45 protein-coding genes (1 of these 45 running past the window's edge) are annotated in these 57,671 nt (G+C 49.4%); 33 read left to right on the top strand and 12 right to left on the bottom strand.

The genetic code is table 11. The features are described 5' to 3' along the window. The 8 genes from KXJ70_RS14695 to KXJ70_RS14660 form a co-directional block, all read left to right on the top strand. On the top strand, positions 1-681 hold the end of the coding sequence (locus tag KXJ70_RS14695; RefSeq protein WP_219044288.1) for a pilus assembly protein. The gene continues 3,132 nt to the left of window position 1, outside the view; only the last 681 of its 3,813 coding nucleotides appear in the window; the start codon falls outside the window, past its left edge; the stop codon is at positions 679-681. Then, positions 678-1,124 (top strand): type IV pilin protein, encoded by a 447-nt coding sequence (locus KXJ70_RS14690; RefSeq protein WP_369409796.1) that lies wholly within the window; start codon positions 678-680, stop codon positions 1,122-1,124. Before KXJ70_RS14695 ends, KXJ70_RS14690 begins: the two co-directional genes overlap by 4 nt. Before the next feature lie 128 nt (positions 1,125-1,252). Next, positions 1,253-1,657 (top strand): type IV pilin protein, encoded by a 405-nt coding sequence (locus KXJ70_RS14685; RefSeq protein ID WP_219044286.1) that lies wholly within the window; start codon positions 1,253-1,255, stop codon positions 1,655-1,657. Further along, positions 1,645-2,097, top strand: a complete 453-nt coding sequence (locus KXJ70_RS14680) for a GspH/FimT family pseudopilin (protein ID WP_219044285.1) — start codon at positions 1,645-1,647, stop codon at positions 2,095-2,097. Before KXJ70_RS14685 ends, KXJ70_RS14680 begins: the two co-directional genes overlap by 13 nt. Continuing rightward, entirely contained in the window at positions 2,097-2,669 is a 573-nt protein-coding gene (gene pilV / locus KXJ70_RS14675) for a type IV pilus modification protein PilV (RefSeq protein ID WP_219044284.1), read from the top strand. Before KXJ70_RS14680 ends, pilV begins: the two co-directional genes overlap by 1 nt. After that, complete coding sequence (locus KXJ70_RS14670; protein WP_219044519.1) at positions 2,666-3,760, top strand: PilW family protein; 1,095 nt, start codon at positions 2,666-2,668, stop codon at positions 3,758-3,760. The genes pilV and KXJ70_RS14670 overlap by 4 nt, the downstream gene beginning before the upstream one ends. A gap of 5 nt (positions 3,761-3,765) precedes the next feature. Then, the gene (locus KXJ70_RS14665) at positions 3,766-4,311 is read left to right on the top strand and encodes a PilX N-terminal domain-containing pilus assembly protein (RefSeq protein ID WP_219044283.1); all 546 of its coding nucleotides are present in this window, start codon (positions 3,766-3,768) and stop codon (positions 4,309-4,311) included. A 36-nt stretch (positions 4,312-4,347) separates the two neighbouring features. Next, positions 4,348-8,238, top strand: coding sequence for a pilus assembly protein (locus tag KXJ70_RS14660; protein WP_219044282.1), 3,891 nt, complete (start codon positions 4,348-4,350; stop codon positions 8,236-8,238). A gap of 41 nt (positions 8,239-8,279) precedes the next feature. Here the strand turns inward: KXJ70_RS14660 and KXJ70_RS14655 are convergent, their stop codons facing one another. Then, positions 8,280-9,638: a sigma-54-dependent transcriptional regulator gene (locus tag KXJ70_RS14655; protein WP_219044281.1), complete on the bottom strand. Its 1,359-nt coding sequence runs from the start codon at positions 9,636-9,638 to the stop codon at positions 8,280-8,282. A 27-nt stretch (positions 9,639-9,665) separates the two neighbouring features. Continuing rightward, on the bottom strand, positions 9,666-11,255 hold the full coding sequence (locus KXJ70_RS14650) for an ATP-binding protein (RefSeq protein ID WP_219044280.1): 1,590 nt from the start codon (positions 11,253-11,255) through the stop codon (positions 9,666-9,668). Between the two features lie 148 nt (positions 11,256-11,403). Here KXJ70_RS14650 and KXJ70_RS14645 point away from each other — a divergent pair, with 148 nt between their 5' ends. Beyond that, the gene (locus KXJ70_RS14645; protein WP_219044279.1) at positions 11,404-13,032 is read left to right on the top strand and encodes an NAD+ synthase; all 1,629 of its coding nucleotides are present in this window, start codon (positions 11,404-11,406) and stop codon (positions 13,030-13,032) included. 263 nt (positions 13,033-13,295) lie between these two features. Continuing rightward, positions 13,296-14,921 (top strand): glycerol-3-phosphate dehydrogenase/oxidase, encoded by a 1,626-nt coding sequence (locus tag KXJ70_RS14640; protein WP_219044278.1) that lies wholly within the window; start codon positions 13,296-13,298, stop codon positions 14,919-14,921. 367 nt (positions 14,922-15,288) lie between these two features. On the opposite strand, the gene KXJ70_RS14635 is transcribed toward KXJ70_RS14640, so the two are convergent. Beyond that, positions 15,289-16,155: an outer membrane protein assembly factor BamD gene (locus tag KXJ70_RS14635; RefSeq protein WP_219044277.1), complete on the bottom strand. Its 867-nt coding sequence runs from the start codon at positions 16,153-16,155 to the stop codon at positions 15,289-15,291. Between the two features lie 97 nt (positions 16,156-16,252). On the opposite strand from KXJ70_RS14635, the gene rluD reads away from it, so the two are divergent. The 7 genes from rluD (at position 16,253) to KXJ70_RS14600 (ending at position 24,894) form a co-directional block, all read left to right on the top strand. Then, a complete protein-coding gene (rluD, locus tag KXJ70_RS14630) occupies positions 16,253-17,209 on the top strand; it encodes a 23S rRNA pseudouridine(1911/1915/1917) synthase RluD (RefSeq protein WP_219044276.1) in 957 nt (318 codons plus the stop codon). A 51-nt stretch (positions 17,210-17,260) separates the two neighbouring features. Then, positions 17,261-18,037: a peptidoglycan editing factor PgeF gene (pgeF, locus tag KXJ70_RS14625; protein WP_219044275.1), complete on the top strand. Its 777-nt coding sequence runs from the start codon at positions 17,261-17,263 to the stop codon at positions 18,035-18,037. A 121-nt stretch (positions 18,038-18,158) separates the two neighbouring features. After that, positions 18,159-20,747, top strand: coding sequence for an ATP-dependent chaperone ClpB (gene clpB / locus KXJ70_RS14620; protein ID WP_219044274.1), 2,589 nt, complete (start codon positions 18,159-18,161; stop codon positions 20,745-20,747). Between the two features lie 111 nt (positions 20,748-20,858). After that, positions 20,859-22,442, top strand: coding sequence for a DUF4331 domain-containing protein (locus tag KXJ70_RS14615; RefSeq protein ID WP_219044273.1), 1,584 nt, complete (start codon positions 20,859-20,861; stop codon positions 22,440-22,442). A 10-nt stretch (positions 22,443-22,452) separates the two neighbouring features. Continuing rightward, positions 22,453-22,680, top strand: a complete 228-nt coding sequence (locus tag KXJ70_RS14610) for a hypothetical protein (RefSeq protein ID WP_219044272.1) — start codon at positions 22,453-22,455, stop codon at positions 22,678-22,680. Beyond that, positions 22,664-23,809: a tetratricopeptide repeat protein gene (locus tag KXJ70_RS14605; protein WP_219044271.1), complete on the top strand. Its 1,146-nt coding sequence runs from the start codon at positions 22,664-22,666 to the stop codon at positions 23,807-23,809. The genes KXJ70_RS14610 and KXJ70_RS14605 overlap by 17 nt, the downstream gene beginning before the upstream one ends. Beyond that, positions 23,806-24,894 carry a HupE/UreJ family protein gene (locus KXJ70_RS14600; protein ID WP_219044270.1) on the top strand — a complete coding sequence of 363 codons (1,089 nt, stop codon included), beginning with the start codon at positions 23,806-23,808 and terminating at the stop codon, positions 24,892-24,894. Before KXJ70_RS14605 ends, KXJ70_RS14600 begins: the two co-directional genes overlap by 4 nt. Positions 24,895-24,902: 8 nt before the next feature. Here the strand turns inward: KXJ70_RS14600 and KXJ70_RS14595 are convergent, their stop codons facing one another. Then, a complete protein-coding gene (locus KXJ70_RS14595; RefSeq protein ID WP_219044269.1) occupies positions 24,903-25,361 on the bottom strand; it encodes a DUF4124 domain-containing protein in 459 nt (152 codons plus the stop codon). A gap of 522 nt (positions 25,362-25,883) precedes the next feature. Between KXJ70_RS14595 and KXJ70_RS14590 the strand changes: the two genes are divergently transcribed. Together KXJ70_RS14590 and ilvN are read left to right on the top strand one after the other, a co-directional pair. Then, complete coding sequence (locus tag KXJ70_RS14590) at positions 25,884-27,632, top strand: acetolactate synthase 3 large subunit (protein WP_219044268.1); 1,749 nt, start codon at positions 25,884-25,886, stop codon at positions 27,630-27,632. Continuing rightward, on the top strand, positions 27,632-28,123 hold the full coding sequence (ilvN, locus tag KXJ70_RS14585; protein WP_103683381.1) for an acetolactate synthase small subunit: 492 nt from the start codon (positions 27,632-27,634) through the stop codon (positions 28,121-28,123). The genes KXJ70_RS14590 and ilvN overlap by 1 nt, the downstream gene beginning before the upstream one ends. Before the next feature lie 56 nt (positions 28,124-28,179). Here the strand turns inward: ilvN and KXJ70_RS14580 are convergent, their stop codons facing one another. Beyond that, complete coding sequence (locus KXJ70_RS14580) at positions 28,180-29,313, bottom strand: CAP family protein (RefSeq protein ID WP_219044267.1); 1,134 nt, start codon at positions 29,311-29,313, stop codon at positions 28,180-28,182. A 392-nt stretch (positions 29,314-29,705) separates the two neighbouring features. Here KXJ70_RS14580 and KXJ70_RS14575 point away from each other — a divergent pair, with 392 nt between their 5' ends. Both KXJ70_RS14575 and KXJ70_RS14570 read left to right on the top strand, forming a co-directional pair. After that, positions 29,706-30,071 (top strand): YajD family HNH nuclease, encoded by a 366-nt coding sequence (locus KXJ70_RS14575; RefSeq protein WP_219044266.1) that lies wholly within the window; start codon positions 29,706-29,708, stop codon positions 30,069-30,071. Between the two features lie 72 nt (positions 30,072-30,143). Next, complete coding sequence (locus tag KXJ70_RS14570) at positions 30,144-31,160, top strand: alpha/beta fold hydrolase (RefSeq protein ID WP_219044265.1); 1,017 nt, start codon at positions 30,144-30,146, stop codon at positions 31,158-31,160. Positions 31,161-31,192: 32 nt separating this feature from the next. On the opposite strand, the gene KXJ70_RS14565 is transcribed toward KXJ70_RS14570, so the two are convergent. After that, on the bottom strand, positions 31,193-31,477 hold the full coding sequence (locus KXJ70_RS14565) for a hypothetical protein (RefSeq protein ID WP_219044264.1): 285 nt from the start codon (positions 31,475-31,477) through the stop codon (positions 31,193-31,195). Between the two features lie 32 nt (positions 31,478-31,509). Continuing rightward, positions 31,510-34,404, bottom strand: coding sequence for an RNA polymerase-associated protein RapA (gene rapA, locus KXJ70_RS14560; protein WP_219044263.1), 2,895 nt, complete (start codon positions 34,402-34,404; stop codon positions 31,510-31,512). Positions 34,405-34,664: 260 nt separating this feature from the next. On the opposite strand from rapA, the gene KXJ70_RS14555 reads away from it, so the two are divergent. Beyond that, positions 34,665-38,150, top strand: a complete 3,486-nt coding sequence (locus KXJ70_RS14555) for a hybrid sensor histidine kinase/response regulator (protein WP_219044262.1) — start codon at positions 34,665-34,667, stop codon at positions 38,148-38,150. A gap of 6 nt (positions 38,151-38,156) precedes the next feature. On the opposite strand, the gene KXJ70_RS14550 is transcribed toward KXJ70_RS14555, so the two are convergent. Together KXJ70_RS14550 and acs are read right to left on the bottom strand one after the other, a co-directional pair. Then, on the bottom strand, positions 38,157-38,807 hold the full coding sequence (locus KXJ70_RS14550; RefSeq protein ID WP_219044261.1) for a response regulator: 651 nt from the start codon (positions 38,805-38,807) through the stop codon (positions 38,157-38,159). 242 nt (positions 38,808-39,049) lie between these two features. Next, entirely contained in the window at positions 39,050-41,026 is a 1,977-nt protein-coding gene (gene acs / locus KXJ70_RS14545) for an acetate--CoA ligase (protein ID WP_219044260.1), read from the bottom strand. Between the two features lie 212 nt (positions 41,027-41,238). On the opposite strand from acs, the gene KXJ70_RS14540 reads away from it, so the two are divergent. The 3 genes from KXJ70_RS14540 (at position 41,239) to KXJ70_RS14530 (ending at position 44,666) form a co-directional block, all read left to right on the top strand. Next, positions 41,239-42,567, top strand: a complete 1,329-nt coding sequence (locus KXJ70_RS14540) for a DcaP family trimeric outer membrane transporter (RefSeq protein WP_219044259.1) — start codon at positions 41,239-41,241, stop codon at positions 42,565-42,567. A gap of 116 nt (positions 42,568-42,683) precedes the next feature. Continuing rightward, entirely contained in the window at positions 42,684-42,950 is a 267-nt protein-coding gene (locus KXJ70_RS14535; RefSeq protein ID WP_219044258.1) for a DUF4212 domain-containing protein, read from the top strand. Between the two features lie 9 nt (positions 42,951-42,959). Continuing rightward, positions 42,960-44,666, top strand: coding sequence for a sodium:solute symporter family protein (locus tag KXJ70_RS14530; RefSeq protein ID WP_219044257.1), 1,707 nt, complete (start codon positions 42,960-42,962; stop codon positions 44,664-44,666). Between the two features lie 97 nt (positions 44,667-44,763). On the opposite strand, the gene KXJ70_RS14525 is transcribed toward KXJ70_RS14530, so the two are convergent. Together KXJ70_RS14525 and KXJ70_RS14520 are read right to left on the bottom strand one after the other, a co-directional pair. After that, positions 44,764-45,783, bottom strand: coding sequence for an AraC family transcriptional regulator (locus KXJ70_RS14525; protein WP_219044256.1), 1,020 nt, complete (start codon positions 45,781-45,783; stop codon positions 44,764-44,766). Between the two features lie 144 nt (positions 45,784-45,927). Beyond that, positions 45,928-46,380, bottom strand: coding sequence for a hypothetical protein (locus KXJ70_RS14520; protein WP_219044255.1), 453 nt, complete (start codon positions 46,378-46,380; stop codon positions 45,928-45,930). A 296-nt stretch (positions 46,381-46,676) separates the two neighbouring features. Between KXJ70_RS14520 and KXJ70_RS14515 the strand changes: the two genes are divergently transcribed. From KXJ70_RS14515 to KXJ70_RS14500, 4 genes are all read left to right on the top strand, one after another. Then, positions 46,677-49,196 carry a TonB-dependent receptor gene (locus tag KXJ70_RS14515; protein WP_255558497.1) on the top strand — a complete coding sequence of 840 codons (2,520 nt, stop codon included), beginning with the start codon at positions 46,677-46,679 and terminating at the stop codon, positions 49,194-49,196. Between the two features lie 116 nt (positions 49,197-49,312). Further along, positions 49,313-49,633, top strand: coding sequence for a 2Fe-2S iron-sulfur cluster-binding protein (locus KXJ70_RS14510; protein ID WP_219044254.1), 321 nt, complete (start codon positions 49,313-49,315; stop codon positions 49,631-49,633). 54 nt (positions 49,634-49,687) lie between these two features. Continuing rightward, positions 49,688-51,070, top strand: coding sequence for a cytochrome P450 (locus KXJ70_RS14505; protein WP_219044253.1), 1,383 nt, complete (start codon positions 49,688-49,690; stop codon positions 51,068-51,070). Between the two features lie 126 nt (positions 51,071-51,196). After that, positions 51,197-52,105: a fatty acid desaturase family protein gene (locus KXJ70_RS14500; RefSeq protein ID WP_219044252.1), complete on the top strand. Its 909-nt coding sequence runs from the start codon at positions 51,197-51,199 to the stop codon at positions 52,103-52,105. A 126-nt stretch (positions 52,106-52,231) separates the two neighbouring features. Here KXJ70_RS14500 and ilvC read toward each other — a convergent pair whose 3' ends face one another. Next, positions 52,232-53,707, bottom strand: coding sequence for a ketol-acid reductoisomerase (gene ilvC / locus KXJ70_RS14495; protein WP_219044251.1), 1,476 nt, complete (start codon positions 53,705-53,707; stop codon positions 52,232-52,234). A gap of 293 nt (positions 53,708-54,000) precedes the next feature. Here ilvC and ilvY point away from each other — a divergent pair, with 293 nt between their 5' ends. From ilvY to msrQ, 4 genes are all read left to right on the top strand, one after another. Next, positions 54,001-54,912 (top strand): HTH-type transcriptional activator IlvY, encoded by a 912-nt coding sequence (ilvY, locus tag KXJ70_RS14490; protein WP_219044250.1) that lies wholly within the window; start codon positions 54,001-54,003, stop codon positions 54,910-54,912. A 46-nt stretch (positions 54,913-54,958) separates the two neighbouring features. Then, positions 54,959-55,774 (top strand): CDP-diacylglycerol--serine O-phosphatidyltransferase, encoded by an 816-nt coding sequence (pssA, locus tag KXJ70_RS14485; protein WP_219044249.1) that lies wholly within the window; start codon positions 54,959-54,961, stop codon positions 55,772-55,774. Between the two features lie 72 nt (positions 55,775-55,846). After that, positions 55,847-56,827, top strand: a complete 981-nt coding sequence (gene msrP / locus KXJ70_RS14480; protein ID WP_219044248.1) for a protein-methionine-sulfoxide reductase catalytic subunit MsrP — start codon at positions 55,847-55,849, stop codon at positions 56,825-56,827. Next, positions 56,827-57,423, top strand: coding sequence for a protein-methionine-sulfoxide reductase heme-binding subunit MsrQ (gene msrQ / locus KXJ70_RS14475; protein WP_219044247.1), 597 nt, complete (start codon positions 56,827-56,829; stop codon positions 57,421-57,423). Before msrP ends, msrQ begins: the two co-directional genes overlap by 1 nt. Positions 57,424-57,671: the final 248 nt, after the last annotated feature.

The raw sequence follows: 57,671 nt of genomic DNA, 5'->3' as shown, positions 1-57,671 counted from the left end.
CCTAAAGGCGGCTATATGGTTTATTTTGGTACCGGCAAGTACTTTGAGAACAGCGATAGTATATTGCCTGCTACGCCTCCTGTGCAGGACTTTTACGGTATTCGAGATAACGGTGCAAGCTTTGTCGGGAGAGATAAATTGCTCTCTCAAAGCATTGATTTTGAGGGCGAAGCGACAACGGCTAATGGCTTGACTTCGACGAATAAAATTAGAATCGTATCAAATAATAGTGTGGGCACACCCCCTACCTATGGTTGGCATTTGCCATTATACCCACCGTCTAAAACGCGGACAGGCGAGCGAGTGGTTTCGCAGCCCATACTTCGCAATGGCAGAATCATTTTCGCGACAATAATACCATCTGAAAGTGTGTGTGGGTTTGGTGGGAATAGTTGGTTGATGGAGTTAGATGCAGATACAGGTGGCCGTATTGGTGATCCTGTATTGGATATCAATGGCGATGGCAAAGTGAATGCTTTAGATGTAGCGCTTTATCAGGGTGATTATTATCCGGCGAGCGGTATTGGTAGCCCGGAAATGATAAAAACCCCCGGTATTATCGGCGCTGGTGAGCTTGAGTATAAATACACTTCGGGAACTAGCGGTACGATTGGTGTTATTACTGAAACCGGTGGCGGAAGCGATGTTTCTGGCAGGCAGTCATGGAGGCAATTGCAGTGATACGGTTTTCAAAATCGGCGGGCTTCAGTTTAATGGAGCTAATGATAACGGTCGCGATTATCGGGATTCTCGCCTCTATCGCTTATCCCTCTTATCAAGCGCAGATAGCGAAATCTCGGCGCGCCGAAGCAAGTGGCGCGCTGCTCTCTGCTGCGCAGGCACTAGAGCGCTATTATACGGCGAATGGGCGGTATACCACGACGGCTGCAGGATCGACATTGCCGTCGGTATTTTTGACCAAGGTGCCAGAGAATGGCGCTGCCTACTACAACATTGCCTCTAGTTCTGCTTCTGCCAATGCCTTTACGCTAAGGGCCAGCCGTGCGGGGGCGATGGTCGGTGATGACTGTGGCGATCTTACCGTAGATGAAACAGGACAGCTTGGCTTGACTAGCAAGCCGAGTGGTTCGAGCAAGACTGTCTCTGATTGCTGGCGACGCTAGTTCCCAGCATCTCTCGTTATTTTGCCGCTCGTCGGCAAAACCTACCGTTTGTCAGCGTGCTGCTGACTTCTTCACAATATCGTCTAGTCTAAGCTGAGGTTAAAGCTCTAGGCCAAGACGGTACTTGCATGAATCAAAATGGTTTCACCTTAATCGAAGTAATGATCACGGCGGCGATTATTGCCATTCTTGCGATGGTGGCGTTGCCTTCCTATCGCGATTATACCGTTCGGGCTAACCGTTCGGCGGCGGCTAGCTATGTGATGGAAGTGGCAAATATGCAAGAGCGCAACTTTCTTGATGAGCGCAGCTACGCGACGAGTATGGCGGATTTGGGTGCAACGACGCCTACCCAGGTAAGCAGCAATTTTACGATTAGCACCACGGCGAATAACGCGGCGACACCGCCAACCTACACAGTGTCAGCGGTACCCAAAAGCGGACAAGCTAGTGATGATAGCTGTGGCACGCTCACCCTGAATAGTCAGGGGCAAAAGGGACATGCAGCGGGGGGCGCAAGATGTTGGGATTAGGTCGGCAGCGTGGCTATACCCTGCTTGAGTTAATGGTAACTCTTGGCATCGTCGCGATACTGGCTGGTGTTGCGGTGCCGTCATTTAATGACTTTATTCGTACCCAGCGTTTGCGCAGTGTCGCCAGTGATTTAAACGCAACATTCCAGCTTGCCCGCAGCGAAGCAGTTAAACGAAATGCCGATGTCACAATTAGCCGTGTGGGTAGTGGCTGGGTAGAGGGTTGGACAGTAATCTCAGCTGGCAATACCTTGCGCTCGCAAGACGCGGTTTCTGGCGTGAATATTACCGGCAGCGCAGACAGCTTTGCATTCAGAAGTAATGGTCGTATCGATAGCTCAGTCACCTTCAGCTTAGTTAGTTCCGCTAGCAGCAGTGTCGCTAAATGTGTTCGCGTGTCTTTAAGCGGTAGTACCATCACCGATGATGGGAGCTGCTAATGGCAATACGTCATCGTTCTACAAACACAGGTTTTACATTAATAGAAATATTAGTGGCCTTGGTTGTATTGCTCGTCGGCTTGATGGGCGCGGCCGGTTTAATGGTGCGTACTGTGCAGCAGGAAGCGGAATCCTATCAGCGCCTACAAGCGTTGAATGTATTGCAAGATATGGTTGATAGAATTAATGCTAATCGCGCAGTAGCGGATTGTTACTCTTATGGTGCGGCGGGATCAACGATGGGCTATAACGTGAGCGCCTTGACGTCGTGCTCGCTCGGCGATGCTTCTCAGCAGGCTATCGCAAATGCAGATCTTACCGAGTGGAATAATTTACTGCAGGGTGCAGCTGAACAAATTGGCAGTGCCAAAGTCGGGGCAATGGTCGGAGCGAGAGGCTGCGTTCAGCAAATAAGTGCCGCAGATCAAACATATCGAATTACCGTCGCCTGGCAAGGTTTAAGCGAAACCGTCACTGCGACAGAGAATAATACCTGTGGTAAGGATCAATACGGCGACGAGAAATTGCGGCGCATTGTGAGTGCCATTATTCGTATTGGAGACCTGTCATGATTAGGCGTGCGTATCATGTCGAGGCTTCTCAGCGAGGACTGTCTTTAATAGAGCTTCTCATTGCCATGGGGCTCGGCGCATTTATGTTGCTAGGTATCATTAGTCTTGTTGCCTCTGTGAGTACCACGAGAACGGAACTGGCAAACACCTCGGATCAAATTGAAAACGGGCGTTATGCGCTGCAGGTTTTTAATGAAGACGTTGCATTAGGTGGCTTTTTTGGCAAGTACCACCCTGGTATCGGTGCGGTCACTTATACTTCGCCAAGCCCCTGTGAAACAACGGCGGCCAATTTGGGGTTTGATAGCACATTGACGCCGGTGCAGATGCCCTTAGCTGTGAATGCCTTTCCCTATGATAGCGCAAGCTCGGCGCCGGGCCTGACTATACCTAGCTGCTTCAGTGCTGAGGTGCGGGATAAATCTGAAATTCTCATTGTTCGTCATGTTGACCCAAACTCGGTAGCAGTAACTGCGGCGAATATTCCCACCGGAAATACCACGCCGTATCTTCAGATATCAGGCTGTGATTTAGATTCGCTCAGTTTCAGAATAAGTACTGATCGAGCAGATTTAACCCTCCGCGAAAATGGCTGTACAGGTGCACTGTCGACCTTGGCTGAAGCGTGGCCCTACACGGTGAATGCGTATTTTATTTCGCCTTGCAATGATTGCTCTGGCGCGGGTGATGGCATTGCGAGCCTTAAGAGTTATGAGTTTAGGGCTGGCAGTGGTGGTATTCGCACCCTAGTTGAGGGAGTAGAAGATATTCATTTTGACTATGGCCTCGATCTTGACGGAGATGGCGGACCAGATTGCTACGTTGTCAACCCAACGGTAGATACCAAGCCTGCAGCATGCCCAGTGGGTGTTACCTATGAGTGGGAGGCAACTGACAACTTAAATTGGCAGAACGTGGTGTCTATTCAAATTAAGATGTTGGTGCGTGGTAGTCGATCGAGCAGCAATGTCAGCAATACTAAAACATACAATATTGGGCGAGAAATACTAGGCCCATACAGTGACAACGTTAAGCGCCAAGTGTATTCAACAGTCGTTATGTTGCCAAACGTCGCTGGGGTGAGAGAGTGATGCGTGTGAATTTAGAAAAACAACAGCGTGGTGTTGTGCTAATTGTTGTACTGATTATGCTGGGTGTTTTCAGTGTTATCGTGGCCAGCATGCTTACCAGCAGCAATGTTAATTTTAAAATCGCGGGTAATCAGCAGTACCGTGTTGAAGCTAAATTAGCGGCGAGTAATGCTCTGGAAACCTATATTTCCAACCCAGCCAATTTTTCGCTGCCGCTGCCAACAACTAATTCAAATATTCAAAGTGATTTTGATGGCAACGGTGTTGCCGATATGGTCGCCGTTGTGCCGCCGCCGAGCTGTTTACGCATTGCGCCGGTATTGCGCTCTGAGCTTAGTTATCCAAAAGATAAAGATTGTATTCGAACCGCCCAAGATATTGATGCCAATATTTTTCGCGATGAAGAAGGTGTTGCCACGGTAACAAATTCGGGTTGCGTCAAAATGACTTGGGATGTGCAAGCTAACGTCACTGATACTGTAACCGGCACAAATTTAGAGATGCATCAAGGTGTTTATCTTCGTGCGGCTTTGGGAACAACGTGCCTTTAAGGGCGCATTTAAGAAATTAAAAATGGTGAGGCAGTAATGAACGCATTCAATCACACGATGAGAACTTTAATCTCGGCCGTCACATTTTTGTTTGTATCTGGCGGTATAGCGATCGCCGAAGACATCGATTTGTTTGTGGGGAATACGCCATCGTCAGAGGCGCAGACGGTTCTTCTAGCCTGGCATACCAGTGGTAATGTCAATGCCAATGCCGTCCACGGTTGTGTGTATAGTGACAACGCGGGTATTCCAGCGCTTGGCGCAACTACCGTTGGCGGTATGGAGCAGTGCGCGATGGTGAATGCAGTGCTCTCGCTTAAAGCTGATATCGATACATTAGGTGCGCTTAAAGTGGGTTTGATGGTGTTTAATAAAAACAACCTCGACACTAGATTTCCAAATGGTACAAATTTGGGAAATGGCAACAACGGTTGTGGGTATTTGATTATTCCTCCAACTTTGTTAACGTCTGCAGGTATTGATGCTTTTGTTGCAAAGTTAAAAGCAATTGATAGTGGCGTCACTGCAAATGCCTCTGAGATGGGAGATATGATCTCCGAAAGTTGGGCGGCGTTAAACGGTCTCGGCGCATCGGCGTCTTGTTCGGGGGTAAATTACAGTTCACTGGCAACAGCTGGTGGTTTATGTAAAGACTCCGTTTTAGTCTATATTGGCAATGCAACTGCAGCGAATGCCAGTGTGAAAGACGGCAACAATAACCCAAGTGGTGTTCTATTTAATCAGCTTAGTTCGGCGTTTGGTTATGCCAGTGGGTCTGCAAAATATACCAATTACTCGACCATTCGTAATATAACAGGCTTCAATAAAAACCCCGCCAATGATTATTGGGGGGATGAGTGGGCTTACTTCATGCACAACGTGGATGTGGATGACAGTGCCCAATCTGATCGCAATGTTACGACCTATTCAATAGCAGTATACGACCCCGCTGTTGAATCTCAGGTTGCAGAGGAATTAGTTTTCCTGCGTGAGATCGCCACGGTGGGTGGTGGTAAACCTTATCAAGTTACGTCGACAAGCCATGCAGATTTAGCTGCAATATTTCGTGAAATTTTTAATGAAGTATTGGATGTAAACAGTGTTTTCTCTTCCGCAACGCTCCCGGTGAGTGCAAACACCCAAGGTACATTCGAAAACCAAATTTATATTGCCATGTTCCGGCCAAATCCATCTGGCGGTCCCCGCTGGCTGGGTAACGTAAAGCAATTCCAATTTGGCGTTGATATCAGCGGCGGTATCGTACTGACCGATGCAACTAACCCTACCGTCAATTCCCAGTCAATAGTGAACCCGGTTACCGGTGGTTTGGTGGACGGAGCGCAAAGCTTTTGGACAACGAATACGCCTAGCAATCAAGCGCAATGGCCACTTGATGGGTTCTGGAAAAATAGCCCGGAAGGCGATGGCTTTACTTTTGATGCGCCGGATGGTGACTTAGTGCAAAAAGGCGGTGTTGCGCAAATGCTGCGGGTTGACAACCTCGTTAATCAGGATGCGCGACGTGTTTATACCTGCCCAATTGCAGGTTGTGTGAATAACGCTGCGCTAAACGAATTTAAGTCTAGCAATTCGGATTTAGTTAGCGGTCTAAATGCCATTATTTCTTCAGCGGTAAGCACGGTAGATTCGACGATTACCGCTGGTAAGCAGGCGCAGATATCAGGTATCTCAAATTGCACTGGTGGTGGGAATAATTTCAGTTGCACGTATACGTATGCTGTAGGTTCGCCAACGTTTAACTTTGCTACAGGAACTGATCGCGTTGTTCTGGGCAGTGGTATTGCGGGAAGCGCGAAATGTACTAGCGCGGTGCCATGTCAAATTGACTCTGCATCTGCAACGCAATTTGTAATCAAAATGGGTAGAAACAGTGGAGTAGCTTCCGGCACGGCGACGTTTGCTAATGCGAACGTTACGCGGTTGTCTAGTAAGATTAATGTAAATAGACTTAACCACGGTTTGACGTCGGCTCAGGCATTACAGTCTTGTTCCGTCACCGGAACTAATTCCGCGGCAACGTTATTAAACTCTTCGTTGATTACTGGCGCCTCTGTTGCGACTAGTAGCTTTATCAATGTTGATGCCAATAATTACACTGTTAGCTTGGGGGCGGGTAAATATGTTTATGCGAGTTCCTCTGCCGCAGTGAAGTGTACCGGGTCGACCAACTCGCTAAACCCTTCTAGTATCATCAGCTGGGTGCGGGGTGAAGACAATGCAGCAAACGAGCAAATGCCGGGGCCGTGTTCCGATGGTAGTTGTTCGTTAAATGTGCGCGGCTCAATACATGGTGATGTATTGCACTCGCGCCCAGCGGTGGTTAATTACGGTGGTAGCATAGGCGTCGTTGTTTACTACGGTGCGAATGATGGCCTGTACCGGGCAGTCAATGGCAATCGCAGCGCGAATATTAGCAACAGTGGAAACACCGTGACAGTTAGACCAGGCGGTGAATTGTGGAGTTTTATTGCCCCTGAGTTTGTCAGTCAGCTACCGCGCCAATTTAATGACAATCCGGCTATTCGATTCCCTAATACCCCCGCATCGTCTAATGCCCAACTTCGCGATTATTTCTTTGATGGAACAACAACATTTTTCCAAGATACCCGTACTACTGGCGCCACGGCAGGTCATAAATATCTTTACATGTCTGCTCGTCGCGGTGGTCGCTTACTCTATGCTATGAATGTGACCGATCCTATGGCGCCGACAGTAATGTGGCGTTTAACGACCACTCAGCTCCCCGAGTTAGGCTATACCTGGTCGCAACCTAAGGTGACAAAAATTGGTGGGCGCTCGAGACCGGTATTGATTTTCGGTGCAGGCAATTCCCCTGGGCAAGATGCTGACCCGGTTGTCGCGGCAGATACGATGGGGCGCGGTATTGTTATTTTAGATGGCATTACTGGGAAAATAATTTGGGCCGCGCTGAATAATTGTGCGGCGGTCCCCGCTGCGAGTTTCAGTACCTCTGGGACAGAGGGCGTTGTGGGTGTTTGTGTCACTAATAGCGCGCTGACTAGTGCATTTCCAGCGGATATAACCTTGCTGGATAGAGATGGCGATGGCTTCACAGATCGCCTATATGCGGCTGATGTTGCCTCTAATATTTGGCGTGTCGACCTTGACCCATCGGATTCCACTAATATCTATGTGAATCCAGTTACCACAACGCCGGCATCGGAGATCATTCTTACCAAGTTTGCGACCTTGGGTGGCAGCGGTAATAACGCGAGAAAAATGCTCTATCCGCCCGATGTTGTGCCGACGGAGGGGTTCGATCTTGTGGTAGCGTCAACTGGCGATCGTGAGCATCCTCTTTTTAATGGTTCCGCGACCGCTGGTACTGCGCATAATGTGCAGAATCGGTTTTATATGCTCATTGATCCAAACGAGGGGGCATCGGCCGCTGGATTTACAGCCATTGTTGATTCTGATCTGTTAAATCAAACGACCCTAACCTGTTTTAATAGTAGTGATTTAACGGGGAATAGCGTTAGTTGTGATTCTAGCAATGATAAAACCTATGTCTTCGATGGCAGTACCTCGCCCTACCTTGGCTACTATTTGAATTATTCAGCGTCGGAAAAAGGCGTTAACGCGCCGTTGACCGAAACAGGGACGGTGTACTTTGCAACTAATAAGCCGGACTCACCTACTCCTGGTACGTGTAGCAATGGGCTTGGCCGCGCGTTTGCGTACAAAGTTGATATCTTGTCTGGTGAAGTGGTGAAATCGGAATTTGCTGGTGGAGGTTTACCGCCAACAGCGATATCAGGATTGGTATTATTAAATGGCGACGTGCGTTACTTCTTACTGGGTGGGGACGGGGATTCGATCTTTAAACCAAGTGAAGGTAAGCCTATTACCAGTGGTCGCAAGCGTATGTTTTGGTATTACAAATAAGCTGTAGTGCGGAATAGACAGGGCGCCATTGGCGCCCTTGTTTAATCCAGTTGATATTTTTTTAACTTGTAGCGAAACTGCCTAAAGGTCACTCCGAGCATCTTCGCAGATTCAGTTTTATTCCAGCGATTAAGTTCCAGGGCTTCGTTGATGATTTGTTGCTCTATGCCCGCTAAGTAGCCTTCTAAATCACCGCTTGCCGAGTGTAAATGGGCAGCGGAGCTATTTTCAGTGTGACCTGCGTGGCCCACATGTTTTTCCGGAAGTTGGAGGTCTTGTACTTTTATTATATTTTTTTCGCAGAGAGTGGCTGCGCGTTCAATAATATTTTCTAGTTCTCTGACATTGCCGGGAAAGGAATAGGCTTGCAAGGAGGCGAGTGCTTTGTCGTCGAGTATCGGTTTAGAAATTTCCCAGTCCCGCGCAATTTGGCCTAGCATGAACTCAGCTAATAACGGTATGTCGCTGGCGCGCTCACGCAGACTGGGGACTTTAACTTCAATGACGTTGATGCGGTAGAACAGGTCGTTGCGGAAATGCCCTTGGCTGACCTCTTTGGCTAGGTCTCGGTGAGTGGCGCTTAATATGCGAACATCGACGGGTATTTCTTGATTGGAGCCAATTCGGCGAACAGCTTTTTCCTGGATGGCCCGCAGTAGTTTGACCTGCATGTTTAGTGGCAGGTCGGCGACTTCATCTAAAAACAGCGTGCCGCCATTGGCAGCCTCAAACAGGCCTTCCTTGTGATCGTAGGCACCAGTAAAACTGCCTTTAGCGTGACCGAAAAATTCACTTTCTACTAATTCGCTGGGAATGGCGCCGCAGTTGACCGGCACGAAGGGGGCGTCGCTGCGTGGGCCATTTGCATGCACAAGTCGCGCGACAACTTCCTTGCCGCTGCCGGATTCTCCGCTGATGTAGACCGGTGCTTGGCTGCGTGCAAGTTTGATAATTTGTTCTCGAAGGGTGACGATACTGTTGGTTTCACCGAGTAGGCGAGTATTGCTACTGCCATCAAATTGGGTGTCTCTGCGTCCGAGTTTTAGCGCGGTTTTCACTAAATTGCGAAGTTGTTCGACGGAAACTGGTTTGTTAATAAAGTCGAAGGCGCCGGCTTTTAATGCATCGACCGCAATTTCGGTACTGCCGTAGGCTGTCAATACGGCGACTGCGGTGCAGGGGGCTGACGATTGGATATGGCGGACGATTTCCAGACCTGAGCCGTCTGGTAACTTAATGTCGGTTAAACAAAGATTGATTGCGGGGTTAGATTGCAGTGCCTGCAGCGCATCCTTGACTGTGCCGACGGCGATAGTGCTTAAGCCCATCCTACTAATGGTAATGTCTAGCAGTTCGCGAATATCGGGTTCGTCATCGATAATTAGCACAGTCTGTTGCATTGTTATGGGCTCTTTTAATATTCGTTTTTATTCGGCAAGCGTACCGCGATCGGGGTGTGAGAATTGCAGCCGAAAGCAACTTTCCCCTAACTCGGTTCGACGATAGTAAATATGTATTTGATTTGCTAAACACAATTCTCGACAAAGATAGAGGCCTAGGCCGTTTCCTTGCTCTTGGGTTGTGAAAAAGGGCTCAAATATTTTGTCTTCGTCTTCCGAGTTTATGCCGGGACCGTTGTCTATGATATCAAGACTTACCGCACCGGAACTCGGATTTTTCAGGCAGCGAAAAGTAAGCACGGCTTTGTCATTGGTTTGCGCACCGTGGCGAGCGCCGTTTTCTGCGATATTAGAAATAATTTGCATCAGCTGGCTGCGATCGACGTTCACATCATCATTTTCCAACGCCTTATCAAACTCTATATCCAGTGGCGTGTGGCTCACAGGTTGCCAGTCATCTAGGAACTTCTCTAGCCAAGTGCTCAAGCTAAAACGCATTGGCTCAGGGCTGCGGCCGCGCGACATTTCCAATATATTTTTAATGATATCGTTCATGCGCATAGCGTGATTTTGAATAATAGCGGCGAAGCGTTGGTCCGCTGCTTGTAGATCGGGGCTCTCTGCCAGTAGCTGGGCTGCGTGGCTAATAGCACTGAGTGGATTGCGGATTTCGTGGGCAATGCTGGCAGTAAATCTACCCAGTGATGCTAACTTTAAATTCTGTGCTCGCTGGGTAATTTTGCTGATATTTTCGATATAAAGTAGGCGATCGCTGTCTTTGCTTTGTTCAAGCACGCTCATGTTGACGTGCACATCTAGATGTCGAGACCCAATAGAAATGACCTTTGCGCAGTTCTCTGCGCTTCCGGCCATGTCGATAAGAATGGCCGGTACATAGTGATTATTGTTTACTACTGGTGTTGGGATATCGAGTAACTCAGTAGCGGCGGCGTTGATGAGTTTGATTTGTCCACTTCGGGACATGACCACAATCCCTGTTTGCATTCTTTGAACAATACGCTGGTTGATTCGCGATAGTTGTTCGATATCGGCGCGGCGTAGTTCGGCCAACTGCTGGGCTTTTACGATACGAGCGCTTAGATAGCGAATTGCGATAGCGGCGGAGAAGTAGGCCGTGCCCGTCATTCCAGCGACGATAAAGCGTTGGGCTGATACCCGCTCGCTTAAAGTGTGCGCCGCAACTTCGCTGATGGTGGATATGGTGGCAAGGGCGGCGATGGCCAAGCTGAGCTGGCTAGGCATGATAATGCTAGCCGCACTGATGGTGACGATGAGTAGCAGTGGTAGACCAGAGTCTGCGCTACCAGAGCAATAGCTCATTACCATAATGACGCCGATATCAACAAAGAACTCGAAAAATAGTTGAGTCTGGGAATAGCGCTGGCTAAATAAGGTATGAATAAATAAGGCAAGCAGGGCAAAAAGAACGTAGCCAATAACGGCGATGGCAAACCATTTTGGTGCAGTGATGCCAAGGGTGGAGTTTGCGGGCCCGAAAATCAGGGCGATAAGAATCATTGCGGCGAGTACAAAGCGGTAGGCGCTGTACACTCGCATGATGGCCCGTTGCTGGGAGAATTCTTGCGCAAACGACATAATATGCCCTGATGTTAGTCAAAGCGTAGTTTATACGTCCATAGTGGGGGATGCACTCCCGCTTATTTGCTAGAATATGCAGCTGTATTCATGTGCTTTGCTCGGGACGACTGGGCGAGGCCTCGTTTTTATAGATGGAATTGCATTAATGACCTCCCTGCGTATCGTAATGGCTCAGATAAATCCCGTCGTCGGAGATATCGAGGGCAATACCAATAAGATTATTGCCACAATCGAAACAGCGGTGTCGCGCCATGATCCCCAGTTGATTTTATTTCCTGAGCTAGTGGTGACGGGTTATCCGCCGGAAGATCTTTTGCTGCGCTCCAGTCTTACCCACCGGATAGAGCGGGCTTTGCAGCGTATTGCAAGTCATGCGCCCAAATGCTACGTGGTTGTAGGGTATCCGCGATCTATCGATGGCGATTTGTTCAATGCAGCCGGCGTGTTTTTTGGCGGTAAGTTGGTCAATGAATATCACAAACAATGTCTGCCCAATTACCGCGTATTTGACGAGAAACGCTATTTCAAAGAAGGGCGCGATACGCTGGTGATGGATATTTTTGGTGTGCCCACGGCGATTAGTATCTGTGAAGATGTTTGGGAAGATGCGCCAACGGCTGGCGCGAAGGCTGAGGGCGCGCAGTTAATGCTAAATCTGAGCGCCTCACCATTCCATGCGGGCAAACAAATAGAGCGTGAGGCGCTGCTGGCGCAACGCGCTTGGCAGGGTGGTATGCCGGTGGTGTATTGCAACCTTGTGGGCGGGCAGGATGAGTTAGTTTTCGATGGTGCCTCAATGGTGGTGTCTGCTGAGGGCGAGTTAATTGCGCGGAGTCCCGCCTATGTGGAATATCTCAACTGTGTGAATGCTCGCTGGGATGGCCGGCGTTTGCGCTTCGACGATGGTGAAGTCAGCGACTTGCGCCCAGTCCTAGAAGATATCTATGAGACGCTAGTTTTGGGTGTTCGTGACTACGTTAACAAAAACGGCTTTAACGGCGTTGTACTGGGCCTTTCTGGCGGTATCGACTCGGCCTTGACCTTGGCGATAGCGGTTGATGCACTGGGTGCTGATCGAGTTGAGGCGGTGATGATGCCCTTCCGCTACACCGCATCTATGAGTATGGAAGACGCACAATCCCAAGCCAATGTGCAGGGTGTGAGCTATAAAGTGATGTCGATTGAAGCAATGTACGATAGCTTTATGGCGGCCTTAAGTGATGAGTTTGCTGGCATGGCCGCCGACAAAACGGAAGAGAATCTGCAGGCACGTTGTCGTGGCGTGTTGCTAATGGCGATTTCCAACAAGAAAGGGTATTTGGTTCTCACAACCGGTAATAAGAGCGAAGTGGCAGTTGGCTACTCTACTCTGTATGGCGACATGGCCGGTGGCTTTGATGTATTAAAAGATGTGGTCAAAACCCGAGTGTTCGAGTTGGCAAGGTACCGCAATACTGTGTCACCGGTTATTCCTCAGCGGGTTATTGATCGGCCGCCCTCGGCGGAGTTGGCACCGGACCAGAAAGACCAAGATAGCTTGCCGCCTTACGATATTCTAGATCAGGTTCTTGAGCGCTATATCGAGCAAGATGAAAGTGCCGAAGCGATCATTGCCGAGGGCTATGATCGGGAAATGGTTTATCGCATATTGCGCCTCGTGGACCTGAACGAGTACAAACGACGCCAGGCACCTATCGGCACGCGGATTACCGAGCGTGGCTTTGGTCGAGATCGTCGCTATCCGATTACTCAAAAGTGGGTGATCGGCGACTGAGTTCTTTGTACGCAATGAGCTTGCAATGTTTTTTATAGTGCGCTGCTGATATAGGCTAATCCGGCGAGAGGCTGGCACCGTATCGCTATTCTCCACAGTGCTCTAAAGTACTTTTGAGAACATTGGTTTTCAGATTAAAGTGCGGGTCTAGAGTCGCAGTATTGATTTGAACCATCTTGCTGGAGTCAGAAAGCACCTCAGTAGTCACAGTCAAATTTGATTGAACTGATCCTCTAACCCTTTGGCTTAACGTCAGGATTGTAATGGAATTACGGGCAAGTAACGTCAGTAAACTACGCGATGGCTATTTCGACGTACTTATTTTAGGTGGCGGTATTAACGGTGCTGTTTCGGCTGCCTCCCTGGCTGCCAAGGGCGTAAAAGTGGCGCTGGTTGATAAAGGTGACTTTGCTGGTTTAACCAGCTCTAACTCCTCAAACCTGGCCTGGGGTGGCATTAAGTATTTAGAAAATCACGAATACTTTTTAGTTGATAAGCTTTGCCGCAGTCGCAATCATTTGATGCGCAGCTATCCGTCAACGGTGAAAGAAATCCGTTTTCTCACCACCATTCAAAAAGGTTTTCGCTTTCCCGCATTTTTGGTCTATCTCGGCACTATCGTCTACTGGGTTTTTGGTCGCTTCGTGACCCGTGCGCCAAAGTATTTAAGTGCTGCTGGCTTGAGTAAGCGCGAAGGTGTTATTAACACGTCACAGGCCGCTGGCGGCTTTGAATATTCCGATTGTTACCTTTACGACAATGACGCGCGCTTTGTTTTTAACTTTATACGCAGCAGCTTAAATTATGGCTGTATTGCTGCGAATTACGTGGAATCCTTGGGATCTGAGCGTAAAGGGGGCTTGTGGCGTACGCGTCTGAAAGACAATCTCAGCGGCGAGACATTTACAGTGCGCAGTCGCGTGTTAATTAACGCCTGCGGACCCTACGTCGACACGCATAATCAGCTCACCGGGCAGCACACAGAACACCGTCACTTGTTTTCTAAAGGCGTTCATCTCATTGTTGACCGCGTATCTGATACTCAGCGAATTCTTACCTTCTTCGCCAGTGATGGGCGTCTATTTTTTGTGATTCCAATGGGACCAAAAACCTGTATTGGCACCACCGATACCCAAGAGGCCAGCCCCGAAGTAGAGATGACGGCGGCGGATCGTCAGTTTGTGTTAGACAACGTTAACGCCCTGCTAAATCTAGAGCGACCGCTAACGGTGGACGATGTGATAGCCGAGCGCTGCGGAGTGCGCCCTCTCGCGCTAAAAGGCCAGGACGGGGTTGCGGATTGGGTCAAACTGTCGCGCAAGCACGCCATCGATATAAGCCACAAAGACCAACACCTGAGTATTTTTGGCGGCAAGCTGACCGACTGCCTGAATGTTGGCGATGAGGTGTCTGATGTTGTTGCCAAGCTGGGTGTTGCGGTGCCATACCCGGAAAAGTGCTGGTATGGCGAGCCCAGCAACAGCGTTAAAGAAGAATTTATGCATCAGGCTAAGTTAATGGGGCTGGATGAGATGACCGATCCGTCCTCGTCCGAGCCGCTAACCCAGCGCCTGTGGCGGCGCTATGGTCGCAGCGCGATAGAAATGTTGGAAATGATTCGCGAAGATCCCAGCTGTGCTGAGCTGTTGATTGAAAACGCCGAGTATCTGCGCTGTGAGATTGAGCATGCCGCTCGGCGTGAAATGATTAGCAAATTGGATGACTTTTTACGTCGCCGCTCCAAGATTTCACTGGTGGTGCGTCGCGAGGAAATTATCAAGGCCCCAGGTTTAAAAGAAGCCTGCGAGATCCTGTTTGGCGATGAGGCAGAGGCTAAATTGCAGGAGTATATTGAGGAGACTGCTGGACGTCGGGAGTCGGATGTCTGACGAACGGCCGGTAGCTCAACCGGCGCAGCTATTCCGAGAGCCTTACTGATCTATAAAAAAGCCCGAGATTATTAATACAACTCGGGCTTTGCGGTTTTACATGCCAGACTCCAGTCCTCCGACATCTAGCCGAGAGATACTGCTGCGGAGACAGTCGGACGTCGGGGGTCTGAAGCCTGATGCAAGGTCAAAAGCAAATGAGCAGGCTGGAAGTTTGGTGTCTGATGAAAAGCTCGCAGTTCAGGCTGCGGGGTTGTTCTTGGTTTCTTTCTGAGTCAATAAAAAAGCCCGAGATTATTAATACACCTCGGGCTTTGTGGTTTTACGTCAGACGCCAGACGTCAGTCCTCCGGCGTATAGCAAGGTCTCAATCTTCTTCTCTGTTATCAAATTTCGGTGGCTCGTAACGGTCAAACAAGCCCAGCGTGGCCTTGTTCACAAACGACCCTTCCTGCTCAATACCAACTTGGCTGATAAAGTTACCCTTTTTGTCTAGTGAAGGGTGATCAGGGAAATTCTTGCGCAGCACAGATAAAGACTGATCCGCTAAATCGTTCATACCCAGTAACAAGTAAGCCTGTACCATTACCGCGAGTGCGTCTGGTATTGCGGGGGTTTGCGGTAGGTTTTCAATGACATAGCGACCGCGGTTAGCTGCTGCTAGGTAAGCTTTGCGTTTGAAGTAGTAGTTGGCCACGTTGATTTCATAACGGGCAAGGCGGTTGCGCAATTGAATCATGCGCGCTTTGGCGTCATCTGCGTATTCGCTGTCTGGGAAGCGTTGCAGCAACTGGCGGAAGTCATCAAAGGATTGAATGGTTGATCCTGGGTCGCGCTGGGTCATATCGGTGGGGATAAAACGCTCTAGAAAGCCCTCGCCATCGGTGTAGTTTGCCAAGCCGCGCATATAATAGGCGTAGTCCACTTTTTGATGCTGTGGGTGCAGGCGTATAAAGCGGTCTGCGGCGGCCACGGCGGCCTCATTATCGCCACGGCGGTAATGGGCGTAGATGATTTCGAGTTGTGCTTGTTCAGCGTAGGGCCCAAATGGGTAGCGGCTTTCCAGCAGCTGTAAATTATCGACAGCCAATGCAAAGTTCTTGCTTTTCAGGTAGCCTTGCGCCGTTTCATAGATTTCCCGTTCGGACAAATCTGGGCGGTCTTGTTCGCCAGCGCAGGCTGCGATCAAAACGGTAATAAATAGTAGTGCAACGACTTTTACGACAGCTTTCATGTAATTTTTCCAAATAGCGGAAGATCCCCGACGACCCCTTGCCATGGCGAGGGCCTGCTATTTAAACACAGCCGGATGATGGTATAAAGAATCACATATGACCGAGATAATTGATCGACAGGAAATCGTCCCCGACGCCCACAATGGTGAGCGTTTCGACCAAGTGGCGGCGCAGTTGTTCCCAGAGTATTCGCGCTCGCGGCTGCAAACCTGGATAAAAAGCGGTGAGTTAACCGTAGATGGCGATGTTCGCCGCACCCGCGACAAGGTGCTGGAGGGCGATACGCTGGTATTGAAGGCGGAGCTGCAGGTTGAGGTTCGCTCGGTAGCGGAGCCTATCGACCTTAATATTGTGTATGAAGATGATCATGTTCTGGTGATTAACAAGCCCGCGGGCTTAGTTGTCCACCCCGGTGCCGGCAATCCTGACGGCACCCTGCTCAATGCGCTGCTCAATCATTTCCCGGAAATCGATAAAGTCCCCCGTGCCGGTATTGTCCACCGCCTCGATCGCGACACCACCGGACTGATGATTGCCGCTAAAACCCTGGAAGCGCACACCAGCTTGGTTGCGCAGCTGCAGGCGAGGGAAGTACACCGCGAATACGACGCGGTGGTGTTTGGCACCATGACGGGTGGTGGCACGGTTGACGAACCCATGGGTCGGCATCCCCGTCAGCGTACCAAAATGGCGGTGTCACAAGTGGGTGGAAAGGAAGCCGTTACCCACTATCGGGTGACGCGTCGCTTTTTAAATCACACCCATATCCGCTGTTTTCTAGAAACAGGGCGCACCCATCAAATCCGCGTCCACATGGCTCATATTAAGTACCCTTTATTGGGTGATCCGCTTTATGCGGGGCGTCCACGCCTGCCCAAGGGCGCAACCGATTTGCTGATTACCACGCTGCGTGGTTTTGGCCGGCAGGCGCTGCATGCGCGTAAATTGGAGTTAGAACACCCAATCAGTGGCGATACCATGTCGTGGGAAGTGCCTTTGCCCGAAGATATGAAAGCCCTGTTGGCGGTATTAGCAACGGAAGATGTCCGCTAGATTCTCTCAGCGTTAGGGTTCTGGCGCGTTCAATTTGAGCCGAGTAGAAAAGTGATCATAGACGACTTCATAAAGCCCGATTGGCCGGCACCCGCAAATATTGTCGCCTTGGCAACGACACGGCTAGCGCCAGCAGGTCTTGTTGGTGCTAGCGGTGGGGCCTACGCGAGCTTCAATTTGGGCGATCATGTTGATGACGATGCCGCTAGCGTACAGCAAAATCGTGCCGGACTGCTCGACGTTTGCGACGGACTGCAATCCATTGTCTGGTTGCAACAAGTGCACGGCGTTGACGTACATTGTGCCAGCGGCGCGAGCCCGGCTCCCATTATTGCTGATGCCTCGATTACAGCGCAGTCCGGACTCGCATGCGGAATCATGACGGCAGATTGTGTGCCGGTTTTATTTTGTCGCCTAGATGGTGGTCAGGTGGCCGCTGCACACGCCGGTTGGCGAGGCTTGTGTGCAGGTGTGTTGGCAAATACGGTGAAGTCCTTCGATTGCCCGCCGCAAGAACTTATGGCGTGGATTGGGCCCGCGATTTCTGCCGTGCACTTTGAAGTTGGCGCTGAGGTGTATCAGGCATTTATTGATAATTTTGGCGCAGTGTCAGCGGAGCAAATTACCCAAGCATTTACGCCGTCGGTGCAAAGAGCGGGACATTTTTACGCCGATCTTAATGCGCTTGCTAGCGCTCAACTCCAAAAATTAGGTGTAGCCTGGGTCGGTAGCAGCAATATGTGTACCTTTGCAGATGCCAATCGTTTTTATTCCTTTCGTCGCGATGGTCAAACTGGTCGTCAGCTTAGTTTGATCTATATCAAATAGTCCCGTAGTTAATTCCCCTTATTCTATCTAGCCTTGAATTTCATTTGTTAACGCCCCATTTATAGTTCAGGGAGGGCGAAGTATCACTTCGTCGTTTCATCGATTTTTTGGAGAACCTGACATGCGTGCTGATCGTTTCACTAATTCATTGCAAACCGCGCTGGCCGACGCGCAATCGCTCGCGCTGGGGAAAGATCATCAATATATAGAGGCCGTACATTTATTGTCTGCCCTGATAAAACAGCAGGGTGGTAGCACGCGGCCATTACTTGGGCAGTCGGGCGCAAATTTGCCAGCGCTAGAGCAGAAAGTCGCCGCTGAGTTAGACCGTTTGCCCACAGTGCAGGGCGCCAGCGGTGATGTCCACGTGTCACAAACCTTGGCAAGAGTATTTAATGTTTGCGATAAGCTGTCGCAGCAGCGCCAAGACAGTTATATATCAAGTGAATTGGTTTTGTTGGCCATGCTGGAGGTCGGCGGCGAGACGGCAAAATTACTCACTGACAACGGCGTTGTTAAACCTGCGCTAGTTGCCGCCATAGATAAAGTGCGCGGCGGTCAGCCGGTGAACGACGCCTCGGCAGAAGAGTCTCGGCAGGCATTAGATAAGTATACGATTGATCTCACCGAGCGTGCCGCATCGGGCAAACTCGATCCTGTGATCGGGCGCGATGATGAAATTCGCCGCACCATTCAAGTTTTGCAGCGCAGAACCAAAAATAACCCAGTATTGATTGGGGAGCCGGGGGTGGGTAAAACCGCCATTGTTGAAGGCTTGGCGCAGCGTATTATTAATGGTGAAGTTCCAGAAGGCTTAAAGGGCAAGCGCGTACTGTCGTTGGATTTGGCAGCGCTGTTGGCAGGCGCCAAGTTTCGCGGTGATTTTGAAGAGCGTTTAAAGGCGGTTTTAAATGAACTCGGCAAAGAAGAAGGTCGGGTCATTTTATTTATTGATGAGTTGCATACCATGGTTGGCGCCGGTAAGGCGGAGGGGGCCATGGACGCCGGTAATATGCTCAAGCCCGCGCTCGCACGTGGTGAGTTACATTGCGTTGGCGCCACAACTTTAAATGAATATCGCCAGTCTATTGAAAAAGACTCGGCACTTGAGCGACGGTTCCAGAAGGTCTTGGTAGAAGAACCCTCTGAGGAAGATACCATCGCTATTTTGCGCGGATTAAAAGAACGCTATGAAGTGCATCACAGTGTCGATATTACCGATTCGGCGATCATTGCCGCGACGAAATTATCCCAGCGCTACATCACCGATCGTCAGCTGCCGGACAAAGCCATCGATTTAATCGATGAAGCGGCGAGCCGTATTCGCATGGAAATTGATTCAAAACCAGAGGTGATGGATAGGCTTGAGCGACGCTTAATTCAATTGAAAATTCAGCGCGAGGCAGTCAAAAAAGAAGACGATGATTCGGCTCGTAAGCAATTAGAAAAATTAAATATTGATATCGAAAAGGTTGGCAAAGAATTCGCTGATTTAGAAGAAATTTGGAAGGCAGAAAAGGCGGCCTTGCAAGGTTCTGCGCAAATTAAAGTGGATCTAGAAAAAGCCAAGATGGATATGGATAACGCTCGCCGTGCTGGCGATCTAACGCGCATGTCAGAATTGCAGTACGGCGTTATTCCCGGTTTAGAAAAACAGCTACTTGATGCCGATAAGGAAGATCACGGTGACATGCAGCTATTGCGAAACAAGGTCACCGAAGAAGAGGTGGCAGAGGTGGTGTCGCGCTGGACAGGCATTCCCATTAGCAAGATGCTGGAAGGGGAGCGAGACAAATTATTGCGTATGGAAGACGAATTGCATCGCCGCGTGATTGGGCAAACTGAAGCGGTCGATGCGGTCTCTAATGCAGTGCGGCGGTCGCGGGCAGGTTTGAGTGATCCGAATCGCCCCAACGGCTCCTTTATGTTCTTAGGGCCAACCGGTGTCGGTAAAACGGAACTGTGCAAAGCCCTGGCGATGTTTCTTTACGATAGTGAAGACGCGATGGTGCGCATCGATATGTCTGAATTTATGGAGAAGCACTCAGTCGCTCGTTTAATCGGTGCGCCTCCAGGTTACGTTGGCTATGAGGAGGGTGGCTATTTGACCGAGGCTGTGCGCAGGCGCCCCTATTCATTGTTGCTATTGGATGAGGTCGAAAAGGCCCATCCCGATGTGTTTAATATTTTATTGCAGGTTCTAGATGACGGCCGCTTAACCGATGGTCAAGGCCGGACGGTGGATTTTCGAAATACCGTGATAGTGATGACCTCAAACCTTGGCTCAGATGTGATTCAGGAAATGACATTGGCTGCGAGTGGTTACGATAAAATGAGAGAGGCCGTTTTAAATGTGGTTTCCGGGCATTTCCGTCCGGAGTTCATAAACCGAGTCGACGAGCTAGTGGTATTTGAGCCCCTGGACAGAACCCAGGTGCAAGCGATTGCCGGTATTCAATTAGAGATTTTGAATAAGCGGCTTGCTGAGCGCGAGTTGCGTCTAGAGGTGAGCGATGAGGCCATGAGCCGACTTGCCGATGTCGGTTTTGATCCGGTGTACGGCGCGAGGCCCTTGAAGCGGGCTATTCAGCAGCGCTTTGAAAACCCCCTCGCGCAGCGGATATTAAAAGGCGAGTTTACTCCGGGGCAAGTTATTACGGCGACGGTGGAAGACGAAAATATTGTATTTAAGGTGCCGCGCTTGCAGTAGGTTTTGTCGGGTGAGCTGACTGTCGCCGCGAGGATATTTTTATTTTAGTGATCTGTGTTGTGTGGGGCCGCGTACAAATGGCGGTCAATACATAATAACCGGGGTGTAAAAATGAAAATATCTAAACGGCGGCAGGTTTTCGCACTGTCATTACTCAGCGCAAGTATCATCAGTTCATTTGCCCTAGCATCCAGTCACCGAGAGGCGCCGTTTATTGCGGGATCGCCCAAGGTTGATGGCACCGATTTCTATATGTTCCGCAGCTATGAAGCGGATCGTGGCGACTTTGTGACCTTGATCGCCAACTACCAACCGCTACAAGATTCTTACGGCGGGCCCAACTATTTCACCATGGATCCCACTGCGCTTTACGAGATTCATATCGATAACGACGGTGATGCCGTTGAAGACCTCACCTTCCAATTTAAATTCAATAACGCCTACGGCCAAGCCAATGCGACTGGATTAATCCGCGATGGCGGTATTGATACCGGCGCAGGCAGTGATGTACAAGTGCCCTTGGCCGCAGTCGCGCCTGCCAGTGCAGTTGGCGGTATGACTGGTCTACTTAACGTGGTGGAAACTTACACGGTCAATGTGGTGAGTGGTGACCGTCGCACCGGCAGTAGCAGTGTTATAAGCGAAGCGGGCGGTAGCAATGCAAGCTTTACCAAGCCCGTCGATAATATCGGTGCTTTAACGATCCCCGATTACGAAACCTACGCCAATCAGTTTATTTACGATGTGACCATACCGGGTTGTTCCACCCCGGGGCGTTTGTTTGTAGGTCAACGTCAAGAAGGCTTTGTGGTAAACCTCGGCGAAATTTTCGACCAAGTTAACCTCAATCCGCTGGGTGCGCGTGACTCTCGCAGTAATACCATTGCTGATAAGAACGTAACCTCTTTAGCGCTGGAAGTGGCGTCCGACTGCTTAACAAGCGGCAGCGATACCGTAATCGGCGCGTGGACGACTGCGAGTAAGCGTCAAGGCCGTGTGCTCAACCCATCACCTACTGGCCCAACTGATACTGCATCGGGTAAAGGTCCGTCAGTCGAGCTTGGTGCGTGGACACAGGTTTCGCGTCTGGGCAGCCCCTTGGTAAACGAGGTTGTCATTGGTATCACTGATAAAGACAAATTCAATGCCAGTGAGCCGAAGGATGATGTGGAAAATTTTGGTGCCTATGTCTTGTTTCCGACTTTGCCGACATTAATTGAAGTATTGTTCGGTGTGCCAGCGCCAAAACCAGAAGGTGGTCGTGCAGATTTATTGGCTGCCTTTGTAACGGGTGTTACAACCGGTCCGAATGACACGCCTGCAAACTTTAAGTTTACTGCCCCTGCGAATTTGACGACTCCCGGCGAAATGTTACGTATGAACGTAGCCATTGCTCCAGTTGTGCCTGGTGCTGTGGGCTATAGTGACCTTGGCTTCCTGGGCTGCGATTTAGCGGGCTTTCCAAATGGTCGTCGGGTGACTGACGATGTTGTGGATATCGCTTTGACGGTTGCCGAGGGTGCGTTGTTAGGTGTGAACGGTCTGCAAACCTGTGATCTTAGTGGTGCTTCGCCAGCTGTCGCTAATCCTGGCGCAGTGGTGAATGACGGTGCCTTGCCTTCAACTACAGATTACCTAACGGTATTCCCATACCTAAACACACCGATTCCTGGTGTGGCCACAGCTAACAGATAAGGAGGCGCTTATGAAAACCATCATTAAATGTAGCCTGTTTGTGTGCTTGGGTCTTGGTCTGGTCGCGTGTAACAGTGACAGCAAGTACGACGGAAAAGGCGCTGGCGCGAATGCGCCAATAAGCGGCGAGCAGCTAATCGCATCTGTGGCTTTGCAGGGCGAGAATGGCGAGCCTGTATCAGTGAACGACAAAAATATTACAGACAGTTTCGACCCGATTGATGTCGATAGTTTGTAATCCCACTGGCCATAGTTTGGCTCAGGGAATAGCGCGGCGATGGTTTCATCGTCGCGTTATTTTTTTTGGCGCTGCAACGTGGTTTGTCATATCAATGTTGTCTGGGCCTGTGTTTGCAGGATCAGTTGACGGCCCGGCAATTCATCGTCCCAGTGACGACAGCACCATAATACTGAATCTTAATGCGTCTTCGACCGTGGTGAGTTCACTCTCTGCGAGTAGTCCGCAGGAGCATCTCGATGCAGCGAAGCGTGCTTTAATTCAATTTAGGCGCACTGCAAATCCCCGCTATTTAGGCGATGTTGAACGCGAACTAGCCGCTATTCCCGATAGTGATCGCAGTGGTCAATTCTATTTTTATCGCGCATCTCTCAAGCAGAGCCTGCATTTATTTGACGAAGCTCTAGCCGATTTAAGTACTCTTTCTCAGCAAGGTGGTGACAGTCTCGAATCCTTGATGATGCATTTTTCCATCAGCTTCGTCTCCGGCGAATACCAAGATGCAGAGAAAGCCTGCACTGCCTTAAAGAATTATGAAAACAGCTTGTATGCGGCGAGTTGTAGTCAGCAACTGCACGCTGCTACAGGAGATGCTGAAAAGGCCTATCACGATTTGAAGTTAGCGATGGCGAAATCGGGTTTGTTGGCTGATCGTCAGGCCTTGGCGTGGGCAACCGGAACCTTGGCGGATATCGCGGAGCGCGCTGGTCGTCATGATAGCGTGGCAATTTGGCAGTTAGCACTGCAGCTTCAACCAGATGATTTATATACCCGAGCGCGCTTGGCGGGTGAGCAGTTAAGGCTGGCCAATTATCAAGACGTCATTGCCGTAAGTAAGGATTACTTGGCGGTTGACGCCTTGGCGGTCAGTGCTGCAATTGCGCAAAAGCAGCTTGGCGAGGGCGAACAGTTAATCGCCATGCTAAGAACGCGTTTTGCCGAAGCGCTGTGGCGCGGCGAGATTTTACACAAGCGCGCTTACGCGCAGTTCCTATTAGATATCGAGCAGGATGCGCAAGCTGCTTTGGTCATGGCTGAAGAGAATTGGGCTCATCAGCGGGAGTGGCCGGATGAGGTCATTCTTGCCCGCGCTCGTGCCGCCAGTCGCGGCGGAGCAGAACCATTATGAGGCGTTCAATCTCCAGTCTTGTCACAGCCCTAGTGATGGTTGTTTTTGCGCTGCCCGCTTTGGCTCATAAAGCCAGTGATAGCTTTATGTATATTACTGCCGAGCATATCCGCTTGGATATTGCCGTACAGGATATGGCGCGTATTCAGACTCTGGATGCTAATGCCGATGCTGCCGTTAGCTGGGGGGAGTTGCGGGCCGTCGAGGCTGAGTTTTCAGAACTATTGCGTCGGCAAATTTCACTGAGTCAGAACACTGAGCCCTGTGCCTTACTCATTAGTCTGGAGGGTATTAGTGAGCACAGTGACGGCAATTACGCTGTTTGGCAGCTCGCCTCAGAATGCTTGTCGAAGCCGGGCGTGAAACTGGACTATTCTCTGTTATTTGATATTGATCCCCTCCATCGCGCCTTGATAGTAAGCGATCTCAGTGGTGAAAAGCAGATCAGTGTTTTGTCACCAGCTTCCCCTTCGCTTGCGTTGGGGGAGGCAATCTCGGCATTGGACACCGCAGAGGTCTTTATATGGCAGGGGGTTATTCATTTACTGCTTGGCTATGACCATATGCTGTTTTTACTAGCGCTGCTCTTGCCGGCAACACGTCGCAAGCACGCAGGGGGAGCTACGCAATCTTTGCGCGCCGTGTTCACGGACGTTGCTGTAATCGTTACGATGTTTACCCTTGCCCATAGCTTTACCCTGATTGCGGCCAGTTTGGGTTGGTTTAGCTTGCCCTCGCAACCCGTTGAGATAGCGATTGCGCTTTCAATTAGCTTGGCGGCGGTGTTGGCTTTGCTGGATGTCGATGTTCGTTTTCAGAGGGGGCTGGCAATGGGGGTTGGACTGATTCATGGCTTTGGTTTTGCGGGAGTGCTGTCAGACTTACTTGCCGCAAGCCCCTTAAAATTACTGGCGCTTGGCAGCTTTAATGTGGGTATTGAGCTGGCGCAGTTGGCCTTGGTGATTATAGTGTTGCCACTTCTGTATCGGTATAGCTTCCATCCTTGGTATCAGAAAAAGGCATTTCCACTGGCGGCTATCGCTTTGGCCGCCAGCGGTTTGTATATGGCATTGCAGCGAATCTAATTAAGTCATCAACCGCAGTTTTGGTTAATGACCTGCTGCGCTCGATACTCCTGTTCTTTAATTTCTTCGGCATTAAGCATCCGGCTGCTACCGTCGGCATTGGTAATGCGTATCCTTGCGCCATTGGCCTTTAATGACTGCATATTTCCCTTGGCTTTTTCGCACAGCTCTGGATCCTTGGGGGGGATGATTTCCATTTTCACTGGTGCATCGTTATTGCTATTAGCGTCTGCTACCGAATCGCTGTCGGTCTCACTTGCCTCGTCACCGTATTCCTCGCTCTGCATGGTTGCGCCGCCACGGGTTTCTACAAAGAAGTATTTGCGACCCAGTGGTGGTTGTTGGGTGAAATGCTGCTTGCCGTCATCGTCAGCCCAGCGGTAATAGCCGGTTTTGTCGGCGTAGGCAGAAAAATGGGTAGCCAATAAGCCAGCGCAAAGTGCAATTGTGAGGGCCGTAGTTTTCATAATTAATAATAACCGTGACGTATCGTTACTTAGATTATGGCAGATAAATTGCGGCGTGGAAAAACCGCGTTCAAAACAAGGCTAAGTGTTAGTTATTTCCTAGGCTATCGGCAAATCACCTGAATTAAGTCTTTGTTTGGTATTGACATAGAAGGCCATAGGTTAAAAAATACGCGGTCTATCTTTTTGATAGCAAATGGCTGTTATCCGCGCCGCTTACCTGCGGCCTAAATACAGAGTATGGCTCATCGTGTCGTACTGCTACCTACGAGTAGTTCCATTCACTCTGCAGACACATGACCTGTGTTGCGAGATTGCCCGCACCGCGTTATCCCGCGATGCATATAAACGCTGCTTGGCAGCATTTTGGCGTTTCGCCCGGAAATCAGCCGTGTCGGCTGAGAACCGGTGGTAATGTGTTTCGACATCTTTGTTCTTGTTTCATACCTTTTGCTGAGGATTTGCCTCGGCGATGCTATTAACAAGATTTTTGCGTATTCAAACTGAATCGAGGATATTTCAGTGGAGTTGTTATCTGGCGGCGAAATGATCGCGCGTGCCATGGAAGACGAGGGTGTTGAATTCATCTTCGGCTATCCCGGTGGTGCAGTACTGCATATATACGATGCTTTGTTTAAGAGCTGCAAAGTACCCCATATTTTAGTCCGCCATGAGCAGGCAGCTACTCACGCTGCCGATGGTTATGCGCGGGCGACGGGTAAACCTGGCGTGGTCTTGGTCACCTCTGGTCCCGGCGCAACCAATGCCATTACCGGTATTGCGACCGCGTACATGGATTCAATTCCAATGGTCGTTTTGTCAGGCCAGGTCATGAGCCATCTGATTGGTGAAGACGCCTTCCAGGAAACCGATATGCTGGGTATTTCTCGTCCCATCGTAAAGCACAGCTTCCAGGTTTCTCGCACCGAAGATATCCCTGAGATTATTAAAAAGGCGTTTTATATCGCGTCTAGCGGTCGTCCTGGTCCGGTGGTTATCGATTTGCCAAAAGACCTAACCAACCCCCATGACAAGTATGAGTACAACTACCCTAAAAAGGTGAAGTTGCGCTCTTACACACCAGCGGCGCGTGGTCACTCTGGACAAATTAAGAAAGCGGCAAGCTTGCTGCTTGGCGCTAAGCGCCCAGTTATTTATGCCGGTGGCGGCGTGGTTCAGGGTAATGCCTCTGAGCAATTGCGGGTTTTGGCGCGCGAGCTGAATTTTCCGGTAACGCACACCCTGATGGGCTTGGGGGCCTACCCTGCCAGTGATCGGCAGTTTCTGGGTATGTTAGGTATGCATGGTTTTTATGAAGCCAACAACGCCATGCATCACAGCGATGTGATTTTAGCGGTGGGCGCGCGTTTCGATGACCGTGTGACCAACACCTGCAGCAAGTTCTGCCCAGGTGCAAAAATTGTTCATATCGACATCGATCCTGCCGCCATTTCTAAAACAATTGCTGCTGATGTACCGATTGTTGGGCCGGTGGATTCTGTGCTGACAGATTTGTTAGCGGTAATTCGCGAAATGCGCCAGGCCGACAGCAGTTTGCCAGATGCCTCGTCACTCAAACATTGGTGGAGCCAAATTGATGAATGGCGCGATGCGCATGGCTTGTGGGTTAAGCCACGCTATGACATCTCTACGCCATATATCAAGCCGCAACAGGTTATTGAAACTCTGTGCAAAGTAACCCACGGCAAAGCCTATGTGAGTTCTGACGTTGGCCAGCATCAAATGTTTGCTGCCCAGTACTACAAGTTTGATGAGCCGCGCCGTTGGTTAAACTCCGGTGGTCTTGGCACCATGGGCTTTGGTTTGCCAGCCGCGATGGGGGCCAAGTTGGCATTCCCGGATGCGGATGTTGCCTGCGTCACCGGCGAAGGCAGTATCCAGATGAATATTCAGGAGCTGTCTACCTGCGCCCAGTACAATATTCCGGTCAAAATTATCAGCTTGTACAACGGCTATCTCGGCATGGTTAAGCAGTGGCAAGACATGCAGTATGAAGGCCGTTATTCAGAAAGCGTTTACGAAAATTCACTGCCAGATTTTGTCAAACTGACCGAAGCCTATGGTCATGTTGGCATTAAAGTGACTCAGTTAAGTGATTTGGAAGAGGCAATGAAAGAAGCCTTTGCCCGTAAAAATGACTTGGTATTTATGGATATTCACGTTGATCCGCACGAGCATGTTTACCCTATGCATATAGCGCCTAACGGATCGATGCGCGATATGTGGTTGAGCAAGACGGAGCGTACATAATGCGACATATTATTTCGGTATTGATGGAAAATGAGCCGGGTGCTTTGTCGCGTGTTGTCGGACTGTTTTCACAGCGCGGATACAACATCGAGACACTCAACGTGGCACCTACAGAAGATCCAACCCTGTCGCGTTTGACCCTGACGACAATTGGCGATGATCACAAAATTGAGCAAATCACCAAGCATCTCAATCGCTTGATCGATGTAGTGAAGCTGGTTGATCTGTCAGAGGGCTCGCATATCGAGCGCGAACTGATGTTGGTTAAAGTGCGTGCTACCGGTGCGCAAAGGGCTGAAATCAAACGCTGCACCGATATCTTTCGCGGTCAAATCGTAGACGTTGGCCCTAGCGTGTACACCATTCAGGTCACTGGCGCGGCTGACAAGCTAGATTCATTTCTAGAGGCAGTTGGCGAAGCGGCGATTATGGAAGTGGTTCGCAGCGGTGTTTCTGGCATTGCTCGCGGCGAAAAAGTACTGAGTTTGTAAGCTTTGTTTAGCGAAGTGATAAGGCGCCTATTGGGCGCCTTTTTTGTTTCCAAAATTTATAGTTTTAGTATGACTTGATTGCTACTGCTCATCAGTAAAACTTGGCCGTCATCAGAAAGTACTAGCCGGCTTTTTGCTGCAATTTTAGCGAAGGACGAAGCCTTGAAAACCGGCTTTTTGTACTTGTCGAGGAATGTCAGGTTGCCATCAGCGGGCAGAGTAATGAGAAGGATTTGCTTGTAATCCAGCCCCTTAATTGATTCCAATCCGCTGACGCGTTTACCCGAAGCGGTGAATACCGCTAAGTTGCCGTCACTCTGAAATACAACAAAGTATTTTTTGTTAGGTGAATAAAATTTTTGGCCTTTATTCAAGTTAGTGCCGGGGGCAATAATTTGTGTAGAGGCGACATTGAAATCTTTTGTGCTGCTGGTCGGAGTGCTAGTACTAGTAGTAATGTTTGAACTCGAACTGCTCGTTATTAGCCCAGAAGTATCGCTGCTACTTGTTGTAAGATCCGAGTTGGTAGGGGTAGAAGTAGGGGCGGGGCTTGCGGCAGGCGCAGTAATTATTTGTGTGCTGAATGACGGCACGGCGGCAACCTGGTTTACCACAGGAAATACGTGTTGTTCGAATTGACCAATAAAGTTGCCAGGTTGCCGATATCGGCATACAAGGAAGATCATGCCGCTAGAGTCAGATAGGTGTGATTGGCTAAAAACTGACGCACCGCAGCCCAATTGTGTGGAGGTGTCCCAGACTACTTGTGAAAAGTGGCCGATGTCATTTGCTACATTGCTTTCAGGGTTGGCAAAGTCATATCGTTCAAGCTCAGCGTACCATGCCGCGACAGCTTGAGCTGTAAGCTGATCGATACTGGTAGAACTTCCGGTTCTGAAAAAAAGGTTTTCGCCGACGAGTCCACGATTCGTGTCATGGATAACAGGATTAATTCGGTCTCCCGCGCTATCAGTCCAAGCCTGTGCTTCGGCGGCAAGTTGTGTATCCCATACCATCGCAGGCGCATTATGCGCGGCACGTTTAGCGTTGTGATGAGCGAGTATGGCTTGACCGAACAGGTCTAGCTGACTAATGGGCGCTGCCAGAGTGGCTTCGCTCATAAGCGAAAGGCAGAAAATGGAAAAGAAGCTAAAGCACCGTGTTTTCATAGAAAAGCTCTCTGCCTGCATGATTGAAATTATAATTTTCAAAAATATAGTCTTAGCGGGAGATTGAGTCGAGATATTTTTCGCGTGGTGGCAGTTGCTGGATTGGCACGTGGACGATTGAGCAGGTTTATTGTATCCCCGACCTTAACCTTGACCCCGACTCGATCGGGAATCGATCGAAACCACCGTCATCCCCGGCCCCGGCCCCAACCCCGATCGGGGATCCAGATGAGCGTAGCGAATGCATCCGTGTTTTACAGTAAGAACTCAATTTCAGGTCAGCGAATACTTATAGACTTTAATTGGGTGTAAAGTAAGTCGAAGTCTAGGAAAACCGTGTCCCCCCCATCAAGGTTCGGATGACGGTACGGTAGTGCGTGTAGCGCTATATTTAAACGTCGATGGGTGGGTAAATGGCTATTCAGAAAAAAACACTCGATCAGGTGCTCGCTGAGCAGCGAGAATACAATGCGAAGCGCGCAACGGGTTATAGAGAGCGGGCCTTGAAATTATATCCCTGGACCTGCGGTCGCTGTGCGCGGGATTTTGAGCGCAAGAATTTGTCAGAGTTGACGGTTCATCACGTAGATCACAATCATGATAATAATCCCGCTGATGGCAGTAATTGGGAATTACTGTGTATTTACTGTCACGATGAAGAGCACACAAAGTATGAAAATTTGGTGCGGTATGGCAGTACATCTGAGAAACAAGTAAAAGCTGCCACCTTTAATCCCTTTGCGGACCTAAAGGCGAAAATGGAAGGCAAGGATAGTTGATTGAGCGCAATGAATTCGTCGGCGTATTATCGCTCCACATTATTTCTATGTATTTTTAAATCGAGAGTTTATATGTTCAAACTTAAGATGATTGGTCTTATTTGGTGTATTTTTTTAACGCAAGCAACTACTTCACAAGCGGAAGAGAGTAAGCCAACCCTCGTTTATGATGCTGAGCTGAGTGCGTATGATTATGATTTTACAGTGAACTACTTTGCTGTTAAATCGCAACAACAATCCTTAAAGATGGCCTTTATCTATTTGAAAGGCGATGCAGATAAGCCGGTTGTAACCCTATTGCACGGTAAAAACTTTAATGCCGATTACTGGAGCGAAACAGCACTATTTTTGCAGGGCATGGGTTATGGCGTTGTTATCCCCGATCAGATTGGCTTTGGTAAATCATCTAAACCCGTTAACTACCAATATTCCTTTGCGGCAATGGCTCAGCAGACGCATTCATTGTTGAGCTTTCTGGAAATTGAAAAATCGATTGTGATTGGGCATTCCATGGGCGGGATGTTGGCAAGCCGCTTTGCTTTAATGTATCCACAAGTGACGCAGCAGCTGGTTTTACTTAACCCCATCGGATTGGAGAATTATTTGCAGTATGTGGAGTACAAGGACACAGATTTCTTTTACAAGGGTGAGCTTGCTAAGACCGAAGAAGGCATTAAAAACTACCAGCGTAAAAATTATTACGACGGCAAATGGAATGATCAATATGCGGCGCTAACAGACTTTATGATCGGCCAGCTTAACGGTCCGGATAAGGATTTAATGGCTTGGGTCAATGCTAAAACCTACGATATGATTTTCACCCAGCCCGTGGTGGCCGAGTTCAAGGATTTATCTGTGCCGGTTAGTTTGATTATAGGTAGCCGTGATCGAACGGGGCCTGGGCGGAACTGGATGCGGGGCAATGTCGATTATGAGCTTGGTCGCTATGATCGTTTAGGCAAAAAAGTTGCCAAAATAATTCCGAATGCCAGCTTGTTTGAGTTGCCGGGTTTGGGGCATTTGCCGCATATTGAAGATTTTGAGCAATTTAAAAAGGTGCTACTTAAGGCTTTTAAATCAGGGCAGTAAATTTTGGCTGCGCCGCGTACCTGTAGGTCCGATTAGTGTGCGCTAAACGCCTGCACGCAATAGCCCTTCGCTAAGGCTTCGGTAATTTGTGGATCTTTCGCAAAAGCTGGGTTTTTAGGTATTTGGGCATTGTCGATCATCTTGCGTTTGATGATGGTAACGTCTTTGAAACCCTCGGCCATGACAAAAAGCTGAGCCAGCTTTTCTGCCCCGAACATGTCTTTAAAATCGATGTAGACAATAAATGGCGCGCTTTCGCCCTCGGTGAATTCGCCCTGGGTTTTCTTGGCCGTGGCGTTTACAGAAAATAGATACATGCTTTTCTCCGGCCAGTTTTCTGCTGGGCAAATTATTGACTAACGATGGCCAGCCGCAGTGCTGACATATTTAATTGCAGTGATGTTAGCGCGCTTAAGCCGAGTTCGGTTTCGTGGTCGAAGGTCGCCAACTCCTTTGGATCTACGTGGGGGTTGCGGCTCATTAACGATTGCAAACGCTCACGTTCGTTGCTGCGATCCAGTTGGTAGGCTTGGGTCGCGGTGGCTACCCATTCTTTACTCGTTTCTTCTGCAAGTTTCTCTATGTGTGGAATCATGGCGGTAATACTGGCGCGCACTTCGCGAAGCAGTACCGGCATTAAGGTCTTTTTGACGCCTTGGGCAATCTGATTCAATTTGCTATGCGCAACCGCATTAGACAGGTTGCGATTTTGCTGGTCAGTTACAAGGCGGAAACTTTGCGCGGGTAAATAGCTTTGTAACTGCAACCAAGCCGGTGCTTGTAGCGCGGGGCTGAAAAATGACTCAAGTAATAGTGTGCCGGGTTTGAGGGCTTTTACCGCAATAGTACAAATGCTGGCGCTGCCGAAGTCGCTGGACATCACCATATCCATTCCGCTAGTGATTAGCGGGTGTTCCCAGCTGAAGTAAGCCATGTCTTCGCGACTGAGTGCGCGGTCGCGATCAAAGGTGCCGGTAATACCGTCCTCCGGCAAATGCGGGAATGCTTCGGTGATCATGTGATCGCCGGGCCGTAATATAATGGCGTTGTCGCTATGATCTTCGTGGTCTAGACCAAACTGTTCAGCGAGCATTTCAACATACTCCGCTAGTGCGTCACTGCGTTGTTCTGTTTCTAGTGAGGTAATTAATTCTGCGGCGCGCTTTGGTTGGCACGAGTTTAGTTCTAGCAGGCGGTTGCGGCCTTTGCGCAAATTTTCCTGCATTACTATGGCTTTATCGGCGGCGCGTTCGATAACGGTATTGATCTCGCTCGCGCTGTCATTGACCAGTGCTGTGCGGAGCTCGTCGCCAAACTCCAGCATCAAGGCATTGCCGACGGTGCAGGGCTGTTTGAAAATACTGACCGCGTCGCGATACCAGTGCAGTAATTTTTCTTGCGCGCTGCCTTTGTAGTAGGGCACGTGTAAATTGACATCGCCGAGCTGGCCGATGCGATCAAGACGACCAATGCGCTGCTCTAGTAGGTCTGGATTTAAAGGCAAGTCAAATAAAATCAGGTGCTGCGAAAACTGGAAGTTGCGACCTTCGCTGCCAATCTCTGAGCAAATTAATAGTTGGGCGCCGTCCTCTGGGTCAGCAAAATAAGCCGCCGCGCGATCGCGCTCGATCAGGCTGAGTTCTTCGTGGAAAACTGCGCTTGCAATGCCGCGACGCAGCCGCAGATGGAGTTCCAGGTCTCGGGCCGCGTTTGCGTCCGCGGCAATGAGCAAGACTTTCTCGTCTGGGTTTTGCAATAAGAACTTCTCTACCCACGCGACTCGGGTGTCTGCTTTTAACCACGCAGCGCCGAGCAATTGCTCTGGGTGCAGCGACTCTTCCAAGCTAGCTGTTGTGCAAGCTTGCTCGTACCCCGCCGGTACATCAAGCGGGTGGGCGTGTAATACTCGCTGGGGGAAGCCGCCAACTGAGGCGCGGGTGTTGCGGAACAGCATGCGGCCTGTCCCGAAACGGTCGAGTAGATCGCGGATGGTTTTGTCGAGCTGTTCAACGCTAGGGCTTTTTCCTAGCGCACAGAATGCGTCTTTACCTAATAAGGTCTCTAAACGCAGACAAAACTCGGTATCACCAAGCGAGGTCTCCGGTGAGTCACTCAGGCCTTGAATGAGTTCACTGATGTCTTCGTAGTGACTTTGCTCTTCAAGGAAGGCGGCCAAATCCGGGTAGCGGGCCGGATCGAGTAGGCGAAGACGAGCAAAATGGCCGTCTATGCCAGCATTTTCTGGCGTGGCGGTTAATAACAGTACCGAGGCAATTTCTGCGCTTAGACGCTCGACCAGTTTGTATTCGGCAGAGCTGCTGCCGTCTTCGTGCCAGTGCAGATGATGAGCTTCGTCTACCACTAGCATATCCCAGCCGGCGTCGCATAATTGCTGCTGACGGCGATCGTGGCTGCTTATCCAGCTGAGTGGGCAGATGACGAGCTGTGCATCTTCAAAGGGATTTTCTTCGTTTTCTTTCGATTCTTCTTCGTCAAAGAAAATACTGCTCGGCTCGTCTTCGTATTCGTCTATTTGGCGGCAGCGCGCCTCGTTAAAAATACTGAATTTGAGATTGAAGCGGCGCAGCATTTCTACCAGCCACTGGTGAACTAAACTGTCTGGTACCACGATCAGTACACGTTTTGCGCGCTCAAGTAGTAGCAGTTGATGAATGATTAAACCGGCTTCAATGGTTTTGCCTAGTCCCACCTCGTCGGCAAGCAACACGCGGGGTGAGGGCCGACTTGCCACTTCTGCGGCGATATACATTTGGTGGGGTAGTAACTGAACTCTCGGCCCCAACAAACCGCGGGTGCTAGCGGCTTGGCTGGTGTTTTGCTGTTCTAGGGTTGCGGCTCTTAGTGCGAAGCGGCGGTGGTGTTCTACTTGACCGGCCAATAGACGCTCTTTGGCATTGCTGAGCTTGATATTGGCGCTCAGGATTTGCTCAGGCACCGGGTGCACGTCACCGTTTTCGTCTTCAGCAAAGTAGACGATGCAGCCATTGTGTTCTTGCTGCTCTTTTACTATCAGCGGGCCCTGGTTGGGGACATCGATATTATCGCCAACTTGAAATAGTACTCTCGATAGCGGTGCGGCTGCAGCGGCGTAAGTGCGCTCTTCTTCTGCTGCCGGAAAGGCAATGACCACACGACGGTTTTCGGCTTCAAGAATAATACCCAAGCCCAGGTCGGGTTCTGGGTTGCTGATCCAGCGTTGGCCGGCGATAAAAATAGTAGACATAGGGTATGAGTATAGCTCGATGTATTGACTAAGTTCAGTGCTGAGGCAGCCTGATTTCTGGAGTGCGAATGTTACGCATCGCTGGCGCCAAGGGAAAGTCTTAATACCGTAAATCTGCCCAAGGGCGACTTTAAATGGTGACAGAGACCATAGTGACCGCTGCAATGTAGACTATTGTCGAGTAGCGATGTGCTCGCGCTGCGCTAGACTGTAAGCATTCGCAAGATGATTGCCAAAGACAGGCGTGATGAGGCTAAGAGTTGGAAAGTCAGTGGCTGGTATTGTTGGCGTTTATATACGTCGCGTGTTTATTTCTAATAGCTTGGTGGGCCGATCGGCATACCCAGCGGCCGCCGGTCGTGCGCGCCTTAGTTTACAGCCTATCGCTGGCTGTTTATTGCAGTTCTTGGACGTTTTTTGGGGCTATTGGTCAGGCCGTTAACGACGGCTGGTCTTTCGTTCCAATTTACCTTGGCCCTATTCTTTTGTTTGTATTGGCGTGGCCGTTTATCCGTCGCTTATCGGTTGTGAGCACGCGTAACCGAGTGACTTCAATAGCGGATTTTATTGGTTCTCGCTATGGGAAGCATCAATTCCTTGCAGCATTGGTCACCTTGATCGCCGTCGCTGGCAGTCTTCCTTATATTGCTTTGCAATTAAAAGCTGTTACACAGGCGTGGTTGACCGCGCAGCATATGTGGCAACCAAACTTGGCTACAAGTCATAGCAGCACTAGTTTCATAGCAGCGCTAATTTTAGTTGTCTTTACGGTAGCCTTTGGCACCCGGGTGGTTGATAAACGACATCGTCATCGTGGCTTAATGGCGGCAATTGCGGTGGAATCCCTTGTAAAGTTGACCGCGTTTGTGGCGGTGGGCGTGTTTGCGCTAAGTATTTTGTTTAGTGCGGGGAGTAATGGGCTTGAAATCGAATACGGGAAACTGGCGAATTTGCCTGCCCCGGTCAATTTCATTACTCAGCTTGTCTTGGCAGCGGCCGCGATAGTCTGCCTGCCTCGGCAGTTTCACGTTATGGTGGTAGAGAATCACAGCCGTCGAGATATGCGCGCCGCGCGTTGGATATTTCCAATCTACCTAGCGTTGTTCTGTGCGCTTATTGCACCAGTTGCGATTTTGGGGCAGTCCCTTCTCGGGAGTGGCGCGCCACTTAGTCCAGATATGTTGGTGGTGTCTGCACCTATGGCGGCTGGCAGTAATACCTTAGCGGTAGTGGCTTTGCTCGGTGGTTTATCGGCGGCTACCGGTATGGTTATTGTTGCCTGTGTGACCTTGTCGGTGATGGTCTGCAACGAGTGGATGGTGCCACTCTGGCAGTTTTTTAATCGTGCTCACAGTATTAATGCCCGCTGGTTGCAGCAGGTCAGACGTGGCGCGATAGCGGCGTTACTGCTGGCCGCCTGGTTATTGGAGCAGCAGTTAAGTGGTCGCGGTGGTTTGGCGTCTCTGGGCTTGCTGTCTTTTGCTGCGGCTGCGCAATTAATGCCATCAATTATCGCGGCCTTGTATTGGCCTAGAGCGCACTCTCGTGGCGTTATTGCCGGCCTGTTTGCTGGTGGTGCAATTTGGTTTTACTGCCTATTACTACCTGCTTTGCTGGGCCCTGGGCATCCCTTGCTCAGCGATGGTCCGTTTGGCTTGTTGTGGTTGCAGCCAGAGGCACTGCTCGGTTTTCAATTTCCAGATCCCTTAAGCCATGGGGTGTTTTGGAGTCTATTGCTGAATTGTGCGAGCTTAGTGTTGGTGTCTGCAATGAGTCGGTTTAAGGCGATTGAATTACGCCAAGCGCGCGCCTTTACCCAGCTGCGTTTAGTGAGGGGATATCAAAAAGCCGATTTTGAACTCACCAAGATTGAAAGCTGGCAGTTGCAGAGAATGTTGACGCCACTCTTGGGCGCAGATAGAAGTAGGCAACTCTGGCAGCGTTTCGAACAAAGGATTGGTCAGCGCTTACTGGCTAACGATAGAGTGCCACGATTTGTTGTAAAGGATGTAGAAGCGGCATTGGCTGCTATTGTCGGTGCGGTTTCAGCGCATCGCACTTTAGATTTACTACAGCGCAAAAAGCCATTGCAGCTTGATGAGTTTGTGCTGTTGATCGGCGACACATCTAAGCAGTTGCAGTTTGGTCAGGATTTATTGCAAATCACCTTAGAGACCATACCTCAGGGTGTGAGTGTTGTAGATGCCAATTTGGATCTGGTGGCGTGGAACAGCCGCTATATCGAGTTATTTGGTTTTCCCGAGCGGCTGTTGTATATCGGTTGTCCTATTGCCAAGGTCTACCAGTTCAATGCAGAGCGAGGATATTTGCAAAATGCGGATACTGACGTGGACGGGGCTATTGCGCGCCGTCTGGCTTTATTAAGCGGCGGAAAACCCTACCGTATAGAGCGGTCGCTACCTAATGGCTTGGTTGTCGAAATTTGTGGTACGCCAGTGGCGCGGGGCGGCTACGTGACTACCTATACCGATATCAGCGAATACCGGCGTATGTTCAATGAATTAGATGGCGTGAAAAACCAGTTGGAGCGGCGCGTTATTGAGCGGACCTCGGCGCTGGAAGCGGCGAATGCATCACTGGCGACTGAGAACCAGGCACGGGCAAAAATCGAGCGTGAGCTAAATACCGTTTACGCTAGTAAAAGTCGATTTTTGGCGGCGGCCAGTCATGACTTGTTACAACCAATAAGCGCGGCACGTTTATTTACCGCCGCACTTTCGCATCGCACCCAAGGCAGTGATTTTGCCGCCGAGGTTGGACATATTGATGCCTCGTTAAGTAGTGCGGAAAATTTGATTACCTCCTTGCGAGAAATTGCTCGTTTGGACTCGGGGAATATTCAGCTCGATCGCCGAGACTTCTGTCTAGCAGATTTACTAGAGCCCTTGACGCGAGAGTGTGCTCTACTTGCGGAACAAAATGCCCTTAACTTGACGGTTCGCCCCGGCGATTTTTGGGTGTATAGCGATCAGCAGTTATTGCGACGGGTGATACAAAACTTCCTTTCTAATGCCCTGCGTTACACTCGAACAGGCGGTGTTTTACTGGCCTGCCGACGTCGAGCTGATAATATTCTGATTCAAGTTTGGGACACCGGCCCCGGTATTTCCCCGCGAGACCAACAGCGGGTGTTCGACGAGTTCGAGCGCGCCCACAGCAGTGTTAACAACGACTCCGAAAAGGGCTTGGGTTTGGGTTTGTCGATAGTTCAGCGAATCAGCGGAATACTCGGCCATGAGATAACACTTCGGTCAGAAGAGGGGCGCGGCAGTGTGTTCGCAATTCAAGTGCCAGCAGGACATGTCGTTGCGAGTCGAGTTGAACAACAAGCTCCTAGCTTACAATCTGAACTGGCCGGGATAAGCGTTTTGTGCATAGATAATGAGCTCGGTATTCGTGCAGGTATGCAGGCGTTACTTAGTCAGTGGGGATGCCGAGTGTTTACTGGCGCAAACCTTGGCGAGGTTTTAGGGCAGTGGCGATTGGACTCTGCGCCGGATATTGTACTTGCTGATTTTCACTTAGATAACGGCGAAACGGGGCTGGAGGTACTGCAAGCCTTAAATTACCGCTGGCATACTCAGTTGCCGGCGGTGGTGATTAGCGCAGATAACAGCGCAGAGGTGCGTGGTCAGGTAGAAGGTGCGGGCTATCGATTCTTAGCCAAACCCGTAAAGCCAGCGGCATTGCGGGGCCTGATGCGGCAATTGGTATTGCGCGGATAAAACCAATCAAAGCTGGGGTGGGTTTACCTCTAGCTGGGAAAACAGCAGTGCGGCTTGGGTGCGGGAGTGCACGCCGAGCTTTCGAAAGATTTCGGTGATATGGGCTTTAACCGTCGCTTCGCTAACATTGAGTTCGTAGGCGATTTGTTTGTTTAGCAGGCCTTGCACTAACAGAGTTACCACGCGAAATTGTTGGGGCGTTAGGCTGGCGATGTCTTTGGCTATTTTTTGCTCTTTGCTGTCTTGTCCTATTTGATAGCGCACTCCCTCGGGTAGCCATCGCGCGCCGTCGAGTACCGCATTGATTGCAATTGTTATGGTGCTTGCCGGACTGCTTTTTGGTAGAAATCCAGCTGCGCCGTGCTCGATGGCACGGCACATCACTTCAGGGCTTTCGCTGCCGGAGATAATAATTACTGGAATGTCTGGATGCTGGGCTTGCAGATGTATCAAACTACTAAAACCCTGGGCGTCGGGCATATGCAAATCGAGTAGGATGAGATCGCAATCTGGCGCGGATGCGAGAAGGCTTTGCAAATCTTTAAGAGACTCTGCTTCGTCAACCACACAGTTTGTAAAGCTCTGATCGAGGCTTGTTTTAAGTGCAGTTCGAAACAAGGGATGGTCGTCGGCAATAATAAATCGCTGTGAGTCCATCTGAGGCCCTTTTTATTAGTGTATTTTGGCTACAGTGTATAGAAAAAGACCCGTTGGTGCAGGGTATGACTGTTAATTTCGAGTTCTTGATATTGAATTGAATGGTACTCGCACCCTGGCGTGCAAGATGCTAAACGGGAGATAGAAAACACTGAGATAAAGATTCAGGTTTGTGTCTCTCGTCAAGCATCCATTAATAGATGGGCGTACCAACAATTATAGTTCGACCTCCGGTATTGGGTTCAAGCGATATTTGTATTGCTCAACTTGTGGTTTTCGATCAGTTTCGCAACAACGGCGGGATCGGCAAGAGTCGATAAATCACCAAGGTTTTCGGTATCGTCAGCGGCAATTTTGCGCAGTATGCGGCGCATGATTTTTCCGGAACGGGTTTTTGGCAAATCGTCGGTCCACTGGATGATGTCCGCGACTGCAATTGGGCCAATTTCTTTGCGTAACCACTGCTTTAATTCATTGCGCAGCGTTTCGCTCTCGGCGCTTTTGTCGGTCAGGGTTATATAGGCGTATATGCCTTCGCCCTTGATGGTGTGCGGGTAGCCCACAACGGCGGCCTCGGCAACTAAAGGATGGGCGGCGAGGGCGCTTTCGAGCTCAGCGGTTCCCAAGCGATGACCAGATACATTAAGTACGTCATCGACTCGCCCAGTAATCCAGTAATAGCCGTCTTCGTCGCGACGAGCGCCGTCACTACTGAAATAGTAGCCTTCAAAGGTCGAGAAGTAGGTTTCGATAAAGCGCTGGTGGTCGCCGAAAATCGTGCGCATTTGTCCCGGCCAGCTATCGCAAATCACGAGGTTACCTTCCGCTTCGCCAGATAAAAGCTGGCCTTCGTTATCGACTAGTGCGGCATGTACGCCAAAGAACGGTAGGGTTGCCGAACCGGGTTTTAGACCGATAGCACCGGGCAGAGGGGTGATCATCACACCGCCGGTTTCTGTTTGCCACCAAGTATCTAATATTGGGCATTGGCTGCGGCCAAATTGTTCGTAAAACCACGTCCATGCTTCGGGGTTGATGGGTTCGCCTGCTGTGCCTAGCAAACGCAGCGAGCTGCGGTCAGTATTGGCCAAGGCCTCGGTGCTGTGCGCCATGAGTGCCCGTATAACTGTGGGCGCGGTATAGAGAATATTGACTTGATGTTTGTCGATAATCCGGGCCAATCGACCCGCGTCCGGGAAGTTGGGAATGCCTTCGTACATGACTATAGTGGCGCCGTTACTTAGCGGGCCATACACGGCGTAGCTGTGGCCGGTGATCCAGCCGATGTCGGCCATACACCAATATATTTCACCGGGTTTGTAATCAAAAACTAGCTGGTGACTGAGTGAGGTGTAAACCAAATAGCCGCCAGTGGTATGGACCGCGCCCTTGGGTTTACCTGTTGAGCCTGAGGTGTAAAGGATGAACAGCGGATCTTCCGCGTTCATGATCTCTGGCGCGCAGTCGCTAGCCTGATCATTTACGAGCGCGTGGTAGTCAACGTCTCGAGATTCCTGCCAGTTAATCTTGTCGCCACAGTGGTTAACCACCAAGACTTTTTCGACTAGTGACGCGGGGCAGAGCGCAATGGCGTCATCGACATTTTGTTTTAGGCTGACTTGTCGGCCACCGCGATTTCCGGCGTCGGCGGTAATGACTAATTTCGACTGGCCGTCTTGTATACGGCCAGACAGCGCTTCGGGTGAGAAGCCACCGAAAACGACGGAATGTACAGCCCCAATTCGCGCGCAGGCCAACATTGCGATGGTCGCTTCTGGAATCATGGGCATATAGAGCGTTACCACATCCCCTTTCGCCACGCCTAAGCTTTTTAGGCCGTTGGCGAGTTTGCTGACTTCTGCGTGTAGTTCCCGATAAGTGTATTTGCGAACGGGATCGGTCTCGCTGTCGGGCTCCCAAATCATCGCCAATTGATCGGCCTGCTGAACTAAATGACGATCTAAGCAATTCACACTGGCATTCAGTTGGCCGTCTTCAAACCAGCGAATGGACAGATTGTGTTTTGCAAAGCTGCAATTCTTAATGGTGTTTGGTGAGATGACCCAGTCTAGGCGCTTTGCTTGTTCCGCCCAGAACTCTTCTGGACTGTCGAGGGATTGTTGATATAGCGAGGTATGAGTTTCACGGTCTATGTACGCTGCAATTTTTGCGTTGGCAGAAACGGGATAGTGGCCTGCATAAGGCGTTGAAGTGGTCATGACCGCAGTCTCCATTTTAAATTTATTGTGTTCTACTATCCTCGCGCTGTGATGTAAATAGAATTAGACCTTGGTCTAGTCCCCTTTTTTGTTGTGTCTTCTCGGTTGCTTTGCAACATAGACTTTGGTCTATACGTGACTAATGGCTAATATCCTTGGTGGTGTGGTGGGATTATAAATTTCGTGTCATTTACGATTCGAGAGAGCCCACTATGATAAATAATAAGAAATTGACTCCGGCGGTGCCGGCTAATATTCAGTTGAGATCAAGCGTACTTGCTGGCCTGGTTTTCGCTGCGTTCCCCTTGTCGGCGGTCGCTGAAACATTAGAGCAACGAGTGGAACGACTGGAGCGCGCACTTGCAGAAAAGGAGGCGCCAAGCCAGGTTCAGCAGTTAGAAGGTAGTACTGAGTACTCATTTGGCGGTTATATAAAGTTAGATGCCATCGCTAGCCAATACAGCGACGGGGAGCGTGCGCTGGCAGGTGTGGGCGATGATTTTCTGGTCGCCTCGGTCATACCTGTTGGAGGGGAGTCCGGCGATACAAATCTCGATATGCATGCGAAGCATTCTCGTATTTGGTTTAAAACCAATACCGCAACCGATGTTGGTGCTATTGGCACCTATATCGAAATGGATTTTGGTGTGAATCAAATTGGCGATGAGCGTATTAGTAACTCTGCTGCCTCGCGAATCCGTCATGCCTACTTGAGCTGGCAATTCGACGCCGATAGTTCGGTGCTGGCCGGTCAGACCTGGAGCACCTTTTTTAATGTGGCTAGTCTGCCAGATACCTTGGATTTTGTTGGTCCTGTTGGCACTCTGTTCGAACGGCAGGCGCAAGTGCGCTGGACTCACGGCTTAGGTAATGCGCGCTCGCTGATGTTTGCGCTAGAGAATCCGTCTAGCGGTTTATATGGTCAAAGCGGGTCGGATGCCGGCGCGAGTGCTTATGATAATAATGCGCTGCCTGACATGGTGGTGCGCTTCAACGGCAAATCCGGAGATTTTAGCTATAGTTTTTCCGGTTTGCTGCGAGAGCTTGCCTACAAACAAAACTTTACAAACAGTCAGGCGCAGGCTGTTCGCGGCGACGACAGTGTCTACGGTTATGGTGTGAGTTTTGCGGGTGTTTGGCAGATAGGTGCCGATGATGTTCGCGTGCAACTTAATGCCGGTAATGCTTTGGGGCGCTACCTGGGTTTGCAAACATACCGAGATGGTGTGATTGAGGATGGCGGTGATATCGAGTTAATTGACTCTGTCGGAGGCTACGTCGCGTATCGACATTTTTGGGCGCCTAAATGGCGTAGTAGTTTGGTGTTGTCGGCGAGCTCTGCTGATAACCCCGATTCGGTTGCCGATACTACAGCGGCGTCTTATCAAAGTGTTCATGCGAATTTAGTTTACGCGCCGATTACGGCTTTGAATTTTGGTGTCGAATATATTCACGCCAGCAAAACCATTGAGAGACCAGTAGGTGGAGATGATAGCGGCGATTTAGATCGTCTGCAGTTCAGCGCGAAATACACGTTTTAATATTAAGGCAGCTCTTAAATGGCGCCAATCGACTAAGGTCGAATGGTGAGATAGCGACTTAACTGTAATGCTAGGTTTATAAGACGGGAAAAGTCGAAAATAACAGGAGAATAACAATGGCGTTTCATTCAAAAGAACTGGCGAAAGCCTACTGGCGAGAAAATGTGAAGCTCTTACTTAGCTTACTTTTCATCTGGGCCTTAGTGTCCTTTGGCTTCGGGATCCTCTTGGTTGATGTGTTAAATCAAATCCAATTTTTTGGTTTTAAATTGGGTTTTTGGTTTGCTCAGCAAGGGGCAATTTACACGTTTGTGGTGCTGATTTTTGTGTACGTATACAAAATGAATCGGCTCGACGAAAAATACGACGTCCAAGAAGACTAGGGGTGCATTATGGATATTAGAACGTGGACATTCCTAATTGTCGGCTTGAGCTTTGTTTTGTATATCGGCATTGCTATCTATTGTCGCGCGGGCTCTACCAAAGAGTTTTATGTTGCAGGGGGAGGTGTTCACCCTGTTGTTAACGGTATGGCGACGGCGGCGGACTGGATGAGTGCCGCCTCGTTTATTTCGATGGCCGGTCTCATTTCCTTTATGGGATACGACGGCGCCGTCTATTTAATGGGATGGACTGGGGGCTATGTGTTATTGGCGCTCTGTCTTGCTCCGTATCTTCGTAAGTTTGGTAAGTTTACTGTGCCTGACTTTATCGGTGACCGCTATTATTCCCAGACAGCGCGAACGGTGGCGGTCATATGCGCGATTTTTGTCTCCTTTACCTATGTGGCGGGACAGATGCGCGGAGTCGGTGTGGTGTTTAGTCGATTCCTCGAAGTCGATATAACTACCGGTGTGCTACTTGGTATGGCGATTGTGTTCTTCTACGCCGTGTTAGGTGGGATGAAAGGCATAACCTATACCCAGGTTGCGCAGTACTGTGTGTTGATGATGGCCTATTTGGTACCGGCGATATTTATTTCGATCATGGTGACTGGTCACGTTATTCCCCAGTTTGGTTTTGGCGCGACCTTGGCGGATGGGTCGGGGATACATCTACTCGACAAGCTTGATGGGCTGTCTGCGGAGTTGGGCTTCACTGCCTATACCAGCGGGACAAAGTCGACAATCGATGTGCTGTTTATCACTGCAGCACTGATGGTGGGTACCGCAGGATTACCCCACGTAATAGTGCGGTTCTTTACCGTACCTAAGGTAAAAGATGCGCGTAAATCTGCAGGTTGGGCCTTAATTTTTATTGCGGTCTTATATACTACTGCACCCGCGGTTGCCGGTTTCGCTCGCTTGAACATGATCAATACCATCAACGGTGCGGATAGCCAGGGCACGGAATACAGTAAGGCGCCGGCATGGGTGACCAACTGGGAAAAAACCGGTTTGATCGGTTGGGAAGATAAAAACAGCGATGGCCGTATGTTCTACGCCGGTGATGATCGTAACGAGATGCACATCGACCGCGACATCATGGTACTCGCTAACCCTGAAATTGCTAACCTTCCAGCCTGGGTGATTGCCTTGGTGGCGGCGGGTGGTGTCGCGGCAGCCTTGTCTACCTCAGCAGGTTTGCTCTTGGTTATATCCACATCTATTTCCCACGATTTGCTGAAACGAAATCTGATGCCGAATATTTCGGATAAAATGGAGCTGCGTTATGCGCGTGGTGCGGCGGCGGTGGCCGTATGTATCGCGGGATATCTAGGGATTAATCCGCCTGGCTTTGTCGCACAGGTCGTCGCCTTCGCATTTGGTTTGGCGGCCTCTAGCTTCTTCCCGGCGATTATCCTCGGCATATTCTACAAGCGTATGAATAAATACGGCGCGATCTCGGGTATGGTAAGCGGCTTGTTGTTTACCGCCTCATATATCGTGTACTTCAAATTCATCAATCCTGCGGCGAGTACACCTGAGAATTGGTGGTTTGGTGTGTCGCCAGAAGGGATTGGTACGCTAGGTATGTTGGTAAACTTTGCTATTGCTGGTTTGGTTTGTCGCTTTACGCCAGCACCACCGCAGGATGTTCAGGATATGGTTGAAAGTATCCGTTATCCGCAGGGCGCAGGAGAGGCTCAAGTACACTAGAAATACCTGCTATTAATGACCCGTAGGCCGCTGCTGTTTTCAGTAGCGGCTTTTTCTGTATGTGGATTTTGATTAAAAATTAACTGACCACAATAATCTAATGTTTGCTTTGTAAGTACTGCTTTGGCGTCATATTAAACCAGCGTTTAAATGCTCTGTTGAATGAACTTTGCTCGTTGTAGCCTAATAAGCCCGCGATTTGAGACATGGGTATGGTCTCGTTCGAGAGGAGTTTTTTGGCTTCGGTAATTCGGACCTCGTCGACTAGCGCTTCAAAGGTATAGCCCTCAGCTTGCAGTTTGCGATGAAGTGCGCGTTCGTGAAGTTTCATATTTTCTGCAATGACCGGTCGTGAAAGCTCACCAGTGGGGAGTAACTTCCCAATTAAATGTCGGGCTTGCTTGCTTGTGGGGGTATTTGGCTTACTTGTAGAGCTGGAGTCTATCTCTACCATCGAAAAGTAATTGGACACCAGGTCGTGTAACTGAGGGTTGTGGGAACTCAGCTCAAGATCTAAAAAATTGCTATCGAGTTCAATGGCGTCGTGTTCTTGTTTAAATAGGGTTGGGCAGTTGAATGCGTTTTGATACGGCTTGTCTGGCGACATTTTCCCGTGGCGGAACTGCACTGAGCGAGCCTTAAATTTTCCTTCCGTCATCAGGTGGATGATGTGAAGTGTGCAGGCCACAGCGTGTTCTACGGCTTGTCGGCTGTCGTTGTTGTTTGTATTCAGGAGTTCTAAACATACGTAGCTGGATTGGCCCTCACCTTCTTTTAAACGGAGAGAAATGGCCGGTGTGAAGTGGTATAGAAATTTGCTTACGCTGATCAATGCTGACCTAACGTCGTGCGCGGATAGCGCTAAAAAAGCGACCGGTCCCAATATAGTCTGATCTTGTCGCATTGCCAGTCGTAAGCCAAAATCAAGAAGCTTTAGATCTTGGGCACACAATTCTAGCAAGTCGATAAAACATTGGTATGGGAAAAAATAGTTGTCGTCATCCCGTTGGCTGTAATCTATACCGGCTCTGACGAATAAATCTTTTGGGTTTCCCTGCAGCTCTTCAATTAGAAGTACGAAGTTGTTTAAACAGCTTGCTCTTACCGGTGCAGTCATTCTGCTTCTCAGATATCTTGTCATTAGTGTTATTTCGCTAATTATAACAAGTCTCTTATGAATGTCCCTGTCTAGCTTGGCCTTAGGGTATAAGTTTATGCGTAGTGGCGTGTCGCCCGGCTAGGCGGGCGCTATTGCTGATCTTTAGAATTGAGAGTTAATGAGGCCGCTGATCGGTAGCGGCAGCTCTCCGAGTTCTGTGCTGTGAATGGTTTGGCGTACTAGCGTGCCGCTGGGAATCCCGTCGAGAATGCCGTTTATGATAAGCGTTCCCTGTAGTAGGTCACCAACGATAATCGCTTCTGCCGGGCCGGCGAGCAAAATACTGTATGTTGTTATCAGCGGATTAGTTGGAAGGATATTAAACAAAGGAGAGGAGTTTAATCCGATGGCCTCTGTACTTGATTGCAGCGGTGATACTAGCGTGTCGAGGGTACTAAGGGGGCTTATATGGGCATTGTTGGCCGCTCCACCCGCGAATAAATTGCTAAGTGGTGCCCCAAGCGCTTGAAGTGCGCTCAGGTTTTGCGCGCTGGATAATGACGAGGCACTAAGCATTGCCGCTGTGAACATAAATTTACCTATTGATTTATTCATTATTATCTCCGGTATGGGTGGTGTCGTTATTGGATGGTTACCCCTGCCAGTCGCCATCTTTGCGAAGCGACTTGTTAATAAGCATGGCGCAATGTCTTTATTCGCGTTCGCGGTGCTATCGATTCGATTATTGATCTTTGCTAGGGGGGGAGTCTTGGCATTTTAGGACGAATTTTTATCATTTGCGCTCTTTTGTGGCTTGTCCTAATTTGTCAAAAACTTGTCCGTATCGGAAAAGACGGGAAGGTCATTTTTATAGAATATATGCGCTATTCGTTCACTAGGATAATAATTATATGCGCGTATTTCACCGTCGAGTAAGAAAGTTCGCCTTCGGCACCTCGCTGTTAGGTCTAAGTTCCATGCCGATGTTTGCCATTGCGGCGCCAATGCTGGAAGAGGTTATTGTTACGGGGCAGAAGCGTTCAGAAAGTACGCAGGACACCCCTGTTGCTATCACTGGTATGACCGCCGATTCTCTTGAGAAGTTTGGCTTTGCCAGCGCAAATGATATTTCTGCGCAAGTGCCTAATATGCAGGTCAGCGGTCCATTTGGTGAGGTGCAGCCGATCTTTGCGATACGCGGTGTCAGTATGTCGGACTACAGTTCTAACCAAGCGAGCCCCATTGGTGTGTATTCCGACGAGTCGTATATGGGGGCGGTATACACGCACGGTATGAATTTCTTCGACGTTGAGCGCCTAGAGGTTTTGCGAGGACCACAGGGAACACTGTACGGAAAAAACACGACTGGTGGTGCAATCAATATCATTACTAAAACGCCACTGCTCAACGATGGCTTTCATGTGAATGCCAAATTAGGTGCAGGTAACTACGATTCGCGAGTCGGCGATTTAGGTGTTGAAGGCACCTTAGTCGAAGACGCTTTAGCTGCACGGCTCGCCTACTCTTTTTCTCGCAATAGTGGATATATAGAGAACCGCTCGGGTGGACCCAATTTATCGTCTATCGATTTTCAGGCTTTGCGTTTAACGCTAAATTGGCAGATAACTGAAAATATTAGCAACGTGCTTAAGTTAACGCACGGCCAGAATGATTCTTTAGCTAACGCCTCCAGAAATGAGCCGCGAGGAAATCTCAGCGGCGGAGACGGTGTGCTCGGTGTCGGCGGTATTGCTACTGGTGGTTTGGCGCAAGGTGATGACAGCAGCGGTTTTATCGACAATACTGGCTATTCGGCCTCATCACAAAACCTAGGTCACCATGAAGTGGAAGATAACTTTACTGGTCCGCTGGTCGTTAATTCCGATATGTTGGTCAACAAATTGGAGTTTGTTGGCGACAGTCATACTTTTACCAGTATTACCTCCATCAGTATTTCAGACTACGCTCAGAAGCAGAATACCGACGGATCACCTGAAGGCTTGCTTGAAATACGCTGGGCAGTAGATACCGATGCCTATAGCCAGGATTTGCGCATTTCTAGCAACTATGACGGCATGTTTAATTTCATCGGCGGCATATATTACGCCGTAGAAGAAATGGATATGCACAATGAGTATGCCATTTATGAGACACCCCCTGATCTTCGGGTTGCGGTAACGTATCCAGGCGCGACCGGCTTCTATCCTTATTTGCTTGATTTTGGCCAAATTGATCAGAAAATGATTACTGATAAGACGAGTTATGCGGCCTATACCCAGCTTCGCTTCGATGTCACTGCCAATTTCGGCATCGATTTTGGTATTCGCTACACCGTCGATGAAATCGATCTCACCTATTTGAATATCTCTAGAGAAGGCTACGACGGCAGTCCGCGCGGCACTTATGTGCCAGGCAATACCACTCAATTTGACGAGCCCTTTGTACCTCTTAATCTTGCGGGTAACGCGGGGATTGTCGAGGTGGATGTGCTTCTCGAAAATTTTCTCAGTGGGCAGGTAACGCTAGAGGATCTTCTCGCTACTGGGCAAGTGGGGTATACCCACGGACCTTATACCACTGAATCGTCTAAACCATTGTCGGCAAAGGAGCAGGAATTCACCGGCAAGCTCGGCTTTGATTATCGCTTCAGTGATGACTTTATGATGTATCTGAGTTACAGCAAGGGCTTTCGCTCAGGAAACTTTAACGGCGGCGTGTATTATCGCGAACGCGATTTTGAAGATGCCTACGCGAGACCTGAATATATAGATGCCTATGAAATCGGCTTTAAATCAGATTTCTATGATCAGAGAGCCAGGGTGAATGCCGCTGCGTTTTTATACGACTATAAAGACCAGCAGTTTATCAACGTCGTTGGCGTGTCTAATTTCTTAGAGAATGCAGGTGGTTCAACGATCGCCGGTTTAGAAGCTGAAATCATGTTTGCGGCAACTGAAAAGTTAATGTTGATGATGGGGATTGGCTACCTTGAAACAGAGTATACCGAGCTCGAATTGTCGGATACGCAAACGCTTAATAACCCCAATGATACGGTCGACCTCTCGGGCAATGAGCTTATCTCTGCGCCGAAAATCAGCGGCAATATCTCTGTCGACTACGAAGTCTATAGCGGTGATCGCGGCTATCTAAGTTGGAACGTGAATGCCAATTATCAGGATAAGCAGTGGTATAGCGCATATAACGATATTGGTGGCTATGAAAATATTAAGCAAGATGCGTATGCGCTAGTAAATACACGACTAACTTGGCGCGGCGTCAATGAGGATTATTCTGTTTCCCTATGGGCTAAGAACTTAGCGCAGGAAGAATATGACGGCTATGCTATTAATTTGCAGGCAGGATTTGGCTTCGATTATTTCCAGGCTGGTCCGCCACGCACCTTTGGTATGGATGCGACGTATAAGTTTTAAAGTTTAATCTTAAATAATATTTTGAACGTGAAATGACTTAGTTGAATGATGTCGTATTCAGTTTTATGGCGATCAGTCGCTGAGTCGATCAATCGGCTTCACCGAGGAAGAAAGCGATGGGCAGTATTACCTTTATCGAACATGATGGCACACAACACACTGTTGATCTGGAGCCGGGAAAATCCTTGATGCAAATTGCCTTGGATAACGATGTTCCGGGTATTGATGCGGACTGCGGTGGGGAGTGTGCCTGCGGTACCTGCCATGTCATTATTGAAAGTCATTGCCCGAGTATTATCGGCGGCGCGACCGGCGATGAGCTACAGATGTTAGATTTAACGCCGGAACGCAGCGACACCTCGCGGCTAGCGTGTCAGATTATAACTACTGACGCGATGGATGGTCTGGTTGCACGCCTGCCAGAATTTCAGATGTAAGGTTTACTGGCCAAAAATACTATTCAACGCATAACTATAAGGCTTGGAAGGTCTATGAAAATTTTTAATGATCTAGTTGGAAAAAGTACCGCTAGCGTACCAATGCACCTACAAATAAAAGGTGCGCACTGGCTATATACCGCCAAGACCAAGTTGGGTGTATACGCTAAAGCTCGGGAGTTTGTTGAAGCGCCGATCCCTGATGTCGAAAGCTTAGCAATAGAAGATATTGATGTCAGTAATCCGTTTTTGTTTAAGCAGAATCGTTGGGAGTCGTATTTTAAACGACTGCGCGATGAATGCCCTGTCCACTTTCAAAAAAGTAGCGCATTTGGTCCCTTCTGGTCGGTGACGCGCTATGAAGACATTGTGTTTGTTGACAAACATCACGATTTGTTTTCTGCAGAGCCATTTATTGTTATTGGTGGTGCGCCTAAGGAGCTGGCACTTGAGATGTTCATTGCTATGGATCCGCCGAAGCACGATCTACAGCGACAGGCTGTACAGGGCGTTGTGGCACCGAAAAATCTCAAAGAGATGGAAGGACTGATTCGCAGTCGAACCCAAGAAGTTCTCGATCAACTGCCATTGGATACGCCTTTTGACTGGGTTGAGGATGTCTCGATAGAGCTAACGGCGAGAATGCTGGCGACACTGCTCGATTTCCCCTATGAGCAGCGTAGAAAGCTGGTGTATTGGTCTGACTTGGCTGGTGGTGGCGCTGAAACCACTGGGGGGGTAAGTGATACCGATGAATTGTTCACTGGTATGCAAGAAATGGCTAAGCATTTTTCTCAGCTTTGGCGAGAAAAAGAAACGAAGCTCGCCGCTGGTGAGGACGCGGGTTTTGATCTGATTAGCATGCTGCAGAGCAATAAGGATACCAAGGATTTAATAAATAGACCGCTGGAGTTCTTGGGTAATTTGGCTCTGTTGATTGTCGGTGGCAATGACACTACGCGCAACTCCATGACCGGCGGAGTTCTTGCCCTTAGCCGCTTTCCAGCAGAATTTGCGAAGCTTAAGAGCGATCCCAGTGTTATTCCTAATATGGTATCTGAAATTATTCGCTGGCAAACACCGCTTGCGTATATGCGTCGTGTCGCAAAACAAGATGTTGAGTTGAGCGGTAAAGAAATTAAAAAGGGCGATAAGGTTGTAATGTGGTATGCCTCTGGCAACCGTGATGAGCGCGCTATTGATCAGCCAGATGAATTTATTATTGACCGCAAAGGCGCGCGGAATCATTTGTCTTTTGGTTTTGGTGTTCATCGGTGTATGGGTAATCGTCTGGCTGAGCTGCAGCTGCGTATTCTTTGGGAGGAACTGCTGGCGCGCTTCGATGAGATAGCAGTGGTTGCTGAACCAGAGTATGTGCAATCCAATTTTGTAAAAGGCTATTCGAAGATGATGGTTAAATTAACAGCTAAAAAATAGCTGGTTTTTTAATAGTAGTTTGATTTTGTCGCTCTGATTCTATGGGGGTGACCGCAGTGAGTGTCCAAGTTAAAACGCAAAGCGGCTTTGTGTCGGTGTAGCTATGGTATTGCTCAGTAAAGTCGAATGCTCAGAGGTGAAAAGGTAGTCATTATGGATGCAGAGCTTAATAAAAAAGCCCTTGGTATTGCCAGGAATTATATAGGTAGCGTAGCATGGCCAACTGTTGTGCTGACACTGCTGGTTTGTAGTTTGTTTATTATTTGTTTGGTGTTATTCGCTACTGGGTATCTATCGGTGTGGTTGGCAACGCCACTAATTAGCGTATTGACCTATATGTCTTATACGACCTTGCATGAGGCTGTGCACGGCAATATACATGGTAGCAATCCTAATTTGAGATGGGTTAACGATCTGTGTGGCTATCTAGTTGGCCCGATAATCTCCGTGCCCTATAACTCACATAAGCATGAGCATTTTGCCCATCATCGCTATACCAATATTGCCGGCAAAGATCCTGATTTTATTATTAGCGGAATGCGCACTGGTCTTTTCGCTGCGCTATTAACAACGCTTAAGTTCTTCTATGTTCAGAATACCTTTTTCTATAAACAGCATTGGCGATCGGCTAAATTGAAAGAGCGGTTTACTTATTGCCTCGAAATACAGGTTTCTATTGGCTGGCGCGTGCTAACGATTGCGCTGGTGGAGCAGCCCGGTATTGCGGTTGTGGTGTTGCTCGGCTATTTCACGGGTGGTTTTTTTACGGCGTATTGGTTTGCCTATCGTCCCCACTTTCCTTATGACAATAGCGAGCGTTATCAAAACACCAGCAGCTTAATTATGCCGATGTGGATGAAACCTATTGAGTGGCTTTGGCTAGGGCAAAATATTCATTCTATTCACCATTTATTCCCCCGCGTGCCGTTCTATCATTATCGAGCACTTCATCGAGATATAGAGCCAGTACTCCGTGCGCAAGGAACACCAATTATTGGTATTTGGAGTAGGAAGCCTATTACAGTGCAGGAATGAATGCGGCCTTTATATTCGTTTTCTTATGCAGAGTTTATTGCGGCTAATATGTTTGATGAGCTTGTAACGTAAAAAGGGCGACTCCATATGGAGTCGCCCTTTTTCGCTTAAGCTTAGATACTAGGTTTAAACAATTTTCTTCATCGCCGTCATGTAACCGCGCAGTCTGCGGCCAACCACTTCTACGGGATGGTTGCGAATTGCAGCGTTAACGGTGATCAGCTCAGCATTGTCTACGCCAAGATCTTTGATGTTTAAGCCCTTGCCGATAATATCGGTAGAAACTTTGCTCATAAAGTCTTTGAGTAGTGGGCGGCAAGCGTGATCGAACAGGTAGCAGCCGTATTCCGCTGTGTCTGAAATGACCACGTTCATTTCGTAGAGTTTACGACGTGCGATCGTGTTGGCGATCAGTGGTGTTTCGTGCAGTGATTCGTAGTAAGCAGACTCTGGCTCCATGCCGGCAGCAACCATGCACTCGAACGCAAGTTCTACCCCAGCTTTACACATGGCGATAAGTAAAATGCCGTGATCGTAGTATTCTTGCTCACTGATTTCTACATCGCCTGCAGGCGTTTTTTCAAAGGCAGTTTCTGCCGTTGCTGCGCGCCACGCGTGCAGGTTTTTATCGTCGTTTGCCCAGTCTTCCATCATGGTCTTAGAGAAGTGACCGCTGATGATGTCGTCCTGGTGCTTTTCGTACAGCGGACGCATGATGTCTTTTAGTTCGTCTGCAAGATCAAAGGCTTTGATTTTGGCGGGGTTAGAAAGGCGATCCATCATATTGGTGATGCCGCCGTACTTCAGGCCTTCGGTAACTGTTTCCCAGCCGTACTGAATCAACTTGGAGGCGTAGCCAGCATCGATGCCTTGCTCAACCATTTTGTCGAAGCACAGGATGGCGCCAGTTTGCAGCATGCCGCAAAGAATTGTTTGCTCGCCCATCAGGTCAGATTTAACTTCTGCGATTGGTGATGATTCCAGCACGCCGGCACGGTCGCCGCCGGTGCCTGAAGCCAATGCCTTGGCGATGGCCATGCCTTCGCCTTTAGGATCGTTTTCACGGTGAACAGCGATCAAGGTTGGAACACCAAAGCCACGCTTATATTCTTCGCGAACTTCGGTGCCTGGGCATTTAGGGCACATCATCACAACGGTGATGTCTTTACGGATTTGCATACCTTCTTCAACTAAGTTGAAGCCGTGTGCGTAATCCAGGCAAGCGCCTTCTTTCATCAACGGCATAACCGCGTTAACAACGGGTGTATGTTGCTTGTCTGGCGTTAGGTTCATGACAACGTCAGCGACAGGGATCAATTCTTCATAGGTGCCAACTGCAAAACCATTTTCAGTCGCGTTTTTCCAGCTTTGACGTTTTTCAGCAATTGCTTCAGCGCGGAGTGTGTATGACACGTCTAAACCAGAGTCGCGAAGGTTAAGGCCTTGGTTTAAGCCTTGTGAGCCACAGCCGATAATGACGATTTTTTTGCCTTTTAAGTATTCGCAGCCGTCTGCGAATTCACTGCGATCCATAAAACGGCATTTGCCAAGCTCTTGCAGCTGAAGACGTAGCGGCAGGCTATTGAAATAATTCTGACCCATGGGGTTCTCCTAAGTGTGATGTCTATAAACTTGGTCGCGGGGGGTATTTCGTCACCTATCCCACAATGGCGGCCACTTTAGCATCGCTTGTTTGTTGCGTAAAATGATATATAGTTGACGCTATGTTGCTTAATACGCATTACGCTTGATGGGAGACGGGAGATGCTAGGGCTGCGAATATATAGTGAAATTTCGGTCGAGCGGCGCGCGTTACGCGCCCAGTCCGAATCTGGGGTGCAGGCCTGTCCGCTATCTTTTGCGTTTTCCGTCTCCCGTCCAGCGTCTCCCGTGCAATGAACCTCAAAGAGCTCCAAACCTTTATCCATCTCAGTCAGTCCTTGCATTTTGGTCACACTGGCGACGCCATGCATTTAAGCGCCTCGGCGGTCAGTCGTTCGATTATGCGTTTAGAAGAGCAGGTGGGGGTGGCACTGTTTGAGCGCGATAACCGCCGGGTTCAGCTCACTGCTGCGGGTCGAGAATTCCTCCGCTATGCTGAGCAGGCGGTGGTGAATTGGCAGTCGGTACTGCAGCGTTTGCATATCCAGGGAGAGGCACTTCAGGGCGAGCTGGGTGTGTTTTGCTCAGTTACTGCTTCTTATAGTGTGCTTAGTAATATTCTTGAGGTGTTTAGGCAGCGATATCCTGCTATAGAATTGAAGTTGCACACGGGAGATCAGGCTGACGCCATCGAGCGTATCGTCGAAGGTGGTGAGGATTTGGGGATTACCGCTAAGCCCAAGCAGTTGTCGTCGCGTTTGTTATATCAAGAGTTAACGCGCTCCCCCCTGCGTTTACTGGTGCCGAACATTCCCTGCGCGGTAAATGAACAAATCGCGGCTGTGGGCGAGGTGTTGTCGCCAGAGGTGCTGGCGAGTTTGCCGTTTATTCTGCCTGAGCGTGGTGTGGCGAGGACGTTAATAGAGCAGTGGTTTCGCCAGCAGCAGATTAAGCCCAGTGTGTATGCGCAGGTTAGTGGCCACGAAGCGATTGTGAGTACGGTAGCGCTTGGTTTGGGTATTGGTGTGGTGCCCGAGTTGGTGTTGGCAACCAGTTTTTTGCGTGAGCGGGTGAGGGTGATTCCGGTCGAGCCGACCCTGCCAAGTATGGAGGTGGGAATGGTGGTACTACAGCAACGATTGTCGAACCCCTTGGTTAAAGCGTTCTGGGATTGTGCTAGGTCATCGTACAGTTCCGTGAATTAATTTATGATGGCGTCTATTTTGAACGTATTAACGAGTCGAGTATTTTATGACAGAGCAGCGGGACAGCGAGAAATCGAAATTAAGCTTTGATAAAGAAGCCTTATTGCTGATCGACGATCATGAAGAAGAAGTATCGGTAGATGGCAAGACTGTGCGCAAGCGTGGCATTTATCTGTTACCGAACTTGTTTACTACGGCGGCCTTATTCTCGGGTTTCTTCGCCATTATTTCGGGCATGCACGGTAATTTTGAAAATGCCGCCATCGCGATTTTTGCCGCAATGGTGTTTGACGGCCTAGATGGTCGCGTCGCTCGGCTCATGAACGCCCAGAGTAAATTTGGCGCGGAGTACGATAGTTTGGCCGATATGGTCTCCTTCGGTGTGGCGCCGGCCTTGGTGGTCTTTAGTTGGGCGTTGGTAGATCTCGGTAAATTTGGTTGGGCGGTCTCCTTTATATATGTAGCGTGTGCCGCACTCCGGTTGGCGCGCTTTAATACCCAAATAGATACTGCTGATAAAAATTACTTCACTGGTTTAGCCAGTCCTGCGGCCGCCGCGGTGATGGCGGGTTTGGTCTGGGTTAGTGCTGAAGAAGGCTGGGTGGAGCAGGGTATTCATTTCGAAATTGAAGTTTTTGCCGGTCTGTTGATGGCGGTGTGCGGCATGTTGATGATTCTCAATGTGAGGTACAGCAGCTTCAAGGGAATAGATTTTCGCGGCCGAGTCCCTTTTGTTGTAATGATAGCTGTCGTCTTTGTTTTTGGCTTGGTTTCGGTTGATCCGGCGCGCGTCCTGTTGGCGGCGGCGATGATCTATGCCTTGTCTGGCCCCGTACAGGCAATATACCGTCGATTTAAATGAGTCTCGTTTTGTAACAATAGTAAGCGTGGCGCATCTAAATAGAAGTGAGTAAATTTTTTAGGGAGCCACGCCATGCTTATTCGTACGCCATCAGATATTCCCAGCAGTGAAATTACGCCAGAGAGTGTGTATCTAAAGCGCCGTCAGTTTATGCAAGGTGTTGGCGCCGCGGCGCTGGGCTTAGGATTGCCCTCGGCTGGATTTGCCGCCAGCGAAGATCCACGTAAAAGTCTTGATTTTAGTCCGGTTGTCAAAAAAGACGGCAATCCTTTTTATACTGATGAAAAAACACCGAGTTTTGCTGAGGCCAGCAGCTACAATAATTTCTACGAATTTGGCACCGATAAAACAGATCCTGCCAGAAATGCTCATACCCTGACTACTGATCCTTGGTCTGTAAAAGTAGAGGGGCATGTCGCAAAGCCCGGTAATTATCCGCTCGAAGATATTATCAAATTGATGACGCTTGAAGAGCGAATCTATCGCCTGCGCTGCGTTGAGGCATGGTCAATGGTCATTCCCTGGGTGGGTTTTTCCCTCGCCGACTTCATAAAAATGTTTGAACCCACCTCCGATGCTAAATATGTTGAGTTCACGACTCTGTATCGTCGCGATGAGATGAAAGGCCAGCGCTCATCTTTTAGTACCATCCATTGGCCTTATACAGAGGGGCTGCGTATGGATGAGGCAATGAATCCCCTCGCATTTATGAGTGTAGGTATGTACGGGAAAGCCTTGCCCAATCAAAATGGTGCGCCAATTCGCTTGGTTGTGCCCTGGAAGTATGGTTTTAAAAGCATTAAGTCTATTGTCAAAATGCGCTTCACCTCAATACGTCCCAAAACCAGTTGGGAGAGTATTGCTCCCAGTGAGTATGGCTTTTATGCCAATGTGAATCCTAAAGTCAGTCATCCGCGTTGGAGTCAGGCCTACGAGCGCCGGTTGCCAAGTAGTTTGTTAAGCCCGAGCCGGATTAAAACGGAAATGTTCAATGGCTATGGCGAACAGGTAGCTGGCTTGTATAAAGACATGAATTTGCGTCGCAACTATTAATGGCTGCATTGACTTCTAAGCAGATCAGTATTGCCAAAGCGCTTGTCTTTGTTCTTTGTCTATTGCCTTTGGCATACATTGTTTACGCGGCACTTACCGAAAACCTTGGCACCGATCCTGTTAAATCGCTTATTCATCTCACTGGTGAGTGGGCGATACGTCTATTTTTGCTCACCATGGCGATTAGCCCAATGCGGGCTTGGTTGGGGTTGAATTCAGCACTTCGCTTTCGTCGAATGCTGGGTTTGTACACTTGGTTTTACGCCAGTTTACATCTGTTGGTCGTGGTCACTTATCTCTTTGGCTGGGATTGGTCTATCGCTAAAGAAGAGTTGGCTGAGCGCCCGTATATATTTGTCGGATTCGCAGCGTGGGTATTAATGGTGCCGCTGGGCCTTACCTCCAATAACAGAGCGGTGCGCGCGCTGCGCAAAAACTGGGTCCGCTTGCACATGCTGGTATACCCTGCGGTAATCCTTGCGTGGGTGCATATTGCTTTACAGATTCGCTCTAGTTACTTTGATGCAGCCTTATATGCTGTGTTGATAATCTGCCTACTTTTTCAACGATTTCAAAAACTTCAAAAAAGATCATAGAAAGAAGTTGACTCCCATCGTCGTATCTCTATAATGCGCCTCCTCAACTGCTGACGCGGACTTCACTGAGGTGAGGGAGGCGGATTTAGAAGGCGGTTGAGGTAGTAAGAAAGTTTAAAAAACTACTTGCTACTGAGGATGAAGTATATATAATACGCCTCCTCGCTTAAGGGCAACAACTTAAGCAAAATCAAAACCCTGGCGGTTTTGAGTTATTTAAAAACAAGAGATTAGATAATTCGTGTGGG

Source organism: Zhongshania aquimaris, assembly GCF_019312595.1.
In the GTDB taxonomy this organism is placed as follows: Bacteria; Pseudomonadota; Gammaproteobacteria; order Pseudomonadales; family Spongiibacteraceae; genus Spongiibacter; species Spongiibacter aquimaris.
Note: the sequence above shows the minus strand (reverse complement) of the source record. Positions and strands in the feature narration are given on the sequence as shown.

Excerpts from the sequence above, each read along its gene's own strand:
- KXJ70_RS14610 (WP_219044272.1), top strand. The coding sequence starts at position 22,453 with ATGAAAACCATCATTAAATGTAGCCTGTTTGTGTGCTTGGGTCTTGGT.
- ilvN (WP_103683381.1), top strand. The coding sequence starts at position 27,632 with ATGCGACATATTATTTCGGTATTGATGGAAAATGAGCCGGGTGCTTTG.
- KXJ70_RS14640 (WP_219044278.1), top strand. The coding sequence starts at position 13,296 with ATGGAATTACGGGCAAGTAACGTCAGTAAACTACGCGATGGCTATTTC.
- KXJ70_RS14635 (WP_219044277.1), bottom strand. The coding sequence starts at position 16,155 with ATGAAAGCTGTCGTAAAAGTCGTTGCACTACTATTTATTACCGTTTTG.
- KXJ70_RS14595 (WP_219044269.1), bottom strand. The coding sequence starts at position 25,361 with ATGAAAACTACGGCCCTCACAATTGCACTTTGCGCTGGCTTATTGGCT.
- pilV (WP_219044284.1), top strand. The coding sequence starts at position 2,097 with ATGGCAATACGTCATCGTTCTACAAACACAGGTTTTACATTAATAGAA.
- rapA (WP_219044263.1), bottom strand. The coding sequence starts at position 34,404 with ATGTCTACTATTTTTATCGCCGGCCAACGCTGGATCAGCAACCCAGAA.
- KXJ70_RS14570 (WP_219044265.1), top strand. The coding sequence starts at position 30,144 with ATGTTCAAACTTAAGATGATTGGTCTTATTTGGTGTATTTTTTTAACG.
- KXJ70_RS14535 (WP_219044258.1), top strand. The coding sequence starts at position 42,684 with ATGGCGTTTCATTCAAAAGAACTGGCGAAAGCCTACTGGCGAGAAAAT.
- KXJ70_RS14540 (WP_219044259.1), top strand. The coding sequence starts at position 41,239 with ATGATAAATAATAAGAAATTGACTCCGGCGGTGCCGGCTAATATTCAG.
- KXJ70_RS14680 (WP_219044285.1), top strand. The coding sequence starts at position 1,645 with ATGTTGGGATTAGGTCGGCAGCGTGGCTATACCCTGCTTGAGTTAATG.
- ilvY (WP_219044250.1), top strand. The coding sequence starts at position 54,001 with ATGAACCTCAAAGAGCTCCAAACCTTTATCCATCTCAGTCAGTCCTTG.
- KXJ70_RS14505 (WP_219044253.1), top strand. The coding sequence starts at position 49,688 with ATGAAAATTTTTAATGATCTAGTTGGAAAAAGTACCGCTAGCGTACCA.
- KXJ70_RS14530 (WP_219044257.1), top strand. The coding sequence starts at position 42,960 with ATGGATATTAGAACGTGGACATTCCTAATTGTCGGCTTGAGCTTTGTT.
- KXJ70_RS14565 (WP_219044264.1), bottom strand. The coding sequence starts at position 31,477 with ATGTATCTATTTTCTGTAAACGCCACGGCCAAGAAAACCCAGGGCGAA.
- KXJ70_RS14520 (WP_219044255.1), bottom strand. The coding sequence starts at position 46,380 with ATGAATAAATCAATAGGTAAATTTATGTTCACAGCGGCAATGCTTAGT.
- KXJ70_RS14655 (WP_219044281.1), bottom strand. The coding sequence starts at position 9,638 with ATGCAACAGACTGTGCTAATTATCGATGACGAACCCGATATTCGCGAA.
- KXJ70_RS14670 (WP_219044519.1), top strand. The coding sequence starts at position 2,666 with ATGATTAGGCGTGCGTATCATGTCGAGGCTTCTCAGCGAGGACTGTCT.
- KXJ70_RS14685 (WP_219044286.1), top strand. The coding sequence starts at position 1,253 with ATGAATCAAAATGGTTTCACCTTAATCGAAGTAATGATCACGGCGGCG.
- KXJ70_RS14575 (WP_219044266.1), top strand. The coding sequence starts at position 29,706 with ATGGCTATTCAGAAAAAAACACTCGATCAGGTGCTCGCTGAGCAGCGA.
- rluD (WP_219044276.1), top strand. The coding sequence starts at position 16,253 with ATGACCGAGATAATTGATCGACAGGAAATCGTCCCCGACGCCCACAAT.
- msrQ (WP_219044247.1), top strand. The coding sequence starts at position 56,827 with ATGGCTGCATTGACTTCTAAGCAGATCAGTATTGCCAAAGCGCTTGTC.
- KXJ70_RS14605 (WP_219044271.1), top strand. The coding sequence starts at position 22,664 with ATGTCGATAGTTTGTAATCCCACTGGCCATAGTTTGGCTCAGGGAATA.
- KXJ70_RS14580 (WP_219044267.1), bottom strand. The coding sequence starts at position 29,313 with ATGCAGGCAGAGAGCTTTTCTATGAAAACACGGTGCTTTAGCTTCTTT.
- msrP (WP_219044248.1), top strand. The coding sequence starts at position 55,847 with ATGCTTATTCGTACGCCATCAGATATTCCCAGCAGTGAAATTACGCCA.
- KXJ70_RS14650 (WP_219044280.1), bottom strand. The coding sequence starts at position 11,255 with ATGTCGTTTGCGCAAGAATTCTCCCAGCAACGGGCCATCATGCGAGTG.
- KXJ70_RS14525 (WP_219044256.1), bottom strand. The coding sequence starts at position 45,783 with ATGACTGCACCGGTAAGAGCAAGCTGTTTAAACAACTTCGTACTTCTA.
- KXJ70_RS14615 (WP_219044273.1), top strand. The coding sequence starts at position 20,859 with ATGAAAATATCTAAACGGCGGCAGGTTTTCGCACTGTCATTACTCAGC.
- KXJ70_RS14660 (WP_219044282.1), top strand. The coding sequence starts at position 4,348 with ATGAACGCATTCAATCACACGATGAGAACTTTAATCTCGGCCGTCACA.
- KXJ70_RS14645 (WP_219044279.1), top strand. The coding sequence starts at position 11,404 with ATGACCTCCCTGCGTATCGTAATGGCTCAGATAAATCCCGTCGTCGGA.
- KXJ70_RS14510 (WP_219044254.1), top strand. The coding sequence starts at position 49,313 with ATGGGCAGTATTACCTTTATCGAACATGATGGCACACAACACACTGTT.
- acs (WP_219044260.1), bottom strand. The coding sequence starts at position 41,026 with ATGACCACTTCAACGCCTTATGCAGGCCACTATCCCGTTTCTGCCAAC.
- clpB (WP_219044274.1), top strand. The coding sequence starts at position 18,159 with ATGCGTGCTGATCGTTTCACTAATTCATTGCAAACCGCGCTGGCCGAC.
- KXJ70_RS14550 (WP_219044261.1), bottom strand. The coding sequence starts at position 38,807 with ATGGACTCACAGCGATTTATTATTGCCGACGACCATCCCTTGTTTCGA.
- KXJ70_RS14515 (WP_255558497.1), top strand. The coding sequence starts at position 46,677 with ATGCGCGTATTTCACCGTCGAGTAAGAAAGTTCGCCTTCGGCACCTCG.
- pssA (WP_219044249.1), top strand. The coding sequence starts at position 54,959 with ATGACAGAGCAGCGGGACAGCGAGAAATCGAAATTAAGCTTTGATAAA.
- ilvC (WP_219044251.1), bottom strand. The coding sequence starts at position 53,707 with ATGGGTCAGAATTATTTCAATAGCCTGCCGCTACGTCTTCAGCTGCAA.
- KXJ70_RS14600 (WP_219044270.1), top strand. The coding sequence starts at position 23,806 with ATGAGGCGTTCAATCTCCAGTCTTGTCACAGCCCTAGTGATGGTTGTT.
- KXJ70_RS14500 (WP_219044252.1), top strand. The coding sequence starts at position 51,197 with ATGCTCAGAGGTGAAAAGGTAGTCATTATGGATGCAGAGCTTAATAAA.